Source organism: Paenibacillus sp. P32E (genome assembly GCF_001909085.1).
Lineage (GTDB): Bacteria > Bacillota > Bacilli > Paenibacillales > Paenibacillaceae > Paenibacillus_AQ > Paenibacillus_AQ helianthi.
The window spans coordinates 115,343-173,013 of the sequence record NZ_LVYY01000010.1 but is presented as its reverse complement, the minus strand read 5'-3'; the positions used below and the strand labels follow the sequence as shown (position 1 = coordinate 173,013).

The 57,671-nt window shown below is 48.9% G+C and carries 42 protein-coding genes, 3 pseudogenes and 1 other annotated feature (2 of these 46 running past the window's edge); of the genes and pseudogenes, 37 read left to right on the top strand and 8 right to left on the bottom strand.

The genetic code is table 11. From position 1 onward, the window contains the following. From A3848_RS11430 to A3848_RS11355, 16 genes and pseudogenes are all read left to right on the top strand, one after another. Positions 1–723 carry the 3' end of a CdaR family protein gene (locus A3848_RS11430; RefSeq protein ID WP_074085072.1) on the top strand. Its footprint begins 738 nt before the window's first position, so the window shows 723 of its 1,461 coding nt (coding positions 739–1,461); its start codon lies off the left edge, out of view; the stop codon is at positions 721–723. Between the two features lie 110 nt (positions 724–833). Beyond that, complete coding sequence (glmM, locus tag A3848_RS11425) at positions 834–2,174, top strand: phosphoglucosamine mutase (protein WP_074085071.1); 1,341 nt, start codon at positions 834–836, stop codon at positions 2,172–2,174. Between the two features lie 687 nt (positions 2,175–2,861). Further along, entirely contained in the window at positions 2,862–4,694 is a 1,833-nt protein-coding gene (glmS, locus tag A3848_RS11415) for a glutamine--fructose-6-phosphate transaminase (isomerizing) (protein WP_074085069.1), read from the top strand. A 334-nt stretch (positions 4,695–5,028) separates the two neighbouring features. After that, a complete protein-coding gene (locus A3848_RS11410; RefSeq protein ID WP_074085068.1) occupies positions 5,029–5,811 on the top strand; it encodes a nucleoside phosphorylase in 783 nt (260 codons plus the stop codon). A gap of 606 nt (positions 5,812–6,417) precedes the next feature. After that, positions 6,418–8,157, top strand: a complete 1,740-nt coding sequence (locus A3848_RS11405) for an ABC-F family ATP-binding cassette domain-containing protein (protein ID WP_074085067.1) — start codon at positions 6,418–6,420, stop codon at positions 8,155–8,157. A gap of 241 nt (positions 8,158–8,398) precedes the next feature. After that, positions 8,399–8,635 carry a hypothetical protein gene (locus tag A3848_RS11400; protein WP_074085066.1) on the top strand — a complete coding sequence of 79 codons (237 nt, stop codon included), beginning with the start codon at positions 8,399–8,401 and terminating at the stop codon, positions 8,633–8,635. Then, entirely contained in the window at positions 8,632–8,796 is a 165-nt protein-coding gene (locus A3848_RS32275; protein WP_178381975.1) for a hypothetical protein, read from the top strand. The genes A3848_RS11400 and A3848_RS32275 overlap by 4 nt, the downstream gene beginning before the upstream one ends. Further along, the gene (locus tag A3848_RS11395; protein ID WP_178381974.1) at positions 8,771–9,262 is read left to right on the top strand and encodes a cache domain-containing protein; all 492 of its coding nucleotides are present in this window, start codon (positions 8,771–8,773) and stop codon (positions 9,260–9,262) included. Before A3848_RS32275 ends, A3848_RS11395 begins: the two co-directional genes overlap by 26 nt. Continuing rightward, positions 9,166–9,429: pseudogene (locus A3848_RS33410) on the top strand (HAMP domain-containing protein); the annotation flags it as partial. The gene A3848_RS11395 and the pseudogene A3848_RS33410, both read left to right, overlap by 97 nt. A 100-nt stretch (positions 9,430–9,529) precedes the next feature. Next, positions 9,530–9,903 (top strand): annotated as a pseudogene (locus A3848_RS33405) (ABC transporter permease subunit); the annotation flags it as partial. Positions 9,904–9,944: 41 nt separating this feature from the next. Further along, positions 9,945–10,859 carry an ABC transporter substrate-binding protein gene (locus A3848_RS11380; protein ID WP_074085064.1) on the top strand — a complete coding sequence of 305 codons (915 nt, stop codon included), beginning with the start codon at positions 9,945–9,947 and terminating at the stop codon, positions 10,857–10,859. Continuing rightward, positions 10,837–10,986: a DUF3502 domain-containing protein gene (locus A3848_RS11375; RefSeq protein ID WP_083607005.1), complete on the top strand. Its 150-nt coding sequence runs from the start codon at positions 10,837–10,839 to the stop codon at positions 10,984–10,986. Before A3848_RS11380 ends, A3848_RS11375 begins: the two co-directional genes overlap by 23 nt. Positions 10,987–11,328: 342 nt before the next feature. Further along, on the top strand, positions 11,329–12,747 hold the full coding sequence (locus tag A3848_RS11370; RefSeq protein WP_083607004.1) for an ABC transporter substrate-binding protein: 1,419 nt from the start codon (positions 11,329–11,331) through the stop codon (positions 12,745–12,747). Positions 12,748–12,809: 62 nt separating this feature from the next. Then, positions 12,810–13,781, top strand: a complete 972-nt coding sequence (locus A3848_RS11365) for a carbohydrate ABC transporter permease (RefSeq protein WP_074085063.1) — start codon at positions 12,810–12,812, stop codon at positions 13,779–13,781. Between the two features lie 3 nt (positions 13,782–13,784). Further along, the gene (locus tag A3848_RS11360) at positions 13,785–14,639 is read left to right on the top strand and encodes a carbohydrate ABC transporter permease (RefSeq protein ID WP_074085062.1); all 855 of its coding nucleotides are present in this window, start codon (positions 13,785–13,787) and stop codon (positions 14,637–14,639) included. Positions 14,640–14,702: 63 nt separating this feature from the next. Beyond that, a complete protein-coding gene (locus A3848_RS11355; RefSeq protein WP_074085061.1) occupies positions 14,703–15,668 on the top strand; it encodes a glycoside hydrolase family 43 protein in 966 nt (321 codons plus the stop codon). A 100-nt stretch (positions 15,669–15,768) separates the two neighbouring features. On the opposite strand, the gene A3848_RS11350 is transcribed toward A3848_RS11355, so the two are convergent. Then, positions 15,769–16,812, bottom strand: a complete 1,044-nt coding sequence (locus tag A3848_RS11350) for a HAMP domain-containing sensor histidine kinase (RefSeq protein ID WP_074085060.1) — start codon at positions 16,810–16,812, stop codon at positions 15,769–15,771. Continuing rightward, positions 16,809–17,483 (bottom strand): response regulator transcription factor, encoded by a 675-nt coding sequence (locus A3848_RS11345; protein WP_074085059.1) that lies wholly within the window; start codon positions 17,481–17,483, stop codon positions 16,809–16,811. The genes A3848_RS11350 and A3848_RS11345 overlap by 4 nt, the downstream gene beginning before the upstream one ends. Before the next feature lie 196 nt (positions 17,484–17,679). Here A3848_RS11345 and A3848_RS11340 point away from each other — a divergent pair, with 196 nt between their 5' ends. Beyond that, positions 17,680–20,058 (top strand): ABC transporter ATP-binding protein/permease, encoded by a 2,379-nt coding sequence (locus A3848_RS11340; RefSeq protein WP_074085058.1) that lies wholly within the window; start codon positions 17,680–17,682, stop codon positions 20,056–20,058. A gap of 143 nt (positions 20,059–20,201) precedes the next feature. On the opposite strand, the gene A3848_RS11335 is transcribed toward A3848_RS11340, so the two are convergent. Next, on the bottom strand, positions 20,202–24,614 hold the full coding sequence (locus A3848_RS11335; RefSeq protein ID WP_074085057.1) for an AAA family ATPase: 4,413 nt from the start codon (positions 24,612–24,614) through the stop codon (positions 20,202–20,204). A 147-nt stretch (positions 24,615–24,761) separates the two neighbouring features. Here A3848_RS11335 and A3848_RS11330 point away from each other — a divergent pair, with 147 nt between their 5' ends. After that, positions 24,762–24,941, top strand: coding sequence for a hypothetical protein (locus A3848_RS11330; protein ID WP_074085056.1), 180 nt, complete (start codon positions 24,762–24,764; stop codon positions 24,939–24,941). Positions 24,942–25,042: 101 nt separating this feature from the next. Then, the gene (locus A3848_RS31295) at positions 25,043–30,265 is read left to right on the top strand and encodes an invasin domain 3-containing protein (protein WP_083612077.1); all 5,223 of its coding nucleotides are present in this window, start codon (positions 25,043–25,045) and stop codon (positions 30,263–30,265) included. Between the two features lie 9 nt (positions 30,266–30,274). Here the strand turns inward: A3848_RS31295 and A3848_RS11260 are convergent. The 3 genes and pseudogenes from A3848_RS11260 to A3848_RS11250 form a co-directional block, all read right to left on the bottom strand. Further along, positions 30,275–30,634, bottom strand: a pseudogene (locus A3848_RS11260) (N-acetyltransferase family protein); the annotation flags it as partial. Positions 30,635–30,655: 21 nt separating this feature from the next. Next, a complete protein-coding gene (locus A3848_RS11255; RefSeq protein ID WP_074085055.1) occupies positions 30,656–31,438 on the bottom strand; it encodes an arsenite methyltransferase in 783 nt (260 codons plus the stop codon). A gap of 58 nt (positions 31,439–31,496) precedes the next feature. Next, entirely contained in the window at positions 31,497–31,946 is a 450-nt protein-coding gene (locus tag A3848_RS11250; RefSeq protein ID WP_074085054.1) for a MarR family winged helix-turn-helix transcriptional regulator, read from the bottom strand. Between the two features lie 132 nt (positions 31,947–32,078). Here A3848_RS11250 and A3848_RS11245 point away from each other — a divergent pair, with 132 nt between their 5' ends. The 6 genes from A3848_RS11245 (at position 32,079) to A3848_RS11225 (ending at position 35,410) form a co-directional block, all read left to right on the top strand. Then, positions 32,079–32,432, top strand: coding sequence for an ArsR/SmtB family transcription factor (locus tag A3848_RS11245; RefSeq protein ID WP_074085053.1), 354 nt, complete (start codon positions 32,079–32,081; stop codon positions 32,430–32,432). A gap of 30 nt (positions 32,433–32,462) precedes the next feature. Further along, positions 32,463–33,752 (top strand): arsenic transporter, encoded by a 1,290-nt coding sequence (locus tag A3848_RS11240; protein ID WP_074085052.1) that lies wholly within the window; start codon positions 32,463–32,465, stop codon positions 33,750–33,752. A 21-nt stretch (positions 33,753–33,773) separates the two neighbouring features. Next, positions 33,774–34,193, top strand: coding sequence for an arsenate reductase (thioredoxin) (gene arsC / locus A3848_RS11235; RefSeq protein ID WP_074085051.1), 420 nt, complete (start codon positions 33,774–33,776; stop codon positions 34,191–34,193). Positions 34,194–34,205: 12 nt separating this feature from the next. Continuing rightward, positions 34,206–34,637 carry a protein-tyrosine phosphatase family protein gene (locus A3848_RS11230; RefSeq protein ID WP_074085050.1) on the top strand — a complete coding sequence of 144 codons (432 nt, stop codon included), beginning with the start codon at positions 34,206–34,208 and terminating at the stop codon, positions 34,635–34,637. A gap of 65 nt (positions 34,638–34,702) precedes the next feature. Next, positions 34,703–34,831 carry a hypothetical protein gene (locus tag A3848_RS32875; protein WP_256702300.1) on the top strand — a complete coding sequence of 43 codons (129 nt, stop codon included), beginning with the start codon at positions 34,703–34,705 and terminating at the stop codon, positions 34,829–34,831. A 93-nt stretch (positions 34,832–34,924) separates the two neighbouring features. After that, positions 34,925–35,410: a DUF2975 domain-containing protein gene (locus A3848_RS11225; protein ID WP_074085049.1), complete on the top strand. Its 486-nt coding sequence runs from the start codon at positions 34,925–34,927 to the stop codon at positions 35,408–35,410. Positions 35,411–35,544: 134 nt separating this feature from the next. Here A3848_RS11225 and A3848_RS11220 read toward each other — a convergent pair whose 3' ends face one another. Then, positions 35,545–36,618 carry an LLM class flavin-dependent oxidoreductase gene (locus A3848_RS11220; RefSeq protein ID WP_074085048.1) on the bottom strand — a complete coding sequence of 358 codons (1,074 nt, stop codon included), beginning with the start codon at positions 36,616–36,618 and terminating at the stop codon, positions 35,545–35,547. Between the two features lie 488 nt (positions 36,619–37,106). On the opposite strand from A3848_RS11220, the gene A3848_RS11210 reads away from it, so the two are divergent. The 8 genes from A3848_RS11210 to A3848_RS11175 all read left to right on the top strand — a co-directional run bounded on the left by A3848_RS11210 (position 37,107) and on the right by A3848_RS11175 (position 51,469). After that, positions 37,107–38,891 carry a sensor histidine kinase gene (locus tag A3848_RS11210; protein ID WP_074085046.1) on the top strand — a complete coding sequence of 595 codons (1,785 nt, stop codon included), beginning with the start codon at positions 37,107–37,109 and terminating at the stop codon, positions 38,889–38,891. After that, positions 38,891–39,979 carry a response regulator transcription factor gene (locus tag A3848_RS11205; protein WP_074085045.1) on the top strand — a complete coding sequence of 363 codons (1,089 nt, stop codon included), beginning with the start codon at positions 38,891–38,893 and terminating at the stop codon, positions 39,977–39,979. The genes A3848_RS11210 and A3848_RS11205 overlap by 1 nt, the downstream gene beginning before the upstream one ends. Positions 39,980–40,085: 106 nt before the next feature. Next, positions 40,086–41,399 carry an ABC transporter substrate-binding protein gene (locus A3848_RS11200; RefSeq protein WP_074085044.1) on the top strand — a complete coding sequence of 438 codons (1,314 nt, stop codon included), beginning with the start codon at positions 40,086–40,088 and terminating at the stop codon, positions 41,397–41,399. 33 nt (positions 41,400–41,432) lie between these two features. Continuing rightward, the gene (locus A3848_RS11195; protein WP_143192385.1) at positions 41,433–42,320 is read left to right on the top strand and encodes a carbohydrate ABC transporter permease; all 888 of its coding nucleotides are present in this window, start codon (positions 41,433–41,435) and stop codon (positions 42,318–42,320) included. Then, complete coding sequence (locus A3848_RS11190) at positions 42,320–43,150, top strand: carbohydrate ABC transporter permease (RefSeq protein ID WP_074085086.1); 831 nt, start codon at positions 42,320–42,322, stop codon at positions 43,148–43,150. Before A3848_RS11195 ends, A3848_RS11190 begins: the two co-directional genes overlap by 1 nt. Positions 43,151–43,182: 32 nt before the next feature. After that, entirely contained in the window at positions 43,183–44,793 is a 1,611-nt protein-coding gene (locus A3848_RS11185) for a cellulase family glycosylhydrolase (protein WP_074085043.1), read from the top strand. 273 nt (positions 44,794–45,066) lie between these two features. Further along, the gene (locus A3848_RS11180) at positions 45,067–48,714 is read left to right on the top strand and encodes a discoidin domain-containing protein (protein WP_143192383.1); all 3,648 of its coding nucleotides are present in this window, start codon (positions 45,067–45,069) and stop codon (positions 48,712–48,714) included. Between the two features lie 34 nt (positions 48,715–48,748). Continuing rightward, the gene (locus A3848_RS11175) at positions 48,749–51,469 is read left to right on the top strand and encodes a glycoside hydrolase family 3 N-terminal domain-containing protein (RefSeq protein ID WP_074085041.1); all 2,721 of its coding nucleotides are present in this window, start codon (positions 48,749–48,751) and stop codon (positions 51,467–51,469) included. Positions 51,470–51,507: 38 nt separating this feature from the next. Here the strand turns inward: A3848_RS11175 and A3848_RS11170 are convergent, their stop codons facing one another. Further along, positions 51,508–52,698 (bottom strand): oxalate decarboxylase family bicupin, encoded by a 1,191-nt coding sequence (locus A3848_RS11170; RefSeq protein WP_074085040.1) that lies wholly within the window; start codon positions 52,696–52,698, stop codon positions 51,508–51,510. Between the two features lie 167 nt (positions 52,699–52,865). On the opposite strand from A3848_RS11170, the gene A3848_RS11165 reads away from it, so the two are divergent. The 4 genes from A3848_RS11165 to A3848_RS11150 all read left to right on the top strand — a co-directional run. Next, positions 52,866–53,714, top strand: a complete 849-nt coding sequence (locus A3848_RS11165) for a copper amine oxidase N-terminal domain-containing protein (RefSeq protein WP_074085039.1) — start codon at positions 52,866–52,868, stop codon at positions 53,712–53,714. 44 nt (positions 53,715–53,758) lie between these two features. After that, on the top strand, positions 53,759–55,315 hold the full coding sequence (locus A3848_RS11160) for a tetratricopeptide repeat protein (protein WP_074085038.1): 1,557 nt from the start codon (positions 53,759–53,761) through the stop codon (positions 55,313–55,315). A gap of 51 nt (positions 55,316–55,366) precedes the next feature. Beyond that, positions 55,367–55,632, top strand: a binding site (T-box leader). A gap of 84 nt (positions 55,633–55,716) precedes the next feature. Next, positions 55,717–57,402 (top strand): glutamine--tRNA ligase/YqeY domain fusion protein, encoded by a 1,686-nt coding sequence (locus tag A3848_RS11155; RefSeq protein ID WP_074085037.1) that lies wholly within the window; start codon positions 55,717–55,719, stop codon positions 57,400–57,402. 109 nt (positions 57,403–57,511) lie between these two features. After that, positions 57,512–57,671 carry the 5' portion of a DUF2933 domain-containing protein gene (locus tag A3848_RS11150; protein WP_074085036.1) on the top strand. 35 nt of this gene lie beyond the right edge of the window, so only the first 160 of its 195 coding nucleotides appear in the window; the start codon lies at positions 57,512–57,514; its stop codon lies off the right edge, out of view.

The window sequence follows — 57,671 nt, the reverse complement described above, 5'->3', positions numbered from 1 at the left end:
GCCTTGTCCAAGGTGACGCCGGAACAGGATACGGTAACAGTGTATGGAACCGAAGAATCCTTAGCTTCTTTATCATCCTATGAAGCGACATTGAACTTAGGTTCAATTGATTCTGCAGGTACTAAGGAGCTGAAGCTGGAATTGACAGTTCCGGAGGGCGCTGCCAAGATTGAGCCTGCGGTCTTAAATGTTTCTGTTGTGACCTCGGACATTGCTGAGAAGACCATTGATAATATTCCCGTCAAGCTGGAGGGGGTAGATACAGGACTTACCGCTCTGATCAAAGATCCTGCCAGTAAAACCGTTTCGCTGACTGTATCAGGAGCCCCAAATCTGCTGGAACAGATAGATAAGAACAATATCAGCGTGGTAGCAGACGTCGTTGGCCTCACAGCCGGATCTCATGAGGTTACGTTACATGTTTCTCTACCCAGGTTCATTGCCCTAGGGAATGCTTCACAACGTCTCAGGGCAACTGTGGAGCTAAACGCTCCCGCAACGCCGGCGGCCGCGGAAACTCCGGATAACAGCAGCACCGGCACGGTAACCTCAGAGCCTAGTGCTGAGCCTGTCTCTGGTGAGGAGAGCCCGACTGAGCCTGTTCAGAGTGGGGATAATGCTCTTCCTACAGCTACGCCATCTCCATCCGAAGGCGCGGTTGATAACAGTGGTACTGCAAGTGCGAACGGCGCGACGAACAATGGTAGTTCTGGCGGAACGTAACTTTTACGGTTAGCAAACGTCTATAATAGGTGACATTGGTACCCGAAATAAGAGTTCATTCATACAATAATTCATTAAGCTAATGCAGCGTATTCAAAAGGAGAAAAAAGATGGGTAAGTATTTTGGAACAGATGGTGTGCGCGGAGTTGCAAACCGTGAATTAACAGCAGAGATGGCCTACAGTATTGGCCGCTGCGGTGGGTATGTATTGGCTGGTAATGTAGAGAAGCCCAAGGTGGTCATAGGCATGGACACGCGTATTTCAGGTCCTCTTCTGGAATCGGCGCTTGTAGCGGGCATGTTGTCCATTGGTGCTCAGGTAATCCGGTTAGGTGTTGTAAGTACGCCTGCTGTGGCTTATATTACAAGATTGCTTAAGGCGGATGCAGGAGTAATGATATCTGCTTCGCATAATCCGGTTGAAGATAATGGCATTAAGTTCTTTGGCGGAGACGGTTTTAAGCTGACAGATGAAACCGAGTTGCGGATTGAAGAACTGATGGATGCGGAGATCGATGAATTGCCACGCCCAGTAGGTGCAGGCCTGGGAACTGTTAATGTAGATAATGATGCGAAATATTTATATTTGAACTATCTCAAAACCACGATTTCTCAAAGCTTCGCAGGACTTAAGGTAGTGCTTGACTGCGCTCATGGCGCAGCTTATGAATTGGCCCCGCGCTTGTTCAGAGAGCTTGGTGCAGAAGTAATCGCCATCGGTTCAGAGCCTGATGGGCTGAACATTAATGACGGCTTTGGCTCCACGCATCCGGAAACTCTGCGCGAGGAGGTGCTGCGCCAGGGTGCGGATCTGGGGCTTGCTTTTGACGGAGACGCTGACCGGTTGATTGCTATTGATGAGAATGGCGATGAGGTTGACGGTGACTTTATCCTCTGCATCTGCGGAGAAGCGATGAACCGTGCCGGCAAGCTTAAAGATGGCACTATTGTATCCACAGTAATGAGTAATATTGGTTTCTATAAAGCAACAGAACAACTGGGTCTAAATACAGCCAAAACCGCGGTCGGTGACCGTTATGTGATGGAAGAAATGCGCCGGGGCGGATACAATTTGGGCGGAGAACAGTCCGGTCATGTTATTTTCCTGGATTACAATACAACAGGTGATGGTATTCTCACGGCAATCCAATTGGTGGATACCATGAAGTCATCCGGCAAGAAACTCAGTACACTGAAATCAATGATGACCCAATACCCTCAGGTGCTTGTGAATGTTCGTGTTCAGGATAAGACTAATTATCCTAACAATCCGGCCATTGAAGCGGCTATTCAAGAGGTTGAAGGCAAGCTTGGTGATAACGGCCGAGTGCTGGTGCGTCCTTCGGGAACTGAACCGTTGATTCGGGTTATGGCAGAAGGCCCGGATAAGGCGGAGCTGGATCTCTATGTAGGCCAAATCGTTGATGTCGTTCAGCGTGAATTGGTGTAATTAATGATATAATGTTATGATGTTCAGCCGGTGAGGAGAAATGCTTAAGGCATCTTCACTGGCTGCATCTGTATATTGTCTAATTTCTTATACTAGCTGCCAAAAGTAATCATGCGTTACAGCATTGCCAAAACGATGTAAGGTGCATATAATAGATAAGGTGTCATTCCAGAAGGAAAGCGTGGATAGTAAGGTTGGCAACAGCAAGCGCCAGAGCTTGATCTTGCGCGGGGGAGAAGGGACAGCTATTAAGTTGCCGGGTAGCGGCAGGGCTTGAACGGATCACGGCAGATGTAAGCTGACGAGGTGGAGGTGTTCGAAATGTTCGGCGGGGACCTCCCGGTGATGCACCAGAGCCGTAAATGGAAACGGAAAATGCGAGGGCGACCTTTCACACAACGTTTCTGTGGGTGCAAGCAGAAAGAGTACAATTCATGGGCTTACGCAATAACGGAAAGAAACACAGAGCGTTCTGCCACGGCAGAGGAGAAGACTGTACATTTCATGAACATAGTTGCAAGTGAAAAGGTATTGAACCGGATATTGTCCTTTTAAGGGCTGCTTAGCCGTGTCCACTTGACTGAGTCTGAAATACAACAGAATATTTGCTTTTTCTCAAAAACATGCCGCACGGCACGTTTCTTTCCTTATGCCGCCCACACTATAAATCGGACGGAGGAAATTATTATGTGTGGTATTGTAGGATATATCGGGAATCAGAATTCGCAAGGGATCTTGGTAGAGGGTTTGAAGAAGCTTGAGTATCGTGGGTATGATTCAGCCGGGATTGCTGTGTTCACCAAGGAAGGACTCCAGGTCGTAAAAGCACAGGGCCGTATGGCGAACCTTGAATCCAGACTTGAAGCTACTCCACTAACAGGAAGTGCCGGAATCGGACATACTCGCTGGGCAACCCACGGCAAGCCTTCTGATGAGAACTCCCATCCGCATACTGATGAGAGCCAGAAATTCTCAGTCGTACACAACGGCATTGTGGAGAACTATCTTGATCTTAAAGAAGAACTGATTGCCGGAGGATGCCACTTTACTTCCGAAACGGATACGGAGGTTATTTCGCACTTGATCGCCCGTGAATATGAAGGAGATATCGTGAAAGCTGTACAAAAAGCGATCACCTTCATGCGTGGTGCGTTTGCACTTGGAGTTCTGACTGAATATGAACCCGACAAACTGGTGGCTGTACGTCAAGCAAGTCCACTCATCATTGGCTTGGGTGAAGGTGAAAACTTTATCGGGTCCGATATTCCTGCTTTGCTGGAATATACCCGCAACGTATATATTTTGAACGACGGCGAAATGGCTGTGTTGACACGGGATGCTGTCGAATTGATGACGATTGAAGGCAATTTTATTTCTCGGGAAATGATTACTGTCGATTGGGATGCTGTTACTGCGGAAAAAGGCGGCTACGAGCATTTCATGCTGAAAGAAATCCACGAGCAGCCAAAGGCATACCGCGATACTATGCGCGGACGTATGAACGCTGAAGGTAACAAAGTGATTCTGCCAGAACTTAACCTGACCGAAGAGCAGATCAAGAACATCCGCAACGTTCAGATCGTTGCTTGCGGGACTGCCTACAACGCAGGTCTTGTTGGACGCAACCTGATTGAATCCTTGGTGCGTATTCCTGTAGAAAATGATATCGCTTCGGAGTACCGTTACCGTTCGCCGATCGTTACACCGGAAACTCTGGTTATCGTAGTCAGCCAATCCGGAGAGACTGCTGATACACTAGCTGCACTGCGTGAAGGCCAAGCAAATGGTGCACATGTGCTCGCTATCACCAACGTAGTGGGAAGCTCCATTGCCCGGGAGGCAAACAGTGTATTGGTAACTCTGGCTGGTCCGGAAATTGCTGTTGCTTCGACCAAAGCATATACTTCTCAGCTGATTGCCTTCACTTTGCTCGGTCTGTACCTGGCTGAAGTACGCGGAACGCAATCCGAACCTGAGGTTGCCAAAATTCTGGCAGCTATGCAGTCCCTGCCGGAGCAAGTAGAAGTAATTCTGGCGCAAAAAGAAGCGATCAAGACTTATGCTGAACAAATCGCTAAGCATGAGCACCTGTTCTTCATCGGCCGTGGCGTAGATTATGCTGTGGCTCAGGAAGGCTCGCTGAAGCTGAAAGAAATCTCTTACATTCACTCTGAAGCTTATGCAGCAGGTGAATTGAAGCATGGTACACTGGCGCTGATTGAAGAAGGCGTTCCTGTCATTGCCCTGGCAACTCAGGAATCCGTTCTCGAGAAAACCGTCAGCAATATCAAGGAAGTCAAAGCCCGCGGCGCACACGTGCTGGCCATCACTCATGAAGAGCATGCGAACGACCTGCTTAGATCTGTTGACCAGGTGTTCGTGATTCCTCTGACACTGCCGCTTCTGACCTCTGCCTTGTCTGTAGTATCGCTGCAATTGCTGGCTTACTACGCTTCGCTTGCTCTGGGCCACGATGTGGATAAACCGCGTAACTTGGCGAAGAGCGTTACGGTGGAATAGGGTAGGGAAAGATACAGCAGCTGTTTGTCTGGTGATAAAAAAGTTGGGAACCAGTAAAGAAAGTCTAGAACTATATTAAACATCATGAGCCGTCCTGCATTTGAGGACGGCTTATTTTTGCGCGTATAGCATGATTTTTCTTTCTGAAGAGAGTGGAACTTCACAGGATATATGATTGGGTAGAACATCTGCTTTATTCTTATATCGAGCAGGGATAGCTAAATAAGCTCGCGAATATTCTTCATGTAGAGGTGTTTACGAAGTTCGTAAATTAGATGTTATATGTAATACCCGCTAAGAAGGAATAATAAAATTACTTCGGAGGGAAGTCGAGATGGAGAGCAAAAAAATCGATATTAAAGAGTTTCCAATATTGGAATTTGATGAATCGCGAGTTGCTATAATAGAAGCAACTAATTTTATCGAGCCAAAAGAAGAATTTGAATACTGTATAATAACATTTTTTCGAGATGCAATTGAAAAAATGAAAACTGAGGGGAAGTTGAAAGAAGTTGCGTGTCTACATTGCGAGACGGTAGATTTACCAATATATGAAACGTATTTTCAAGGAAAAAAAGTACATATTACTCTGGGATATTTAGGGGCTGCAGGCTCAGCAGGATTCTTAGAAGAATTGATAGCGTATGGATTTCAGAAATTTATAGTTTGTGGTGGTGCAGGTGTACTTAAAAAAGACATTGCAGTTGGACATTTAATTGTACCAATTTCTGCGGTGAGAGATGAAGGGGTATCATACCATTACATTAAGCCATCTAGAGAAATTGAATGTGATCCAGAAGTTTTAAAAAGCATAGAGGACGATTTTAATATACATAATATTAGGTATATAAAGGCAAAAACTTGGACAACAGACTCATTTTATAGAGAAACTAAAGAAAAAGTTGAGTTGCGGAAAGCTGAAAGGTGTGTAACTGTAGAAATGGAAGCAGCAGCATTTATGGCCGTTTCAAAATTCAGAGAAGTTAAATTAGGAATTATCCTGTATGGCGGTGATGATTTAAGTGGAGTCGAATGGGATAGTCGAAGTTGGAATAGTAGAACAGAAATAAGAATAAACCTTGTTCAGATATCTTTACGGATATGTAGTTCTTTATAAGAGGAATAGCAAAGGGAAATCTAAACAAAAAAACATGAATTAAATATAAATACTACAACATGAATAAATTATGCGGAATCGAAGAAGGCGGCTACAACATATAACACCGTATTCACGCTGCGGCCTCTGACGGGACCTTGGTCTGCAAGAGGCATCTCGAGGAAGCGGATTCCGCAGACAACCCTGCGAGGCTAAGTGGCGTAGCCACCCGGTCCTAGCGGACCTTAAGCCTCTCGGGTTCATGAATACAACAACGTTATCAGAAATTCATGCAAAGCTTTTTTATGTGTGAGTCGCCTATGAAGTGGAGTAAACTCAAGAGAAACATTGAAGGTATGATTTATGAGCCGCTAAGAACTTTAAATTTTATAATACAGTTTACATTGTGAAGCTACATTCGTTACAATGCCAATCCGTTGATGACTATAATATAACGAAAGATATTACTTACTACCTAGGAACACCGAAGTGTCAGTCATAACTTCATTGCCCTGTCGTTTTGTTCAAGGACAACAATCCAAATGGTATTTGTGGTAAACTTAAATTCTATGCTCTTCAATACATTTGATAATAGTCACAAATTTAGTTATAAAGAAAGGTAATCCTATGATAAAAGTTGATAACTTATCCTTCTCGTTTCCGCAAAAAGAACTATATAAAAACATTTCATTCACGCTTGAAGAGGTGCAACATTGCGCTTTTATTGGAACAAGTGGCAGTGGGAAAAGTACACTGATCGATATACTGATGGATCCAGAAAGATATTTGTATGATGGCATGTTAGTGATAGACCCCACTTGCACAATTGGATTTGTAAGTCAGTTCTCTCAACCAGACAAATCTCAAGAAACAACCGTTTTTGAATATATCGGCGAAAAGTTTATTCAGATTCAAAATGAAATAAACTCTATTCTCACTGAAATGGAGACAGCCACAGATATTGATCCATTGCTTGAAAAGTATCAATTAGCTTTAGATGCATTTGATGCAATGGGCGGGGATGATTTTGAGAGCAACATTAATAAGAAACTGAATCTGGCAGACCTCATGAGGCTTAAAGATGTTAGGGTATCTGACCTGAGTGGCGGGGAATTCAAACTTATTCAAGTAATGAAGGAAATGCTTAATCATCCAGACTTAATGATTATGGACGAACCTGATGTGTTTTTAGACTTTGAAAACTTAAATGCGCTTAAACATCTAATTAATTCTCACAAGGGAATACTGCTGGTTGTTACGCACAACCGATATCTATTGAATCATTGTTTCAACAAAATTATTCACCTTGAAAACTTGGAGATTCAAGAGTTCGACGGGCGATATATTGAATATAACCTCTCCTTACTTCAAACTAAAATTGAGCTGCAAGAACTCGCAGTCGCTGAAGAGGAAGAAATTAAGAGAAACGACAATATCATCGATAATCTTAGAGCTATCGCAACTTATAATTCCGAAGCATCCAGAGGGAAAGCATTAAAAGCCAGAGTTAAATTTCAGGAAAGATTGGAAGCGCGCAGAATTAAGGCACCCTTCGTAGATATTAAGCAACCGGATATCAGTTTTGGTGTGGATAATGAAATGGAAGACACCGTTGTTATAAATGTTAATGATTATAGTATTGCCTTTGATGAGTTGCTTTTAGAAAATGTTAACTTTGAGATAAAATCTACGGATAAAGTAGCCCTAATCGGTCCAAACGGCACCGGGAAAACGACGCTACTCCGGGAGATCTTTAAAAATAATCATGATTCCATTGAAATTAATGCTGAGGTTAAGGTGGCTTATTTATCTCAGCTTCAAGGCGAAATGCTGAAGGATTCCAATACTATTCTTGAGGAATTCATCGATGCCGGGTTTACAACTTATGATGAGATTAGATCACATCTATCCAACTATGGCTTTGAAGGTGAAATCGTTAATCAAAAGATAGAATCTTTATCTGGCGGAGAGAAAAACATGCTTCAATTGGCTAAGGTTTCTGCCAGTAAAGCAAATGTATTGCTTCTTGATGAACCGACAAGCCATTTAGACACCTATACACAAATAGCACTGGAAAAAGCCATTGGGGACTATCAGGGTGCGATTCTCATGATTTCTCATGATTTCTATTCTGTGGTAAATGGCATGGATTATGTCCTGATCATTGACGATAAGACGATTAGAAAAATGAGTATGCGAAAATTTAGAAAGATGATTTATGCCAGTCATTTTGATAAAGACTATTTAGAAACGGAACAACAGAAAAAATCAGTGGAAACAAAAATAGAAGTGGCTTTAAAAAATACTGATTTTGAATTAGCAAAAGTATTGGTTGAAGAGCTAGAAGAGCTGATTAAGCTGCTATAAATCATAATTCTCGGATTGAAATGATTACAGGTGGTAAGAAAGCTTAAGATGTTGGTGGAAAAATATCAACAAAAAAGACACTAATGAATAGGATCTCTGTAAGCTGCTCATTCCATTGGGCGGCTTTTTTATGCTTTTAAGAGAGAGATGGGGATCTATGCATCGAAGAATATAGAAAACGCTTACAACATATTGTAAAATACAGGTTGAGCTGTGACTATGAAACAAGGATGGTAATTCTGTGCGTATCAAATTCAACATCTTTCGGGAAATGCTAGTGTTGCTGCTGATTCTGCTGACGCCGGTCGTGGCGCTGTATTATTATTCTACGTCTAAGAGCATCAACGTCATACAGGAGGAGCTTATTAAAGCGAGCCTGAACCGGATGGAGCTTTTCGTGGCGCAAATGGATGCCAGTATCGAGAAGTTCGATCTGTTGACACGAACGTGCTGGAGTACCTGTACAACCACGAGATGAGCGATTATTCCTTAATGAAAACAAGGCTGCTAATCCACGAGAAGCTGTCGCTGGCCAGCGCATCAGGCAATTGGCGTAATGATGTGACCGTCTATTTCCCGCATCGGGGCAATAGCATTTCTTCGTCCCCCTCCTATGAGTATGACCCCTGTAGAGTTTGAAAGCCGGTTCTCGCTGGGATGGAGCTACAGCGATGATTTGGAGATTGGCCCCGGCTTCACCCGAACCTATGTCACTACGGGTTACAAACCGGCCCATCCGGAGGATCTGGATGTTGCCGTTCGCATTAACCTCTACAAGTGGAGCTTCGAGAATCTGCTCGACACCTACAAGTCTGGGCACTCTAACAATCCGTTTTTTTACAAAGCGGGGCATAACATCATCGCCAGCCGTTCTGTGAAAGGGCCCAAGATGGACGGAATCATCAATGAACTGGGCGACAGGGTCAATAGCCGGGATTCCGGTTTCCTGATCCATTCGTTCGACGGCAGGCCTTATCTGATTACTTACTATTATTCTAATCTCCTAGAGTGGCATCTCATCGATTCTGTTCCGCTGGGTCAGATCATCGGGCCGATCAGGCAGCAGAGAGTGTTGTTTGGAGCGTCTTCAGTCATTCTCTGCTAACCGGTATCGCCGCTGCGTCCGCTTTGTACTGGAACGTACACCGGCCTATCTTCCAGCTTGTACGCGCAGTGCAACGGATCAAGGGAGGCGATTACGCCTACCGTCTGCCGAAGAAATCGAACAATGAATTCGCGTTCCTCATGCAGAACTTCAACGAAATGGCGACGCAGATTCAGGATCTCATCGAGAATGTCCTGCAATCGCGTATCCTGGCGCGTGATGCCACGCTGAAGCAGCTGCAGGCGCAGATCCATCCTCATTTTTTGTATCGATGGGGCAGGCGAATTGCGGATATTTATCCGGATCGTGCTGCCGCTGTCGCTGCCGGTTCTGGCGACAGTCGCACTGTTCCAGACGCTGACGTACTGGAACGACTGGTTCCTGAGCCTGGTATTTATTTCCGACAATCACATCATATCGGTACAATACTTTCTCACAAGATGATGGTCAATATTCAGTACCTCTCCAGCAACCCGAACGCAATGGCTGAGATTACCCGGGCTGGCGGAATGGTTAACTTTCCGAGTGAGACCGTGCGGATGGCGATGGTCGTCGTGGGCGTCGGGCCGATCGTCTTTGCCTATCCGTTCTTCCAGAAGTACTTTATCAAGGGACTGACAGTCGGCTCCGTCAAAGGCTGAGGGGGCCTGCACCATATATTATTTGGGGGGATTAATTGAAGATGAAGCACACCAAAAGTAAGACTGCACTGCTTCTAACAGCGTTAATTATGTCGTCCTTGGCTGCTACGGCTTGTGGAAATTCAAACCATTCAAACAAGTCTAACACGGCCGCACCGGGAGAAAGCGCCAAGGTAAGCACCGCACCGGACGCTTCCGCGAACACAACCACTGATAATACAGCCACAGATGCCTCGAAGCTGAAGCCTTATAAGCTAAAGCTGGTTTACGAAGGTGCACCCCAGGCGGACGAAGCTCTTGTCGAGGAAGCGCTGAACAAGATTTTAACCGAGAAAATCAATGCAACGATTGATATCGCACCGATCGACTGGGGAGCTTGGGACGATAAGATTAACCTCATAATCGCTTCGCGCGAGCCTGTAGACATTCTGTTCACGGCCTCATGGAACGGTTATGCGAAGAACGTTGCCAAAGGCGTATACATGGATCTCGGCCCCTTGCTCGATCAATATGGCCAGGGCATCAAGGATAGCTTGGACCCGGCTTTCTTAAGCGGCTCCAAAATCGGGGGTAAAAACTACGCAGTCCCAACCAATAAAGAACTGACATCGTCAGGCGGCATTGTGTACCGGAAGGACATCGCTGATGAACTCGGCATCGACATGAGCAAGGTTAAGAAAATTGAAGATCTCGATGCCGTCTATAAGATCGTTAAAGAGAAGAAGCCGAACATGTATCCGCTGTATACGACAGGCGGAACGTTCTCCTCACACTCCTTTGTGGAGCTGGATTATCTGGGGGATACGACGATACCTGGCGCTATAGATAAGAATGGCACGGATGCCATAGTCAAACCGGCCGAAGAGTTCCCGCAGTACTTGAATGCGCTGAAAGTAACCCGGGATTATTTCCTGAAGGGCTATATTAACAAAGATGCAGCCACAGAAGGCACTTGAGACGGGTTCGGTTGATCTGGACGAAATGCTGCCCAAGTTTATATCCGCCCAAAAGTCCGCCGGCCTCGACAAAGTCATTGCCGAAAAGCAAAAGCAGCTTAATGAATTCCTCGCCAGCCAGAAATAAACTCATCTGGTTCATAAAAAAGCAGTGAACGGAAAGTCCCGGCTGATCCATTTGGATCAGCCGGGACTTTCAAGCTGAAACGATGATATAACTGGCTTCGACCGTCGTTGCTACGGGATGAGGCTTTTTTGTCATTTTCGGGTCGAAAATCAGGGGGATAGAGAATATTCATGAGGTTGATGATTCATTTGATTTATTATCTTTATGCCCTGGATCGGTCGAAATCTAATAAAAGTGGAATTTTTCCCAATGAGTGGTTCCTTATGCGCACGGGTCATCAGTTCTATAATTATGTATGCGGTTACAAAAAACCGAGGAAACAATATAAAGGGGAGGCAAAGTATGAAAAGTATGAAACGTGTTTTGGTGGGGATCTCTACAATGCTTGTGATGACATCAGCTCTCACAGCGTGTGGCGGAAACTCGAATTCCAATTCAAACTCAAATTCATCCAGCCCAAGCGCAAGTCCAGCTCCATCCGCCAGTACTGCCGCGGCTCCAGCAGCCGGGAAGGGCGAAAAAGTGACCATCAATCTATGGAGCTTCACGGACGAGATTCCAAACATGACCAAGAAGTATATGGAAACCCATCCTGATGCAAATGTGGAGTTCAAAACTACGGTTATTGCAACCACGGATGGTGCTTATCAGCCTGCACTTGACCAGGCTCTGGCCGCTGGCGGCAAAGATGCTCCAGACATTTATGCAGCTGAATCGGCGTTCGTGCTTAAGTATACACAAGGTGACGCATCCACCTATGCAGCTAACTATGCTGATCTGGGCCTTGATGACCAAATGGTTAAGGACGCGGGTATTGCCCAATATTCGGTGGATATCGGCAGCAAAGACGGGCAGTTGAAAGGCCTCGGCTACCAGGCAACTGGCGGAGCCTTCATCTATCGCCGCTCGATTGCCAAGGATGTATTTGGAACCGATGACCCGGCTACCATCAAAACTGAAGTAGGCCCCGGCTGGGATAAATTCTTCGATGCAGCTAAGAAGCTGAAAGCTAAAGGATACGGCATCGTATCCGGTGACGGCGACATCTGGCATCCGATCGAGAACAGCTCTGACACTGGCTGGCTGGTCGATGGCAAACTTCATATTGATCCAAAGCGCGAAGCGTTCCTGGATCTCTCCAAAAAGTTGAAAGACAATGGCTATCATAACGATACCACTGACTGGACAGAAGCATGGTACGCAGATATGTCCGGTGCCGGTGCTCAGCCAATCTTTGGATTCTTCGGTCCTGCATGGCTCATCAACTACGTAATGAACGGTCAAGTGAAAGCTACGAATGGCGACTGGGCAGTTACTGAGCCGCCAACAGGTTTCTTCTGGGGCGGCACCTGGCTGCTGGCTAACAAAGACGTGACCAAGGACGATGCAAAGAAGCAAGCAGTTGCTGACTTTGTGAAGTGGGTTACCCTGGATACTTCCGAAACAGGCCTCCAGTATTACTGGGCTAACGGCACGATGAAGAAAGGCGAGCAGGGCACGAAGGATAGCGTTGCTTCCTCCGTGGTAATGTCGAAATCCAACGGTGAAGTTCCACTGCTCGGCGGACAAAACATGTTTGACGTGTTTGTTCCAGCCAATGCTAACGCTTCAGGCAAGAACTTGACCCAGTTCGACGAAACCATCAATAAGATCTGGCGTGATCAAGTACGCGAATACACTGCAGGCAATAAGACCCGTGATAAAGCAATCGAAACCTTCAAACAGCAAGTCAAAGACCAGCTTGGCATTGAAAGCGAATAAGAAGGAATCGGAGGGGCGGGGGAGTTATCCCGCCCCTTCATATCAACTAATGAGGTGAGAGCATGCGCCGCAAAGATGTCAGCTACGCGAAATACGGTTATATCTTTACTTTTCCATTTGTTCTTGCATTTCTGATTTTCTCACTGTACCCCATTTTGTACACCGCAGTGATCGGATTTACTGATATGAAGGGACTAATCCCTAAGCCGATTCATATCCTGGATAACCCTTTTCAGAATTTCAAGGATCTCCTTTTTGATAACGCATCGTTCCGGAAGTCTTTGTTCAACACCGGGCTGCTCTGGATTACGAACTTCGTTCCACAGATGCTTCTTGCGCTCCTCTTGACCGCATGGTTCACCAACCGGCGTCTTAACATAAAAGGACAAGGTTTGTTCAAGGTTCTGCTCTATATGCCTAATATCATCACTGCGAGTACAATTGCTGTGCTATTCAGCACTTTGTTCGCGTACCCGATGGGTCCGGTAAACAGCTTGTTTCAAATGCTGGGATGGACGGATGGTCCGATATTCTTCCTGCAGGATAAGACGACAGCGCGTGGCATTGTGTCATTCATCCAGTTCTGGATGTGGTACGGCAACACCATGATCGTCCTGATCGCAGGTGTTATGGGGATCAATCCCGCGCTCTTCGAGTCTGCAGCGATTGACGGTGCTAACGGATTTCAGACCTTCTTCCGTATCACGCTGCCGAGTCTGCGTACGATATTGCTGTTCACACTAATCACCTCCATGGTAGGTGGTTTAACCATGTTCGATATTCCGCAATTATTCCTTGCGGGGGGACCGGATGACTCAACCCTTACTACGTCCATGTTTATCTATGGGCAGGCGTTCAAGGGCAGTTACATGTATAATCGTGCTGCAGCAGCGAGCATGATCATGTTCGTGATCTCGGCGTTGCTGTCCGGTTTGCTGTTCTACGTGATGCGCGACCGCGATGCAGCAAAAATAAAAAAGATCCAAAAGCAAAAGTATAGAAACGCTGCTAAAGCAGCCGCGAGGGAGGTGTAGCACATGGCGAAAATTCAGGAAAACGGTAAAGTGAGCCGGAAAATAAACAAAACTATTATCTATGTGGTCTGCATCGCTTTGGCGGTGCTCAGCATCCTGCCTTTCTGGATCATGTTCGTAAACGCCACACGCTCTACACCAGAAATCCAAAGCGGACTCTCTCTGCTTCCTTCAACCCACATGATGAGCAACCTGCGGGTGCTGCTCGACAAGAGCTTCGATCCGCTTCAAGGTTTCATGAATTCATTCATTATCGCTAGTTCTGCAACACTCTGTACTGTCTATTTCTCGTCCTTGGCGGCTTATGGACTTGTGACCTATAGCTGGAAGCTTCGGGGGCCATTCTTTACCTTCATCATGTGCGTGATGATGATTCCTTCCCAGGCAAGTGCGATCGGATTCTATCAGTTCATGTATAAACTGCATTGGACGAACAATTTCCTTCCGCTGATTCTGCCTGCGATTGCTGCGCCGGCGGTAGTGTTCTTCATGCGCCAATACCTGCTCGCCACGCTGTCGATAGAGATTGTAGAGGCAGCACGGGTAGACGGATCTGGTGAGTTCCGCACGTTCAACCGGATTATCATGCCGCTCATGATGCCGGCAGTGGCGACGCAGGCGATCTTTGCCTTTGTGGCCAACTGGAACAACCTGTTCATGCCGCTGATTTTGCTAACTCAGAAAGAGAAATATACGATGCCGATCATGGTAAGCTTGCTTCGCGGTGATATCTACAAGACGGAGTTCGGCTCGATCTATATGGGGCTGGCCTTGACGGCCTTGCCGCTGTTTGTGGTGTATTTCCTGTTGTCGCGGTATATTATCGCAGGTGTGGCGCTTGGAGGCGTAAAAGAATAATTTTGCCGACAGGCTTGTTTTAATGAAGGGCGTAAACATTTCAATGAGGGGGAGAATTCTGCTATGGCAGCACAAAATGAACCGCTAGTTACCCATCTCTATACAGCCGATCCTTCCGCTCATGTATTTGAGGGCAAGCTGTATATTTACCCATCCCATGATATCGACCACGGTGGTCCTACGAACGATAATGGCGACCAGTATGCGATGGAAGATTATCATGTATTATCGTTGGAAAGTCCGGCGTCCCCGTGTGTGGATCATGGAGAGGCGCTTCATCTCCGGGATGTCCCCTGGGCTTCCAAACAAATGTGGGCACCCGACGCCGCGTACCGGAAAGGGACCTATTACTTGTTTTTCCCGGCCCGGGACAAGGATGGCATTTTTCGCATTGGCGTAGCAACGGCAGTCTCGCCGGCTGGTCCTTTTCAGGCTCAGGCAAGCTATATCGGAGGGAGCTTCAGTATCGATCCCGCCGTGTTTGTTGACGAGGACGAAAGAGCTTATATGTATTTCGGCGGCTTATGGGGCGGACAATTAGAAAAGTGGCAAACCGGTGTGTACCAGCCGGATGCGGCTGAGAAAGACGCGGGAGAACCGGCTTACGGCCCACGGGTAGCGGAGCTGAGTGAAGACTTGCTGTCCTTCGAATCGGCTTCGAGGGAAATTACTATTACCGATAAAGAAGGGAATGTCATCCTTGCGGGTGATGAAGACAGGAGATATTTCGAAGGCCCATGGATGCATAAATATAAGGGGAAATATTATCTGTCATATTCCACAGGCACGACCCATAAAATCGTCTATGCCGTTAGCGACAAGCCTTGTGGACCTTTTGTGTTTCAAGGAACCATTCTGGAACCCGTCGTGGGCTGGACGACCCACCATTCCATCGTGGAATTTAACGGAAAATGGTATTTGTTCTACCATGACGCATCCTTGTCCGGCGGCGTGGACCACAAACGCTGTGTCAAATTTACGGAGCTCCATTATGAAGAAGACGGCAGAATCCGGCCGGTCCTTCTCTAATCGCATGCCCCGCCTCAACTGCCTCTGTTCTACAGAGATAAGGATGTCTTGAAGCTAACGCTTTAAGGCATCCTTATCTGCGTTTCTATAATGTTTTCCTTCATTCACTACCTGCAGGCAGCATAATCGTAAAGGTTGAACCTTGTCCCGGCTCGCTATTTACCACAATGGTGCCTCCGCTTAAGCTGATGATGCGGCTGACCAGAGGCAGGCCCAGTCCGTTGCCTTCGGAGGAACGGGCAGGGTCGCCTTGGTAGAATTTTTCGAAAATATGCTTGCGGACCTGAGGAGTCATTCCTATTCCTGTATCAGATATGACCACCGAAATCCAAGGGTCTCCGGGCCGGAGAGAGACGGAGATTTCCCCCCCTTCCGGCGTGAATTTGATCGCATTGCCAAGTAGATTCAGCCATACCTGCATGATCAGCTCTTCATTCCCGTAATATTGCAGCTCGTCTAGATCAATGTTGAGGTTCAGCTGCTTGGGAGCCCAGGCCGACTCCAGCAATAACAGGGCCTGACGGAGCTGCTCATCCAGGCGGTATTCCGTTTGTTCTGTGAGCAGTTCCTGGTTTTCAAGCTTGGAGATCTTGAGAATATTGCCGGACAGGGTGGACAATTGCCGGGCGCTGTCTATAATCATGCCAGTGTATTCATCATGCTCTTCTTTGCTGAGATTATCCTCCTGCAAGAGTGTGGCGTACCCCTCGATAGCGGCAATGGGCGTCTTGAATTCGTGAGACACATTGACAACAAAATCATTGCGGAGGGTCTCGATGCTGCGCAGCTCCTGAACCATAAGATTGAAGTGGTGGGCGACGTCGCTGATCTCACCCACCCGGTGCGATTCATTCAAATGAATGTCGAAGTTGCCTGTGGAGACCTCCTTGGCTGCCTTGATCAGATCCGCAATTGGAGATAATATTTTTCGGCCCACGGTCACGGTGATGGTTGTCCCGATGACGAGACTGAACAAAACAATGGTCAGAATAGGCGGAAAAGGATTTCTGTGCTGTATAGTCTCATTGCCAAGGCGAATGTATAGATAGGCCAAGATCGCCATGAGTAAAAGGAAGGACAAAATAATCACAAATACAAGCGACACAAAATGCCACCAAAGGCCTCCTCTTTTTTTGCGCCTCATCCCAGCTTCACCGCCTTATAGCCCAATCCTCTTACGGTGACAATTTCAAAGTCAGAGCTTTCCCTGAAACGCTCGCGCAAGCGGTTAATATGAACCACCACTGTATGCTCGTCGGATTCTGTATCCATGCCCCAAATTTCATCCATCAGCTGCTGTTTGGTAAAGATTTTGTTCGGATAGGAGATTAATTTATAGAGTAAATAAAATTCTTTCTGCGGAAGAAGGGTGCTCTCCTGGCCCTGAATGACGGTTAGTGCATCATAATTGAGCACAGTTCCTCCCCATTCGATCCGGCGTTCGCTGATAATTCTGGCCCGTCGAAGCAATGCGCCAACCCGCAGAATCATTTCATTTACATTGATGGGCTTGACCATATAATCGTCGATTCCAACGAGAAATCCCTGCTGTTTGTCAGCGAAGTTCTCCCGTGCCGTCACCATGAGAACCGGAAGATTGTTGTTATTGTCCCGGAGTGTCCGCGTCAGCTCGTATCCATCCATAAGCGGCATCATAATATCGCAGATGATCAAATCGATATATTCCTTATCCAGTAACGTGAGTGCATCCTCGCCGTTCACTGCCGGGATGGCGTTGTATCCATTTTTGGTCAGGACTGTACAGAAGAGCTGCCGCAATTTGCTGTCATCCTCAACCACAAGAATATTAAACATGGGGTTTCCTCCTGGAATGCTTCATTGGTTTAAGTATATAGATGGCTTAAGTATACCTCATCAAGATCAAGTGAATCTCAACTGGTGAAGTTTAGGTTTAGTTTACATTAGGCGCTTATACTGGGGCCAGCAAGACAAGAAGAGAGAGAGAGTAACGATCAATGATCACACGGGAACGGAAAGGGAGAAGAATACGATGCTGCAATTAAAAAACATCACCAAGAGCTATAAGACCGGGGAATTCACACAGGTTGCACTGGATAAGGTGAATCTGAATTTCAGGGAAAGTGAATTCGTTGCGATTCTGGGCCAGAGCGGGTCGGGGAAGACAACACTGCTGAATATCGTCGGCGGACTGGATCAATATGACAGCGGAGAGCTGATTATTAACGGCCAATCCACGGAACACTTCAAAGACGGAGATTGGGATGCGTACCGCAATAACAGTGTGGGCTTTATTTTCCAAAGCTATAATCTGATTTCGCATCTGAGTATTACGGATAATGTGGAAATGGGCATGACGCTCAGCGGGGTAGCCTCTGCTGAGAAGCACCGTAAGGCGCTTGAAGTGCTGGAGAAGGTTGGACTCAAGGAGCATGTCCATAAAAAACCAAACCAGCTGTCGGGCGGACAAATGCAGCGGGTCGCAATTGCCCGTGCCCTGGCCAATAATCCGGACATTATTCTCGCGGATGAGCCGACAGGTGCTCTGGATACAGAAACCAGTGAGCAAATCATGGAGCTGATTAAGACCATTGCGGAAGATAAGCTGGTTATCATGGTTACCCATAATCCGGAGTTGGCCGAGAGCTATGCAGACCGCGTGATCCGCTTCTCGGACGGCCATGCGGTATCGGACAGCAATCCGCTGGCCAATCAAAAGATCTCAAGCTCCTACAAGCTGAAAGAGACCAGTATGGGTTTTTTCACCGCCTTGAAATTATCCGGGAAAAATATCGCAACCAAGAAATGGCGGACGGGCCTGACGGCTTTTGCCTCAAGTATCGGGATCATTGGTATCGCCTTGATTCTGTCCTTGTCGAATGGATTCGATAAGCAGATCAGCTCCTATGAAACCGGGGCGCTCTCCAACTTCCCGATCTCGATCAATCAGACGGCAATGAATGTAGAGCTGGGGCCGCCAAGAAACGGAGCATCAGAACTTCCCTCGTACCCTGCAGAGAAAAAGCTGTATCCCTATGACCCCAGCAAAAATTCCACACAGCATACCAATGTGCTGACCAAGGAATATATAGATTATCTTAAGAAAATCGATCCTAAGCTGATTGATGGAATTTCCTATACCCGCACCGTGAATATGAATGTACTGGTATCGGACGGACAAAAGGCGACTACGCTGGATAAAAACAATATTAGCTTAACTGCATATCCCAGCAAACAGGGAAGTAAGACGGGGAGCTATCTGGAGCAATATTATGATGTGCTGGAGGGGAAATACCCTTCCGGGAAGACGGATGTCGTACTCATTGTGGACGAGTACAACCGCCTGACCGATGCTGCGGTAGATGCCCTGGGGCTCGATTATAAAGTGGACAGCATCAATCTGGGAGAGCTCATTGGAACTCAGCTGAAGCTTGTGATGAACAATGACTATTACCGCAAAAACGGTGAGCAGTTTGTCGTAAACGGAACAACGTCGAATTTAACAGAGCTCTATAACAGCCCTAAAGCAGTGACTCTGAACATCGTTGGGGTGCTGCGCGGCAAGGAAGGCTCCAGCGTATCTACAATGTCTCCAGGCATTGCCTATTCGGATGAGCTTGCCGCTTCATTTATAGCAGATGCACAGAAATCCGAGATCGTATTGGCACAGGAAAAAGCAGACGTCAATGTGCTGACCGGTCAAGCATTGTCAGATGGTGTCGCGGGTAGTGGTTCAGCCGGAGCAGCAGGTACAAACCGGCTGATGATGGGTCCTGGTGGAGGTGCAGCGGGAGGGCATGCTTCCTTGACTAAAGAGGATGTGCTTGCGTCCCTAGGGGCAACAGATATCCCTAGCTCGGTATCTTTGTACCCGATTGATTTCAATGCCAAGGAATCGGTCACTGCTTATCTGGACAAATGGAATGAAGGCCGTGAATCCAAGGATCAGGTGAAATATACCGATTTGGCGGCAATGGTTACCAACATCTCCGGCGGTATTATGGACGGGATTACCATGGTGCTGATTGCTTTTGCCGCGATTTCCCTGGTAGTGTCATTAATTATGATCGGGATTATCACATATATTTCTGTAATGGAGCGGACGAAGGAGATAGGAGTCTTACGAGCACTCGGCGCCCGCAAGAAAGATATTACACGGGTATTCAATGCCGAAACGTTTATAATCGGGGCTTGCTCCGGGATTCTGGGGATTGGCATTACCTACTTGCTGACCATTCCGGTTAATGCAGTACTCTATAATCTGACTGATCTGTCAAACGTAGCCCAGCTCAACCCGTTGCATGCATTAATTCTGGGTGTGATCAGTGTAGGGCTTACGATGATCGGCGGCTTCATTCCGGCCAAGATGGCCGCGAAGAAAGATCCGGTTGCAGCGCTGCGCAGTGAGTAACGGCTTAGCAGTTCGGTTATAAGATTGGCCGGAAGAGCCGCATTTCCCATACAGAAAAAGAGCCGATCCTTCGTTGGATCGGCTTTTCCTGTATCATTATGACATCTATACATGAGCTGGTAAGGAGGCTATCGGAGAAGAAATCATGGACGGGTAAGCAGATTGAGCTCCTTCGCCTGGATAATGGCTTTGGTGCGCCGGTTGACCTTTAGTTTGGCGAAAATATTTTTAACATGCACTTTTACCGTCCCAATTGCGATGACCAGTTGATCGGCTATCTCTTTGTTTGACAGTCCTGCCGCCAATAAGGAGAGCACCTCAAGCTCACGCTCCGTAAGAGGTTCCTCCATTATAGCGGACAACGAAGCTTCTTCCGCTTCCGGGTCTTTATTGGACTGTCCGGCCGTATTTTGCAGCATGCAGAATAAAATTCCATTAGATGCCATGGCCTGAAGAACAGTCAGACGATCATACGCGAACACACCGCTTGCCATCTTGTTTTCCAGGTAGAGGACACCCAGCATATTTCCGTGAACGGTTACCGGTATACAGAGTGCAGACCCGGGCCGATGCTTCGCAATATACGGGTTATGGATCAGCCAGCTCTCTTCACCACCGACATAATGGACATGCTCTTGTGTGCGAAAGACATACCGGATGATGCCCTCCGGCAATAGAAGGCTGTCATTCAGCTCAGAAGGAGAGAGGGAAGTCTGCGCTTCTGAATCGGCATACGCCTGAATATTCAGTCCATCCTTATTGTCCATCAGCAAAGCACCCTTGCTGGCACCCGCATATTTCATAATGGTATTCATGATTTCCGCAAGCACCGTATCACTGTCCATCTGATTCGTTATCATTTGAGTGGTTTTGAGAATCGCTGCAAGATCCAGGCCGTCCAGGGCATGGGTCTCATGATGAGCACCGGCAGCCTCTCCAGATAACTCTACATCACTCCGATCCGCCGGAATAGGGATGATCTCAAACGATTCATCAGCATGTTCCCCGCGTTGCCAGCAGAGTAGCAGATCCTCTAATTGCTTTATTTTTATTTGCACTCCCCATTGTGTATACGCCTCAAGCGCTAATTGCAAATAGAAGAGGGCTGTTTTTCCTTTATCCAAATTCCGGTAGTATCTCGCTGCAAGCTCGCCGGCAAGGCTTGTCACCTGAACATCGCCTTGTTCTCTTGCTTCACGGATGGTTTTATCATACAGTTCCTCAGCCAGAATGCCTTTACCAGAGGCACGCGCATGTTCAGCCTGTAGAAGGTAATACCTGGACCGGTAATTGGCCGGACTCCATGCAGCCCATTTTTTGAAGCGGAGGAAATTTCTGTTGAAGCGTTTCTTCAAATGTGCCCGTTTCCCAGGCTGTACAGAATCCGCCAATAGGGCAAGCGATTCATACATCAGACATTCCGGCAAATGCGGAAGATGTGTGGCATAGGCTTCATAGGGCTTTGCTTGACTGGCCCAGCGGATAGCTTCCTCATAATTACCCAGCAAATAGCTGAGTTGAGTCTTGTAGGTGCTGTACTGAAATAAGGTGGTAGCCGAGGTCTCCTCCATATGAATCCGGCCCAGGAACTCTTCTTCTTCAAAGCCTGTGCTGCTGAATGAATCCGGAGAAAGGGTTCTTCCCTGTAGTGCAAGAATAAATTGCTGATACAGATAAAAGTTCTGCTTCACAAACTCGTCGTTGGTTGTATCCAGAAATACCATATATTCAGTTATCGTTCTGGAGAATTCACTTAACGGTGCTCTTGTGTAGAGTGAATTAATGTGCGCACCCATGGCATAGCTGGCAAACACGTAATCCCCGGATTCCATCCCGAAACGAAGCGCTTTTGCCAAGTAAGCATCTCCTTCACGGGCATTTCCGGCAAATTGACAGAGTACACCGCCGAACATGGTATAAGATTTGCTTTTAACTGAAGTAATATTGTAACGCTCGGAAAGCTCAATTCCGACCTTGCCAATGGCATAGCCCTTATCAAATTTCCCCCGTGCATACCCCAAAAGCATGCTGTAAGCAGAATAGACAGCTGCGGAAACAGGAGTGTTTCCATACTTAATAGATAGCTGAATGGCTCTGCACATGAGCAGAAAAAAGACCTCTTTGTTCGTGAAGAAGGTGGAGGGAGTAATCGCCAGAATGAGATGCATCACAGCAATCCGGTCTTTGTCGGACATTTCTTCCAAATGCGCGAGCCGATCATACCGGTTATGCAGCAGCACATCGATCCGCAGCGCTTCTACTATCAGTTCGAATTTGCCCGGATTGGGCGAAATGTTAACATGATGCTCCCGCAGACTTTCTAGACCGAGCGCAGTGCCTTCCAGATATTTACCCTGATTGATGTATTGCATAATCCGGATCATTTGCACTCTGCTCCGCTCAGCTGCATTGCGCGCACGGAGAAGCAAGAAATCAATTTTGCGGTCAGACTCCACAGCATTACCGCATAAATATTCACATTCTGCTTGTTCAGCATGCAGCTCGAAACAGAGCTCGAAGGTGTTGCTCCAAGCTTCCGCTGGCAGCAGTTCTACCCCTTTTCTGAAATAACCCAGCGCAACGTCATAAGCGGAAGTGGCCTTGGCACGGTTTCCCGCATCCAGGTTTAATTGTATGAGCTGAAGAATCTCGGCCTCTCCGGTCATTCTGCCAGAACCTCTATTCAGATGGTTGACCACATCAAACAAGTTCTCTTCGTACCCCGAAGCCTCCCTGTTCAAAGCTCTGCCTATTGAGCTATGGATCGCTTGTTTCGTATCATCATCAATCTGACTATAAATGAGCTTATGTATATTATCATGGGCAAAACGGAAGGTACCCGCTTCATCTGCCACTATCATCCCTTCGGCTTCAATCTGGGGCCATTCGGATATGACATCTCCGATCTCCCGATTCGCGACGCAAGCTATCAGATCCGGATGGAAGGTGCTTCCCACACAAGCCGAAATTTGAAGCAGCTCCTGCGCAGTGACGGGAAGACGCCGCAGCCTGTGTTCCATCAAGTCATTGATCGCATAGCTGGGTTCCTGCCCAATGACCGATCCCAAATCCCATTGCCAGCACCGGTTCTCATGGTTATACACCAGAATGCTGTCATCTTGCAGGCGCAGCAATATTTGCTTGAAATGAAAGGGGTTGCCGTTCGATTTATGATATAGCAGTTCTGTAAAGGATAGCGCAGTATCCGCTTGGGTATTCAAGGTTTCTATCGTAATATCGTTCATTTGTTCAAGGCTCAGCGGGGACAGATGAATATGCCGGATAGCTGCCTGATCGGTAACGCTCCCGTCATGTTCGTAGCCTGGCAGACTGCTAAGGTCTATATCGTTATGGCGATAAGCGCAGACAAACATCAAATATTGGCATTCCGGATCGCACAACAGCGCGTGAATTAACTGCAGTGACGAAGAATCCGCCCATTGCAAATCATCGATAAACAGGACGAGGGGATGTTCTTTAGAAGCCAGCGCTTGAACAAATTTGCGGAAAACATAGATAAACCGTTTCTTCGATTCATTAGCCGGAAGCTCTTCCACAGAGGGCAGGGTGCCAAGTATCAGCTCGGCTTCAGGAATAATAGCAGTGATCACGTTGGCACTTGCCCCGAGTGCTTCCTGCAGCTTTTGTCTCCACAGCTCGGACTGTTCCTTGCGTTCACCCAGCAAATGCCGCATCAACCCGCGAAAGGCTTGAATAATCGGATGATAAGGGCTTTCTTTAGAGATTTGCTCAAACTTTCCGGTGACATAAAAAAAATTACGGGCATGCTGCTGTTTGCGGAAAACCTCGTCCATAAGGCTTGTTTTGCCGATTCCGGCTTCACCGGACACGTACACCATTTCGGTTGATCCGAAGCAAGCAGAATAAAAAGCCTGGGTCAGCATGGAGATCTCATATTCTCTGCCGTGAAACCCCGGTTCCATAAAAAAGGTGTCGTGTGAACGTCCGACCTTGTCCAGGTCTGCCAATAAAAAACCGGCATTTTGATAGCGGTTATCCGGATTTTTGTCGAGCAGTCTCATGACTACAGCTTCCAAGCCTTCAGGTAAATAGGTCTGATCCTGGGTCAGCGGAGGGGGGACTTGGGCCAGGTGCATATACACCCATTCCAGCGGATTGTCGGCAAGAAAAGGCAGATGTCCGGCCAATAATTCGTAGAAAATAATGCCCACAGAGTACAGATCACTTCGCTCATCCACTGTCCGCAGCATTCTTCCTGTATTCTCAGGTGAACAATAGGCGAGGCCTGCATCTGATATACCATAACCCGCTGGACGTAAATAACCATGTTCTGAACGATGGAGGGCATAACCTGAATCTATTAAATAGGCTTCTTGTCCATTAGAACGAACACCGATCCGCTCCGGCCGCAAATCGAGATGGAGGATCTGCAACTGATGAAGCTGCAGAACACAAGCTACGATGGACCTGGCAAGAGTGAGAAACGCCTCCGGGTTCATGCGGGTCTGTCCGTTCATCCATTCCCTGAGTGTTGAGTTTCTGATAACAATGTCAGATTGCTGATTTACTTTCATTTTTGGACACCTCTAATCTTGGGCGTAGTAGCGAATACAATCTATTGTAATAGAAGATATGCCTTTTTAGGTATAGAAAATTTTAAGGAATGACTCTAATCTGGGAGTATGTTGAATGGGCTGAATTTAGAAGCAGGAGAGGTCTAGGTGATTAAAATGGAGAATGCACTGATTGCGTTTGTTAGTATTGTTCTTCTTGGAATTGTGATCTTTGCGAAGATTTGGTGGGACGGATCCGGGATCAGTTTTAAATTTACAAAATGGTATTTTGGTATTTTTTTTATTGCGGCACTGATTGTTGGAGGAGGTACTTTTTTCGTCAGTTAAGTCATTATATCGGTAAGCTCCTTCGGATTTGGTAGGTACAATTCACAAATACATAAGTGTTTTTCGATTCATCGGAAATACAAGAAAGAGAGGATATTTTTATGAAAGGAATCAGACGATACAAACGCTGGATCGCCATGACTCTGATATTCATGCTTGCTATAGGATCGTTGTCTCATGGGGAGGTGTCTGCTGCAGATCCGGAGGTGCTCGATCAAAAGCAGGAAAACAAAACCGGGAACGTATGGGTCAGTTATGATTATCCAAGATTTCAGACCTTTACTCCGGAGATTACCGGGAGTCTCAGCAGGATTGAACTGAATATTTTCGATACCGTTGCTCCAGGAGCCCTGAAGGTGAAAATTTATAAGGATGGCGATCTTTCGACATTGCTCGCTGAAGCGCAGCTGGCTTCCTTCAGCGCAGGCTGGGTGTCGGTTAATTTCTCAGGAGCATCGCCTTATTTGCAGAAGGGTACGATGTATCGAATGGTTGCTTCCACGGAATTCGGAGGCTCGGCTGGCTTCGGATGGTATGGCAGCACCGGCAACCCGTATTCAAGAGGCTACTCTTCGGCTAACAATTATGACTTCTCTTTTAGAACGTACATGATTGCGGATTATTCGACATCCCCCGCATTAAGTGAGATCTCCACTGCTGAATCAAGTATTGTAGCGGACGGCATGAGTCAGACGGCAGTGACGGTGAAGCTGAAGGATGCACAGGGTAATGCGTTGACGACCGGAGGGGAGATCGTGGCCATTACGTCGACATCGGGTGCGGTAAGCGCCGTCACGGACAACCATAACGGAACTTATACGGCGACGCTTACGGCACCGGTAGCGGTGGGGACTGCAACGGTCAGTGCTACTGTTGGTGGAACTGCGCTGGGCGGAACGGCAACGGTACAGTTCGTGCCCGGAGTACCATCCAGTGCGAACAGCACCATAGCCGTGGGCAATAGCTCGCTGACGGCGGACGGCACGAGTCAGACGGCCGTGACGGTGAAGCTAAAGGATGCACAGGGTAATGCGTTGACGACCGGAGGGGCGACGGTGGTAATTACGTCGACCTCGGGTACGGTGAGCAGTGTTACGGACAACCATAACGGGACTTATACGGCGACGCTTACGGCACCGTTAGCGGTGGGGACCGCAACGGTCAGTGCCACTGTTGGCGGCAATGCTTTGACGGGAACGGCAACGGTACAGTTCGTACCCGGAGCACCGTCCAGTGCGAACAGCACCATAGCCGTGGGGAATAGCTCGCTGATGGCGGACGGCACGAGTCAGACAGTAGTGACGGTGAAGCTGAAGGATGCACAGGGTAATGGATTGTCGGCTGGAGGGGCGACGGTGGTAATTACGTCGACCTCAGGTACGGTGAGCAGTGTAACGGACAACCATAACGGGACTTATACGGCGATGCTGACGGCACCGGTATCGGTGGGGACTGCATCGGTCAGTGCCACCGTCGGTGGAACGGCGCTGGGCGGAACGGCAACGGTGCAGTTCGTGCCCGGAGCGCCATCCAGTACGAACAGCACCATAGCCGTAGGCAATAGCTCGCTGACGGCAGACGGCACGAGTCAGACGGCCGTGACGGTGAAGCTGAAGGATGCACAGGGTAATGGGTTGTCGGCTGGAGGGGCGACGGTGGGGATCGCTTCGACCTCGGGTACGGTGAGCAGTGTCACGGACAACCATAACGGGACTTATACGGCGATGTTGACGGCGCCAGTAACGGTAGGGACCGCGACCGTAAGTGCCAGTGTCGGCGGCAATGCGCTGATTGGAACGGCAACGGTACAGTTCGTGCCCGGAGCACCGTCCAGTGCGAACAGCACCATAGCCGTGGGGAATAGCTCGCTGACGGCGGACGGTACGAGTCAGACAGTAGTGACGGTGAAGCTGAAGGATGCACAGGGCAATGGGTTGACGACCGGAGGGGCGACGGTGGTAATTACGTCGACCTCGGGATCGGTGAGCACCGTCGCCGACAACCATAACGGAACTTATACGGCGACGCTTACGGCACCGGTAGCGGTGGGGACTGCAACGGTCAGTGCTACTGTTGGTGGAACTGCGCTGGGCGGAACAGCTACAGTTCAGTTCGTGCCCGGAGCACCATCTAGTGCGAACAGTACCATAGCCGTGGGGAATAGCTCGCTGACGGCGGACGGCACGAGTCAGACAGTAGTGACGGTGAAGCTGAAGGATGCGCAGGGTAATGCGCTGACGACCGGAGGGGCGATCGTGGCCATTACGTCGACCTCGGGTACGGTGAGCGCCGTAACGGACAACCATAACGGGACTTATACGGCGATGCTGACGGCACCGGTAACGGTGGGGACCGCAACGGTCAGTGCCACCGTCGGTGGAACTGCGCTGGGCGGAACGGCACCGGTACAGTTCGTACCCGGAGCACCGTCCAGTGCGAACAGCACCATAGCCGTGGGGAATAGCTCGCTGACGGCGGACGGCACGAGTCAGACGGCAGTAACGGTGAAGCTGAAGGATGCCCAGGGTAATGCGTTGACGACCGGAGGGGCGACGGTGGTAATTAAGTCGACCTCGGGATCGGTGAGCACCGTCGCCGACAACCATAACGGGACTTATACGGCGATGCTGACGGCACCGGTAACGGTGGGGACCGCAACGGTCAGTGCCACTGTCGGTGGAACGGCGCTGGGCGGAACGGCAACGGTACAGTTTATAGCTGGCGCACTTTCAACAGAGACTGGCATCATCGCGGCGGGTGATTTTTCGCTAATCGCTGATGGGACGAGTCAGACAGTGATAACGGTGAAGCTCAAGGATGCGCAGGGCAATGCCTTGACCACCGGAGGGGCAGTAGTGTTGATCACATCAACCTCAGGTACGATGAGCACTGTAACGGACAACCACAATGGTACCTATACGGCGACATTGACGGCGCCGACAGCGGTAGGAACCGCGAAGATAAGTGCCTCTGCCGATGGGAGCATGCTGGCCTCAACGGTAACGGTTCAGCTTGTACCAGGTGAAGTAAGTGCATCTCACTCCACAATTACCGCAAGTAGCCTGGTCGTTCGGGCGGACGGACAGAGCCAATCCTTGATCTCTGTGAAGCTTAAAGACGGGTATGACCATCCGCTTGCAGGAAAACTGGTGCGGCTTCAAGCTCAAGCTGTAAGCTCTGTCATTACAGAAGTTTATGGAAACTCTGTCACAAAAGAAGTGTATGGACTGACCAACGCGGAGGGCCTAGCCACATTTGCGGTCAACAATGTGGTGGCGGAGAAAGTGACTTATTCTGCAATAGAAGAAGCAAGTGGTACGACGCTGGATCAAACGGTGAATATTACTTTTACGTACGACCAGCCTCCTGTTATCGAACTGAACATGGATCAGGCCGAACCAACCTTTGGCAGCGTAAATGTTGCGGTAACGGCGTCTGTGTATGGTGAATTCAACCAGGTCTCCTCTATAAAATGGGCGGCAGGAAGCCGTTTGATCTCCTATTTTGATACACAGGGTACAGAAATTTCAGACCACTTCACCGTACAGGAGAATGGAATTTATTCAGTCTATGTGGCAGATAAGGCAGGCAATGCGAATGTAAGCTTGATTGAAATCCGGAATATCGTTCCTTTGAGCAGCAATGCGGACTTGAAGGTCTGGCAGCTGATAGGGCTCGGTGGGACGGTAAAGTTTGATTTTGACCCCGAGAAGTCAAGCAGCAGTCTGGAAGTAAGCCATCCGGTGTATGGGTTGAAAATGCTTCTGACTCCTGCTGATGTCTATTCTGCCGTCTATGTGAACGAACTCCAGGTAGACAGTCATTCGCTAACCAGGGAGTATGTTCTTGCAACCGGTCAAAATAAGTTCGAGGTCCGTGTCAAAGCGCAGGACGATTCAATGAAAACTTACACGCTCAACGTGACACGCTTAGCCGACTCCAAGCCGGATTCAACACCAACACCAACACCAACACCAGCACCAACACCAACATCAACACCAGTACCAACACCAGTACCAACATCAACACCAGTCCCGATCCCAGTCCCGGCGGCTCCTTCGAATCCCCCAAGCTCTTCGAATCCGCCATCACCGGACAAAATGCCTGTGGTCCGGGTTAATGATCAGAAAGTAACGGGGATTGTCACCGTTCAAACCGATACGAATGGAGCAAAATCCATCGACGCTCTGCTGAATTTGGATCACCTGCGACAGGTAATCGATTCACTGCCTATCGCCGCTGAAGCTAATCTCTCGATTTCAATCGAGGAAGGGGCAGACAATCTCGCACTAAGACTTTCCGGGGATACCGTCCCGATTCTGGCCGGGAAAGTAGCCACAATCACGTTCGTAACCCAGTACGGCCGATATCGCCTGCCACTAAATGAAATCGTAAATCGGGAATCTGACTGGACGAAGGATATGGAAGTGAGGCTCTTGATGGGGCACGGCCCAGCGGAAGAAGGATTGCAGAAGGCGGCGAATGCCGGTGGGTATCAACTGGTGACTGATCCGGTCCACTTTACCGTTCAGATCAAGCGTAATGGCGAGACTGAAGAAGTATCCAGCTTCAATCATTTTGTAGAAAGAGTTATTTACCTGCCTTTGGATGCCGGTGCTGCTTCAACGGCTGTGGTATGGGATCAGAATGCGGGTGTGCGTCCGGTGCCGACAACATTCATCACAGTGGATGGTCATCGGTCTGCTGTGATTCGAAGCCTTACGAACAGCACTTATGCAGTAATATACAGAACGTCCAAATTCACAGATATTCAGGGACACTGGGCTGAAAATGAAATTGCCAGTATGAATAGCAGATTGATCGTCCGGGGGACGGCTGGGTCAGAATTTGCACCTGAAGCTATGGTTACCCGGGCTGAACTCGCTGCAATGCTGGCAAGGGCACTTGGGCTGCCGGAACGAGGGAATCCAGCGGGTTACCTCGACGTAAGCAGTGACAATTGGTACAGTGGCGCCGTAGCAGCATTACAAGCATATGGAATGATGGATGGCTTCGGAGATGGTACATTCAGACCGAATCAGGCGGTATCCCGGCAAGAAGCGATTGTAACGATTATTCGGGCATTGCGGCTGGCGGATGCAGCACTGGCGACAAGGAATAGCGGAGCGCAAGCCGAATTAGATGTCTATACCGACAGTGGCCGAATTGCCGGCTGGGCAAGTGGCGCTGTACAGTCAGCCATTCAATCCGGCTTGATAAAAGGGTATGGAAATGAATTGCGGCCGCAGCAGTCATTAACCCGTGCTGAGACTACTGTTTTGCTGTACCGGATGCTGCTCCAAGCAGCACTGATAAATCACTAAAGAGAATTTTTATAGATTGAAAACACCCCTTCGCACAGCCTTTGGAATAAACTTCAGGTTTATCCGATGGAAGTCAAGGGGTGTTTTAACATCGATAAATGCTCCATCCCTAACACCCTGCTTCTCAAACACCCCAACCTCGCGGTAGCCCATTTTCCGGTACAGGCCTTGGCCTGCATCATTGAAGGGGAAGGTGAACAATACGATTTTATGAAAAGCGTTGTCTTGCGCGGCGGCTTCCAGCTTCTCAAGCAAGGCGCTGCCAATGCCTTGCCCGCGAATGCTTCGCTCAATGTACACGGACAGGTCGGCTACTCCGCTATAGGCGCAGCGGTGAGAGTACGGATTGAGGGAGGCCCAGCCGATGACTGAATCTTCCACCTTGTCTCCTTATTTCTTCGCTTGGATTACTGCTGAAACGATATACTGATCAATACTTTCGCCCGGAATCCAGTCCTTGATAAAAGCTTTGGATTCATCCTTGGGCTCAATGCTAATCTCCGTAAAGCCACTTTCCTTAAGAATAGTCTTCAGCTCCGATATGGAAGAAGCGCCGGAGATACAACCCGAATAAAGCTCGCCTAGGTCGTTCCTGATCTCAGGCGGAAGCTCTGCTGTGGTTACAATATCCGAAATGGCGAGGCGGCCGCCCGGCTCAAGGACCCGGAAGGCTTCACGGAATACCTGTGGTTTGTCCGGGGAGAGATTGATGACACAGTTGGACATGATGACATTCACGGAGCGGTCGGCCAGTGGAAGATGCTCAATTTCACCCAGGCGGAACTCGGTATTTCCGAACTTCCCTTTCACCGCATTATTCCGGGCGCGGCTGATCATTTCGGGCGTCATATCGACACCAATGACATGCCCCTGATCGCCTACCTGACGCGAGGCCAGAAAGCAGTCGAAGCCTCCGCCGCTGCCGAGATCAAGCACACGCTCTCCAGGTTTAAGCTCAGCAATAGCCTGGGGGTTGCCGCAGCCAAGGCCCAGATTGGCACCTTCGGGAGCTGCTGCGAGCTCACTGCCGGAATATCCAAGCTTTGCAGATATGGAATCGAAGTCTGACGGCGAACCACAGCAGGAGGAGGCAGGCGTCACGGTTTTGACGGCAATTTGCGAATAACGGCCCCGTACATTTTGGCGGATTTGGTCATTGGAAAGCTGGTTCATACTTCAACACTCCTTTTGATGATAATATTTGCATAATGCAAGTATTAGCCAAGAGAAATCACCCGGTAACGGGCGCACAGCATTTGCTGGATTTCCCCATAGCTTCATTAAAAAGCTTCACAGAGCGCAGCAGAGTCTCTTGCTCAAATTCACTCATATACGAAAAGACCTCATCCAGATACGCATTCATTTGGGTATCGATGGTTGTAGCGGCCATCTTGCCGGGCACCGTAAGCGACAGTGTGTAGACTCGCCGGTCGCTGGGGTCCGGTGTTTTTTGGAGCAGATTCATTTTGATTAACGCTTGTACCTGCCGGCTGAACGTTGTGACATCTGTGCCCAGCGTTTCCGCGATCTGCTGCATGGAGGGGTTATGTCTGCGGTCCACCTCATACAGAATATGGCTGTGGGCAGGGGAGAGATCGCAGCCGCCAACGGTACAGCAGTTCTTGTTCAGCAGTCCCAGGCGCCGGGTCATGATCTGAAATAACTCACGTGCATTTTCCAAGTAAGCTCACCTCGTAAATCAGTTATATAATATTTAATTGCACATTGCAATGTTTATTTGAGGATTGTCAATGTTGCGATCCTGGTTTAGTATATAAGCACGGGCTTATATGTCTAGGATGGAGGGATTATCATGGAGGAAGCTTTCGATATTGCGGATGTGACTGAGCTGGCTGATGACCTGAAGCTTTTGGGTGATCGGACGCGTCTCTTGATGCTGGCTTTGTTAAAAGAGCGCGAGTGGTGCGTATGCGAATTTGTTGAGATTTTTGACATCTCACAGCCTGCCATCAGTCAGCATCTGCGGAGATTGAGAAGCAAGGGCATCGTCAAGGAACAAAAAAAGGGTCAATGGGTACACTATTCGCTTAACATAGAAGATAAACCCCACATCCAGGCCGTGCTTCAGCTTACGCCGGATACTCCTGCGATTCTGGCCATGCTGAATAGAACGCCGGTGACGGTTTGCTGCGAAATATTGCATTAATTCAAGCGGATGTACACAGGAGGATGAATTTTGGGAATCTTAGCAGGTCTTATCTTTGTAGTAACGTTGATATTTGTGATTTGGCAGCCCAGGAATCTGTCCATTGGATGGTCGGCCTGCGGCGGGGCGATTATCGCTTTGCTTGTGGGTGTAGTCAGCTTTCACGATGTATATGATGTCACCCTGATCGTATGGAACGCCACACTTGCCTTTATTGCGATCATTCTGAATTCCTTAATCCTCGACAGAATTGGTTTCTTCGAATGGGCCGCCTTACATATGGCGAGAGCGGCACGCGGCAATGGCACCCGGATGTTCATCTATGTCACCATTCTTGGAGCGGTGGTGTCTGCATTTTTTGCCAACGACGGTGCGGCGCTTATTCTGACTCCAATCGTATTGGCAATGGTCCGTGCGCTGAATTTTGATGAGAAGAAGGTATTTCCGTTTATTATGGCCAGCGGGTTCATTGCGGATACCACTTCATTGCCGCTTGTTGTCAGTAATCTGGTTAATATTGTATCGGCGGATTTTTTCGGGGTAACCTTTATGGAATATGCCGGCCGGATGTTAATGCCTACTTTGTTTTCTTTGGGGGCAAGCATTCTGGTGCTATACCTCTTTTTCCGTAAAAGCATTCCGCGGTCCTTTGAAAGCTTACAGCTGAAACGTCCGGCAGATGCGATTAAAGACAAGAAGATGTTCAAGCTATCCTGGGTTATGCTTGCGGTCCTGCTGGTAGGATTTTTCGTAAGTGAGTTCCTGAACATTCCGGTATCTGCCGTGGTGGGAGTGGTCGCAATCTTTTTCCTGCTGATGGCAAGAAGAAGTCCCGTAGTACCTACCATGGAAGTGGTGAAAGGTGCGCCATGGGCGATCGTATTCTTTTCGATTGGGATGTATGTAGTCGTGTATGGTCTGCGCAACGCCGGTCTGACAGACGTTCTTGCCGATGTGATTCAGGCTGTGGCTGATCAAGGGCTGTTCGCTGCAACGATGGGGATGGGCTTTATTGCTGCCGTCATCTCTTCGATCATGAACAACATGCCTACCGTGATGATTGATGCTCTGGCCATTGATGCTACGCATACCTCGGGACTGATCAAGGAAGCCTTAGTCTATGCGAATGTGATCGGCTCAGATCTGGGGCCGAAGATTACACCGATCGGCTCTCTGGCAACCCTACTGTGGCTGCATGTGCTTTCGAGCAAAGGGGTCAAAATATCCTGGGGAGCGTATTTCAAAACAGGCATTATTTTGACTATCCCCACGCTGTTCATCACGCTGCTTGGCCTCTATATAACGTTGACCCTATTTTAAACTCAAAGGAGACTGAAACGCATGGATAAGAAAACCATTTACTTTTTGTGTACAGGGAACTCATGCCGGAGCCAGATGGCTGAAGGCTGGGCCAAGAAATACCTGGGCGATGAATGGAAAGTGTACAGTGCCGGTATTGAGGCTCACGGTCTGAATCCGAAAGCCGTTCAGGCGATGAACGAAGTGGGGATTGATATATCGGGACAGACGTCTGATATTATTGATCCGCAGCTGCTTAATAACGCTGACCTCGTGATCACATTATGCGGGGATGCCGCTGATAAGTGTCCGGTTACCCCGCCACAGGTAAAACGTGAGCATTGGGGATTCGATGACCCGGCGAAAGCGCAGGGTACGGATGAAGAGAAGTGGGCTGTCTTTCAGCGGGTACGTAATCAAGTGGGCGCTCGCATTAAGCAGTTTGCGGAAACCGGCGAATAAGGGAGAACGATTATGGCGAATTATCACGAGCTCATTCCGGGCAAAGTCTATATTGGCGGAGAGAATGCACTGTTCGAGGCTCTGCAGGAGCAGGAAATTAGCGATGTATTCGATTTGAGGGATACCGGAACGGAAGCGGAAGGATTTCCGGCAAAGGTAACCCGTCATCATTATCCGATTGTGGAGCATGAGAGCGGCCAGGAGGCTTCGGTGCAGGCGGCTATCCATGCGGTTACAGCGGCTGTAAATAGCGGCAAAACAGTATATTTTCACTGCGCTGGAGGCCGTAACCGTACAGGAACTGTAGCAACGGGAGTCCTGCTGGAGCTGGGGCTGGCATCCACGGTACAAGAGGCGGAAACACTCGCCACATCCAAACGTCCGGATATCCATATCAAGCAGGAAATGCGCGATGTGCTCCATGGCTTTTATCCGCCCCAATAAGCTGTATTGAAATATAGAGACCGTCTCCCTGGGAGATGGTCTTTTTGCAGAAGGAGATGAAGGGAATGGACTGGATTTGGCAAAAAGAAGCTTTTCTATATTGTATGGACTTGGCGTATGCGCGGCTCCCGCCGGACATTGAAACAGGCTATTCTGGTTTCTCTCGTATCTCCAGCAAGTTCAAACAACAATAATAATATAATTAAATACAATATTAATTTGTTTTAAAACGATAAATCATATGCTAAAATCATGTTGTCATTACATAAGTGGAGGAGGTGTTTTAAATGAATGTTCAACGAGGTTCAACCACTTTCTTAAAGGTGATTATTGTTCTGGCTGGAATTGCAGTGCTTGCTTTGTGTATATTTTTAGTGCCCCGTATAGCGAATTTCGCAGCGGAGTTGTATCCAAATATTCACTTAATGAAATATCTCATTTTCATCGTGATGTATGGAGCGGCTGTGCCCTTTTACTTAGCGCTCTATCAGTCTTACAATCTTTTACGGTACATTGACGAGAACACAGCGTTCTCTGAATTATCTGTGAAAGCGTTGAAGAACATCAAGTGCTGTGCGTTTACAATCAGTGGTTTGTATGTATTAGGTATGCCGCTCTTTCGTTTTATAGCGAAGAAAGTTGACCCTCCTGTTGGATTTTTGGGACTGATCATCATATTTGCTTCGTTGGTTATCGCCGTTTTTGCTGCTATCCTCCAAAGGCTTCTACAAGAAGCGATTAACATCAAATCAGAGAATGATTTGACGGTCTGAGGTGGCGGAAATGGCAATTATCATTAATATTGCTGTTAGAATTTAGCATAGCCATGTAATAAAAAAGGGATGCTGTACAGCCATTGATGATACGCATGGCGGATACAGCATCCCTTTAATTGTAGTTGCGGAGCTTACTGTGCAGCGGCTCCCCGGGCAAGCTCTTGGCGGACGATCGGCGCAACCTTGGTGCCCAGCAGCTCGATGGCACGCAGGACTTCACGGTGCGGCATAGTACCGACGTTGACATGCAGGAAGAAGCGGGTAACGCCGAGATTCTTGTGCAGGAGCAGAATCTTCTCGGCGACATATTCGGAATCCCCTACATAGAGGGCGCCGCGCAGACTGCGGGCATCGTCATAGGTCGCACGGTTATAGGCTTGCCCCCAGCCCCGCTCGCGCCCGATGACATTCATCTGGGCTTGCGTGGAAGGATAGAACAAGGCGGCTGCCTGCTCGGTGGTTTCGCTGACAAAGCCATGCGAATGTGTGGCGATCTGCAGTTTGTCCGGGCTATGCCCGGCCTTGGCGGCAGCCTCTTTGTACAGCTTGACCAACGGTGCGAAGCGCTCCGGCATACCGCCAATGATGGCGAAGGCGATAGGAAGGCCAAGCATGCCTGCCCGGATTGCCGATTCGGGATTGCCGCCGCTGGCGATCCATACCGGCAGCGGGTCCTGGACGGCGCGCGGATAGACAGGAAGATTATCTATAGCCGGACGATGGCCGCCGGGCCAGGTTACTTTTTCCGAGGCTCTGATCTTCAGCAGCAGTTCCAGCTTCTCTTCGAACAACTCGTTGTAGTCATCCAGACTATAGCCGAAGAGCGGGAAGGATTCGATAAATGAACCCCGGCCCGCCATAATTTCCGCACGTCCGTTAGAGAGGCCATCCAGGGTTGAGAAGGCTTGATAGACGCGTACGGGATCATCCGAGGACAATACAGTTACAGCACTGGTGAGCCGGATCTTCTTCGTCATAGCCGCTGCAGCGGCAAGCACTACAGCCGGGGCACTGCCGGCGTAATCGGCACGGTGATGCTCCCCGATACCGTATACATCCAGTCCGACTTGATCGGCGAGTACAATCTCTTCCACGGCTTCACGCAGTCTTTCGGCATGACTGATGACTTCCCCGGTCACCGGGTCCGGTGTAGTTTCCAAAAATGTGCTGATGCCTATTTCCATACGGTTATCCATTTCGGGCATTTCAATCCGCCTCCTTTATTCGTATCTTTATATTACTATACTTTTTAATGTTTCTCAACTTTAGTAAGTGATTGTGGAGCAAAAAAATACCCGCCACCCAGGCAAGCAGGGGTGGCAGGCAGATGCAATAGTGCGGGCTTTAGGATTTCTTTTTGCCAACGGCAAGCTGTACAATCATGATGACAAGAACGAGCAGGGCAATGAGCTGGTCTGTACTCATAGGGGTCCGACCTCCAATCCTTGCAGGATGGCTCTTCGGACCGCATCTCCTCTCCCAAGAAGCTGCTTCGTTCCCCCTTTACAGACTATGAGCTCGTGAAGGAGAATATTACGTATATTGGTTTCTATATCCATCCTTCTGATCTTGTTGTCATCCGGTTATCAATATTGTACAAAAACAGATCAATATTTGAACCTATGTGATTAGGAATGAACCGTTTATACTAAAGGGAATAAGGCATCTTACACAGGTTAGGAGGTAGGCATTTATGAAGCGAATCAGTCTGCGTTTTCGGCTTATGATCCTCATGACCTGTCTGACTACGCTTCCAGTTGTCACGGTTACCTGGATTGCGACGATAAACACTCGTGAGTCAGTGGAGAAGGAAATGATCGGTGCTAATGAATCTAGAATGCTGTGGGCGGATCAATATTTAAGTGAATTAATTGATCAGATTGACGTCTTGTTCTATACTCTCCAAATTAACAAGGAATTGATTTACAAGATGACGGCGGGTCTCGATGACATGAACAGTGATACTCAGTCACAGAACCATGAAAGATTACGAGACATGCTCATAACAACATTTTTCTCCAATGCGCGAAAGGTGGACCGTCTCACCCTCTACAGTCACTCTACCGAAAAGGCGTTATCCGTGAGTTATGCAGATAGTGGAACGATTCGGCCCCTCAATATTCAAGAAAATGCATGGCGTAGAATTGCCAAAGAGCCTGTAAGCATGTATTTTAAACAGACGCCTGAAGGGATTTACGCCTATCATAGTATTAATCGTTTCCCGGATAAGATGTTTTTGGGAGGCATATCGGTTGGCATACGTAATGAGGTTTGGCAGGAAGTCGTTCATATCTTGCAATCGGAAGCGGACAGCTACGTGTTCTTGATGAACGATGAAGGCGAGCTTCTGTCAGGATCAACACAGCGAATTGCTTCATCCGAGGTATTGGACGAACTGCATACGATGGACATACCTGCGAACGAACTTGTATCCCATCAGAGTGAACAATATTTTTACTTCATGGAGCGAATTGGAGACGGACAATTGACCGTCGTAAAGGCGATCCCCCAGTCTACCGTAAAGGCAAGCGCCTCTCCTACGATTCGAGCAGGAATGCTGACCGGTGGTATTTTTGTAACCGCTTCCATTCTTCTTTCCATCTTATTCTCCTTACGGATTACACGGCCAATCATAAGTCTGGCCAGGACCATGCGAAAGGCGCAGTTGCAGAGCTTCGAAATGAAATCGGTTAAAAGCTTTGACGAGATTGGTCTGCTACAGCATGGTTACAACCTGATGATGCACAGAATTAAAGAATTAATCGAGCACGAATATCAATATCAAATTGAAGTGAAAAATGCGCAGCTGCTGGCACTCCAGGCTCAAATTAATCCCCACTTCCTCAATAATACGCTCAATCTGATCGGCGGGATGGCTCTCGTTAAGCAGGCGCCTGAAATCTATCAGATCACGAGGATGATGGGGGACTTATTGCGATATTCCATTAGATCTGAGAATGAAATGGTTTCCCTTCAGGATGAAATGAACCATACCCGCAACTATTTGTTCATCCAGGAACAGCGGTTCGCCGGCAGATGCCATACGGTCATCGAAACGGATCAGGAAGTGATGGATTGCCGGGTGCCAAAATTCATTTTGCAGCCGCTGGTGGAGAATGCATTTGAGCATGGGCTGCAAGCCAAAGAAGGTGCTTGGCATCTGCATATAAGAATTCTGCAAATCGATAAAAGGGTCATTGTAATGATCAAGGACGATGGTGTCGGGGTGTTGCCCGAGAAACTAGCGCTCCTTCGTGCCGGTTTGAGAAACGGTAGTGACACCGATGAGCCATCCGCTGCTCTCCCAGGGCCGCGGCGTCGTAAAAGTATCGGAATTCGTAATGTTCATGCGCGGCTTCGACTGCATTTTGGGGAAGCCTACGGTATTCGCATGTTTAGTAAATCCATGGCAGGCACCCTCATACTTATGAAATTACCCTATGTTGACAACAAGGAGACAGAGAGGAGGGATTCGTGATGTATAACGTGCTGATTATGGATGATGAGCCTTGGTCAAGGCAAGTGGTTAAATCGTTGGGAGAGTGGGACAGATTAGGCCTGAAGATCGTGGGCGAAGCGGAAGATGGCTATCAAGGAGTCCAATTCATTGCAGAGACCATGCCTCATATTGTTATTACCGATATGCGCATGCCGGGTTTAGAGGGGGTAGAGCTTCTTCAAACCATTCACGATCAATTTCCCTCTATTAAAATACTTGTCATGAGCGGTTATGATGATTTTGTATATTTAAAACAAGCTATTCAATCCAGAGCGATTAATTACATGCTCAAGCCGATCCATCCGGAGGAGCTTAACGCTTCCCTGTCCCAGTGCGTAGAACAATTGAATACGGAAATGATGTCGGGTATGAACGTCGCGCCGACCATTGCGTTCCAGCTGGAAGCGGCTATACAGGATCGGTACTTGTCCTATCGCAAGCTGATTTACGGACATTTGCTGGATTTGAATAGCCGGGCGATAGAGCATGCCTTTACTCAACTGGCTCAATATCTTAGCCAGTCTCTTCAGGATGAAGCGGCGAGAAGGAAGATGCCGATTAAGCTTGCCTATGATTTTATTACGATATTAGAGGAGCTTCTGGCTAAGGATGAGTTTCAGCTTTCGGAGCTTGTAATGGACGTGGAAGAATACCGGGAACGGATCCGCCAGTCCTCCCTATTAGATGCGGCTAAGGAATTGTCGAATTTGTATACAGCTGTGATCACAATCGTGCAAGACATACGCCAGACGAGAACCAGGCTGAATATCGATGAAGTGAAGGCCTATGTTCATAAATACTATCAGGATTCTATATCATTGGAAACGATTGCAAAGATTTTTGCTATCAGTAAGGAGCATTTAAGCCGGGCTTACAAGGCAGGAACAGGCGAGAATATTTCGGACGCTATTTTACGGTTACGTATGGAGAAGGCGCGGGATTTAATTGTAAAAGAGGGTGTCTCGATTAAACGGGCATCGGAGATGACGGGTTATTCGGATATCGCTTATTTTTACCGGGTGTTTAAGAAGCATTATGGAAGTCCTCCCGGCAATTTAAGAAAGTAGGTCCGGCATCAAAATAATGCAAATCAGAATGCTAAAATGCTGGAAAGACCCTTGCAACCGTTTTCTTTATACTGAAGATGCAACTCACTCAAGGGGGGAATCGAACATGAAGAAAACGTTTCACCTGTCCGTCGTACTGATTCTCATGCTATCCATACTTGCGGCATGCGGTTCGGGGAACAGCAAGGGCAACACGTCAGCATCCAATGACAACGATGCAGCTGAGACGGTGGCAAAGGCAGAACCTGCCAAGAAAGTGGAACTCAAAGTATTTCTGACCTTGCCGCAATTCAAAGACCAGTTCGACCAATACTTCGAACAGTTCAAAGCCAAGGAATTGAAGGAAAAAAACATCGAAGTGAAAATCAAGCTTGAAACTCCAAACGCCGACCAGGCGAAACAAATTCTGCAAACCCGCTTGGCTTCGAACGATGCACCCGATGTATTTGCCATCCATGCTAACGACATTCCGACCTACTATAATGCAGGCTACTTGACGGATCTGTCGGATCAGCCGGCAGTAAGCAAGCTTTTCGACAGTGTCAAGCAGACTGTCACCTATGACGGTAAAGTGCCCGTTCTTCCGCTCGAAAGCCTTGCTTGGGGATATCTGTATAACAAAAAAATATTCAGCGATAATGGTCTGACGCCTCCGCAAACGCTGGATGAAATGAAAAATGTGGTTAAAGTGCTAAAGTCCAAAAATATCCCGGCTTTTGAATTAGCCTTCCAGGAGGCATGGGTTCCACAGTTAATGACTGCACTATCTCTTGGCGGTCTTGTGAATTCTGAGCATCCCGATTGGGTCGATAAAATGAATAAAGGCGAAGCCTCTTATGCAGATGTAGCGGATATTTTCAATATTATCGATTTGATTATGTCGAATGGTACGGCTAAACCGTTTGAGGCCGGCAGCGCGGCAGGCGCTGCGGATTTTGCGAATGGTAAGGCGGCTATGTGGGTTCAAGGACCTTGGATGGCAGATTCGATTCAAAAGACAAATCCGGACATGGAGTTTGGAGTAGCTCCGCTGCCCGTAAGCAATGATCCGAGTGGAACGATGATCAACCTGTCGGCTTCAACATCGCTCGCCGTATCCCCGGATAGCGACCATAAAGACGTTGCGCTTGATTTGCTGAACTATATGCTTGACGATACGGATTCTTCCGCTCTGTTCGAAAAACTTAAATTCAATCCGATTTCCTCTGTCCATACGTACAAATCGTTCCCTTGGATTGATGAAGCCATGAGCTATGTTTCTAAAGGAAAGGCTTATCAGGACCTGAAGCTGCCGAACGGCGTTACGGATGAGCAGGCCAAGCAGCTTCAAAGCTACTATAGCAAGACGGTGACGAAGGACCAATTCATCGAGACGATGGACAATACATGGGTGAAAGCGATTCAAGTAACAGCCAAGTAATCACCCATAAGGTGAATAAGGAGTGAAGCCAAGGTGGCAGGCAACCCTATAACGAAACGAACAGTCATCCTCCTGGCATTCGTTCTTCCAGCTCTAGTCTTTTATGCATTCTTCGTACTAGCCCCCGCCTTCGGCGGGATCTGGTACAGCATGACGGATTGGAATGGCGTCAATCCTGCGTATTCGTTCATTGGATTGGCCAATTACCGGGAAGCACTGATAGAGGATGAGAACTTCCTGAAATCGATAGGTTTTACCTTGAAGTATGTCATTGCCATGGTCATTCTGCAAAATGTCTTTGCCATCATGCTGGCTGTTCTCATTGAATCGCGGCGAAAAACGAAATCGCTATTCCGCACGATCTTTTTTATGCCCAATATGATCAGTCTCATTATCGGGGGCATGATGTGGCTCTTTATTTTTACCAAAGTGCTGCCTGATCTGGCCGGTCGAACGGGTCTGCTATTTCTGGATCAGTCCTGGATTGGGGATCCGCGCCTATCCTTCATTGCAATTATCATCTTGTCGCTTTGGGGAGGCGTCGGCTATCTGATGGTCATCTATATAGCGGCGCTGCAAAATATTCCTGACCATGTGAAAGAAGCGGCTGCTATCGATGGCGCCGGCGGCTGGCAAACCTTGCGTTACATTACAATGCCTATGATTCTCCCCGCGATTACGATCGGTGTATTCTTGACGCTAAACAGCTCGTTCAAAGTATTTGAAGCCGTGTTCGCTTTGACCAAGGGAGGACCTGGCCGTGCGACCCAAGTCATTGCGCTGAATATATTTGATGAGGCTTTCTCGCAAAGCAACCGATACGGCTATGCCAGTGCCAAAGCGATGATTTTGTTCCTGATCGTCATGGCGATCACTTTCATTCAGCTTGCCATTATGAAGAAACGGGAGGTGGAAGCATGATCAGAGAGCGCAACTGGAGGTCAGGCCTCATCCTTCTGGTCCTGCTTGCCGGTTCTGTCATTACGTTATTTCCCATTTACATGGGTGTCCTTAATTCATTCAAAACAGACGGCGAGCTGCTGAACGATGTTTTAGCGGCTCCCGCTTCCTTTCAATTTAGCAATTACGCCGCGGCCATAGACAAAATCAACTTTTGGAGAAGCTTGGGCAACACGGCGGTAATTGCTGCAGTTGGCCTTCTGGGAATTATCCTGTTTTCTTCCATGGCAGGCTATAAATTGTCCAGAACGCCGGGCCGGTTAAGCCGCTTTTTATTCAGTCTATTCATTCTGTCGATGCTTATTCCGTTCCATTCGACCATGATTACGCTCACCAAAATAACGAGAGAGCTTCACGTTCAGGGCTCGATCCTTGGACTTGGCCTCATTTATATTGGCTTAGGCGTATCCTTCGCGATTTTTCTGTACCATGGCTTCGTGAAATCCATCCCGCGTGATTTGGATGAAGCGGCCGTGATGGACGGCTGCGGCGATTTCCGTTTGTTTTTTGTCGTCATTTTCCCATTGCTTCTGCCTATTACAGCGACCAACGCCATTTTGAATTTATTGTGGATGTGGAATGACTTTCTGCTTCCTCTTCTGATGCTGACAGACAGCAACTCTTATACGCTGCTGCTGTCCACCAATATGCTGTTCGGCCAGTATGGCAACAACGACTGGTCGGGCATTCTGGCCTCGCTCGTTATGGCTATGCTGCCTGTTATCATTTTTTACCTGCTTCTACAGAAGTATATTTTGAACGGGATCGCAGATGGGGCGGTAAAGGGTTAATTCATGCCAGAGAGAAGGAGCAGCGGATAAGAATGAACAAAGTCAGTGGATTTATTAAGGCAAAAGGCCCGAAAATTGTGAATGGTCATGGTGAGGAGCTGTTGCTGCGCGGTGTTGGCTTTGGCAACTGGCTGCTGCCAGAGGGATACATGTGGCGATTCCCCGGTCAGGGAGACCGCCCCCGCCGGATCGAACAAATGATACGTGACTTGATCGGTGAAGAAAAGGCCAGGGATTTCTGGAAAGCATACTACGACAGGTATATCACGGAAGCGGATATTCAGCGGATTGCTGCGGAAGGCTTTAACTCCGTCCGAATTCCGATGAATTCGCGTTTTTTGTATGACGGAGATACAGAGCGTTATGATGAGGACCATCTTGTTTTGCTGGATCGTGTCATCGGCTGGTGTGAAGCCCATCGCGTGTATGCGATACTGGATCTTCACGGTGCGCCGGGCGGGCAGACAGGCACAAATATTGACGATTCCCCGAACGACAAACCGGAGCTATTCATCGATGCAGACAACCGGCGGCGTACGATCGAGATTTGGCGCATGCTCGCCGGACGCTATAAGGACAAATGGATTGTCGCGGGGTACGATTTGCTGAATGAGCCGCTGCCCGAATGGTTCTCGGCCTATAATAGCCTACTTACGCCGTTATATAACGATATCATTCGCGCCATTCGCGAAGTCGATGATAAGCATATGATTATTTTGGAGGGGGTCCACTGGGCGACAGACTGGTCCATCTTTGAGGAGAAGCCGGATGACAACCTGATGCTGCAGTTCCATAAGTATTGGAATAGTCCGGACACAGAGAGCATTCAGAAGTTTCTGGACAAACGCACGGAGTGGGATGTGCCGATCTATATGGGCGAAGGGGGAGAGAACAACATCGAGTGGTATACCGGCGCTTTTCGCTTATATGAGGACCATGACATTTCCTGGAACTTCTGGACATGGAAGAAGCTCGATACGACCAACTCTCCTTGTTCGGTTAGGATGCCGGAAGGATGGGAGAAGCTTATCGGCTATCTCGAAGGCGGAGCGAAACCGGAAACGGCTGATGCTGAACAAATATTAGGGGAATACCTCGCGAATCTGTCCTTGGATCGTTGCGTCTACCTTCCGGAGATCGTTCATTCCCTGCTTTTCCGGCCTCCGGTTCGCATCCCGGCTATTTTCTATGGATATAAAGGACAAGGTATCAGCTATCATGTCGAGGCATTCGTTGAACGGGAATTAGGCTTCCGGGATTCGGATGGAACCGATATCCGGTTTACTTCGGGGAACCGCAAGCTTACTAACTTCCAGCATATGCGGGGTGAGGATTGGGCTAAGGATGAATGGATGCATGTGTATGTAAGACCTCATGAATGGCTGGCTTATGAGGTGAATCATACATCCCATCATGGTGAAGGACATCTGGTTTCATTGCGTGTTTGCGGAATGGGTGATGAACAGTCAAAGGTCGAAATTTGCATCAATGATGGCATATCTGTCATTCTCCCTGTCACTGGAGACTCATGGCATACGATTAGAACGGCTGATCCCCATCCACTTCTTCAAGGGAATAACCGGATTGTCATCAAGGCGCTGGAGCAGCCGCTCGCTATGGAGTGGATTAGGATTGGAAAATAAGAAGGTGTGACCAAACAACCCTCCAATTTAATGTTGGAGGGTTGTTTGATATCTTTAAGCGCTGGATGAATAACATTGTCAATATTGTACATCTGCGGATGCTAATATGATCAAAAGATTTACATTCCTTTATTTTCTATAATAGAAAAAAAAGGAGAAGAAGGTGATTTATGTACACCGAAAAAATGTAAACGCTTTTTTGGGGACGGGGGATTACCGGCGTTATCAAGTCAGGTTATTTTAAGAAAAAGATGACTACTAGGAGGGAAAATGATGAAGAAGAAACGGGGCTTTTCACTCTTCTTGGCTTTGGTTCTCGCACTGGAGTTCCTTATTGCTTTGCCAAGAGCTGAGAGGGCTGAAGCTGCGCTCACCTCAAGCGGTTTCTTGAAAACGGACGGCGAATTTATTAAAAACAATTCCGGTTCCGGGGACGTTGTGACGCTAAGGGGGACAAACTTCGGAGGGTGGTTGAACTTTGAGGATTGGATGTCGCCTGCCGGGGAATTTGCTTTCGATCGGACAGGTTGGATCGCTTCAGCTTCAATCAACAGCTCTAACGCCGGAAATGCGATTGACGGCGACCAAGCAACGAGCTGGAAAACAGCAACCGCTCAGACTAACGGTCAATGGTTCCAGGTGAATATGGGGTATACGGGTTATTTCAATCGCATTTATGTCAATGCAGCAGGCTTCACGGGAGAATATCCGGTAAGTTATCAGGTGCTCGTATCGAATGATGGTACGAACTGGAGAGACGTCGCAACGGGTTCAGGCACGGTACAGAACACGGTTATTCGTTTCATGCCACAGGTGGCACAGTACATTCGGGTGGTTCAGACCGGATCGAGCTCTTCCAATAGGTGGTCTGTGGCAGAGTTTAATGTATTCTCAGATCCAACTATGAACAATACGAGCCTTAAGGCAACGGCATCTTCAACGGGAGCGGGTACGACAGCAGCTAATGCGCTTGACGGAGATGTGAATACCCGCTGGACGAGCGGGGCTGCGCAGACCAACGGACAATGGTTTCAAATGGATCTGGGATCAGGTCAGGATATAAGCAAGGTAATTATTGATGCCGGGCCATCATCTGCAGGCGATTATCCGCGCAGCTATGAGGTTCTTGGCTCAACAGACGGAATCAACTGGACCAAATATGCAAGCGCTTATGGAAATTCGCGGATTACGGTTGCGGAATTTTGGTGGTCTTCCTATATGCGATATGTCAGAATTGCACAAACCGGCAGCAGCTCTAGCTGGTGGTCGATTGCTGACGTCTCGCTTTTCTCCAACAACGCATTGGAGAGAACGGGATGGTCGGTTTCCGCATCCTCCAGCGGTTCTGGCATGACACCTGGCAATGTTAAGGATGGAAATGCAAGTACACGGTGGACGACCGGCGCGGCCCAGTCGAATGGTCAATGGTTCCAGGCCGATATGGGGGCAAGCATCCCATTTAATCAAATCATTCTGGATACCGAAAAGAATTCAACCTCTGAGCAGGATTACCCGGCCGGTTATACCGTCCAAGTATCTAAGGACGGGACCAACTGGACAACAGCAGCAAGCGGCCAAGGACGCCGCAAAGCTACACCGATTAACTTTCCAGCCGTAACCGCGCGTTACATTAAAATTACACAGACGGGCACCTCCGCGAACTGGTGGTCCATCGGAGAGATGAACGTCTATCTGAATAACGACGATCTGTCGATGAACTCCACTTATAAACAACGCTTTGGCGCTGCTGCAGCAGAAGACATTGTCACAACGCATCAAGATACATGGATTCAGACCGGTGACCTTGACAATGTCGAGAACATGGGCCTCAACATGATCCGTCTTCCGATCGGCTGGAACGAGCTCCTCCATGAAGACGGCACCTGGAAAGCCAATGCTTGGACGAAGATCGACTGGCTGGTAAGCGAAGCAGCCTCCAGAAATATTTACGTCTTGCTGGATCTTCACACGCTGCCAGGTGGAAACTGTCCTTTTGCCAGCTGTGGACGTTCTGGACCGAATCCTAATGAATTCTGGACCAATACGACGTACCAGGATTGGGTAGTCGATATCTGGGAAAAGATCGCAAACAGATACAAAAATAATCCCGCCATTGCAGGCTATGATCTTATGAATGAGCCCTTAATTGATTATGGTGAAGATACGGACGATGTGAATCAGAAAGTGGATTTCTACGATCGCATGTATGACACCGTCCGGGCCATCGATCCTGATCATACGATTTACATTGCGGCCTTCTTTGACTGGGGTAATATTGTACCGCCAAGCGTCAAAGGCTGGACGAACGTTGTATATGAAGTGCATCCGTACGATATGCCAAATGGGAAAGATTGGAACGCGCAAAACACATTGGCCGAAGATAAAATACAATCGATGGCGGTCAAGCAAAAGGATTGGGATGTCCCTGTATTGCTCGGCGAATATTCGCTCTATCATTACGATGATGTATGGTCTAAATGGATGGGCGGGCTGAACGCCATTCATGCGAACTGGACTAACTGGACGTACAAGGTTAAAGGCGATATGAATGAAGGCGTTGGTGGCTACTGGGGATTGTATAACAGCAACTCTGCACCGGTACCAGTCATCAATAATGATTCCGCGTCCACGATTACATCAAAGCTGCAGCAATTTGCAACAAGCAACTTCCAACCGAATACCAGCTTTATCAACACGGTGAAAAAGTTCGCCAAGGGTGATCCATGGCTGGCAACCGTACCGCTTGACCAAACAGGCTGGACGGCAAGCGCTTCTTCCACGGAGCCCGGCAGCTCTCCTTCCAATGCGCTTGATTGGAGTGCAAGCACCCGTTGGAGCGCCGGGGCGCCGCAGGCGAACGGTCAATGGTTCCAGGTGGATATGGGATCGAAGAAGGTGTTTGACCAGATTTCGTTCGAAACGAAGTCTACAGAAAAGTGGGATTATCCGAGAGGTTATGATATCCAGGTATCCAATGACGGGACGAACTGGACGACGGTGAAGAGCGGCAAGGGCTTTGGCTGGAAGCAGGCGATAACCTTCACGCCGCAGTATGCACAGTATGTGCGTGTTATCCAAACCGGCACCAGTCCCGATTGGTGGTCGATCGCCGAGTTCCATATTTATAACGAGCAGATGCTCAGTAAATCGGGCTGGACTGCCACAGCATCGTCGTCGGACCCTTCTGGCAACGTTGCTTCCAGAGGTATTGACGGCAGCGGTTCCACCTGGTGGGCCAGCGGTGCCGGGCAAACGAACGGCCAGTATTACCAAGTGGATTTCGGGCGGGCCGAAACGTTTAATCGTGTATTAATCGATGCAGGAACTCATACGACTGATTATCCAAGAGGGTATCAAATTCAGGTGTCCGCTGATGCTTCGACATGGACGACTATAGCAAGCGGAACCGGCAGCAGCCCTTCGGTTCTTGTGGATTTCGCTCCGCAGACCGCACGTTATTTGAAAGTCGTTCAGACGGGCAACGCGTCCAATTGGTGGACAATCGCAGAACTGAACGTTTACGGCGAACTGGAGAGGAACCGTACGGGTTGGATAGCTTCAGCATCTTCAACAGAATCGGGCAGTTCAGCGGCAAATGCCTTGGACGGAAACACCGCGAACCGTTGGAGCAGCGGTGCAGCACAAGCAGATGGACAGTCGTTCACAGTAGATATGAGATCTAATCAATGGATTAACCATATTGTCATGGATTCCAGCACCAGCACAAATGATTATGCGAGGGAGTTTGTTGTAGAAATGTCGTACGACAATACGAACTGGAAAACGGTAGCGAATGGCGAAGGAACTGGTCCTATCGTAGCGGTCAACTTCCCGATAACCGAAGGCCGCTATATTAAGATCACCTTGAAGCATAGCTCCGCGAGCTGGTGGTCGATTTCTGAATTCAGAGTGTATGAATAATCGTAAGGGCTTCTCCATGAACAGGAGGGATCGTATGAAACATGTTAAGCCATTTTTCATTTTACGAAAATATGCTTCCATTGCGCTTATCAGTTGCATGATATTTTCATTGTCAACGGCGTTTCCAATTACTGTTTCTGCAGACGTACTGCCTTATCAAGATCCCGCTCAATCCATTGATACTAGAGTAGCGGATCTCATTTCACGGATGACGCTGGACGAAAAGATTGGCCAAATGCTTCAAGTTGAACGTCTAACTGCAACTACGACGCAAGTTAAAGATCATTTCATCGGTTCCGTTTTGAGTGGAGGCGGCTCGAATCCAACCCCGAACACTCCAACTGCCTGGGCGGATACGGTGGATGCTTTTCAGACTGCTGCGATGCAAACCCGGCTTCAAATTCCAATCATCTATGGGGTTGACGCGGTTCATGGCCATAATAACGTCTATGGGGCGACTATTTTCCCTCACAATGCGGGTCTAGGGGCGACCCGGGATACGGATCTGGTGAAGCGCGTTGCCGCAGCAACCGCTAAAGAAGTCAGAACGACGGGGGTGCAATGGGATTTCTCTCCATGCTTGTGTGCGCCGCAAGATATCCGATGGGGCAGAACCTATGAAGGCTTCTCTGAAAATGTCTCGCTTGTCTCTCAAATGGGCGTTGCCTACACAGAAGGCTTGCAGGGTCTTCCTTCCGGCAGCGGCTTCATGAAAGGAACTAAAGCGGTAGGGAGCATCAAACACTGGATGGGTGATGGCAATACCGTAAACGGTGACGACCAAGGCAATGTTATCCTATCCGAACCGGAATTAGAGCCGTACATTCAGCCGTATCGTGAAGCGGTTGCAGCTGGTGCAAGAACGGTTATGATCTCACTCACCACATGGAATAATGAAAAAGCGCATACGCATCACCATATGATTACAGATATGCTGAAACAAAACCTTAACTTTACGGGGATGGTCGTTTCAGATTGGAATGGTACGTATGCACTGTTCAATCAAGGCGTCTATTCCAGTTACTCCAGTGCCCTAAAGGATACGGTAAATGCGGGTATCGACATGTTTATGGAGCCGGATAACTGGCAGCAGTTTATTCCGGCGCTCAAAGATCTTGTCAATACCGGACAGGTATCCCAGTCCAGAATTAATGATGCAGTCAGCCGTATTCTGCGTGTGAAATTCGAAGCGGGAATCTTTGAAGCGCCGTATACCGACAGAAGCTTGATTAGCGGCGGCACATTCGGCGGGACCGAACACCGTGCGATTGCCCGGGAAGCCGTACGGAAATCGGCGACGCTGCTTAAGAACGAAAACCACATTCTGCCTTTGTCCAAAGGGGCGAAAGTATTCGTAGCCGGTACCAAAGCGAACGACATCGGTTATCAATCTGGAGGGTGGACGATTTCGTGGCAGGGTTCTCCGGGCAATATTACGCCAGGCACGACGATCCTGCAAGGCGTTAAAAACGCTGTTGCGAATTCCTCCAATGTCACCTATTCATCTACCGGTACTGGCGCGGCTGGGCACGATGCGGCCATTGTTGTAATCGGAGAATATCCTTACGCTGAAATGGTCGGGGATGTTGGAACCGGACAGCCGATAGCGGATTTGGAACTGAGCACGGATGATATCACCTTGCTGAACAATGTGAAAAGTTCCGGTGTTCCGATGGTTGTCATCATGCTCTCGGGGCGACCGATGATAATCACCAATCAACTCCCGGATTGGGCTGCTTTCGTAGCTGCCTGGCTGCCGGGAACGGAAGGCAGCGGGCTTTCGGATGTGTTGTTTGGAGATTATGAATTCACAGGAAAGCTTCCGCTTACCTGGCCAAGAAGTATGGCGCAAATTCCGGCCAACTCGAATGATGCCAATTATTCGCCTCTCTTTCCATACGGATTTGGCCTGAACACGTCCGCGACCAACACGAAAGAGACGCCAGGCGTGATCGAAGCGGAAAATTACAACAGCATGTATGGCGTTCAAACGGAAGCGACGACGGATATTAACGGCGGATTAAATACAGGTTATATGGATGAGAACGACTGGATGGATTACAGGGTGAACGTCCCTGTATCAGGAACATACAAAGTCAGTTTGCGAGTAGCAAGTCTATCTGGTGCGACGAACGGAATCCAACTGAAGAACGGATCGACGACGCTTGCCACATTCAATGTGCCAAATACGGGCGGATGGCAGACATGGACAACCGTTTCGAACAATGTCCCGCTGAATGCCGGCGTTCAGACTCTCAGAGTTCATGCCGCTGCGGGCAACTGGAATTTGAACTGGCTAGAAGTGAAGCCGACCTCCTCTACAACCGCCGGTAATCTCTTGACCAATCCAGGGTTGGAATCAGGGACGATGACAGGCTGGGAGCAATGGAACGGAGGTACTCCAGCCCAATCAGCGGATACGGATAACCCCTATACAGGTACCTATAAGCTGACACATTGGGCGTCCACTGCTTATCAGCAATTAACCAAACAAACGGTAGCTGTAGCGAATGGCACTTATAAGTTCAGCGCCTGGGTACGTTCAAGCGGAGGGCAAAAGTCACTGCATCTGTTCTCCAAAACAGGCGGCAAGGAAGTGACGGCTGAAATTACTTCTAACGCTTCGGATTACTGGCACAAGTATACAATAGACAATATAAAAGTTACGACAGGGCAAATTGAAGTGGGTGTATGGTCCGACGCCAATACAAATAACTGGGCAGCATTCGACAACTTCGAGTTAACCAAACTATAAGATTTAACTCTTGGTCCATGCGATTATGCATGGGCCTTTCATTTCCCCGGGCTGCCGTACCCTGGATAGGTAACGACAGGCCATTTCACCTTACGCAGCGCGTCCATCAGCTCAGGCCCCACGTTCAGGTTGCTGCTGACGAGTTCCTCAGGTGTGAGCGCCATCCATTGATTCAGCGAGACGTCGGCGAAGCGGTCGCTCTTGAACATTTCCAGGAACCATAAGGTTTCTGTTCCGGTATTCTGGATATAATGTCCAAAGGCGAAGGGGACATAACCGACATCCCCGGCCCTGTAGTTGAACGTACGTGCTGCCCCGTTGCCGCCAAAGACAGTCATGCGGCCCTCTCCGGTCAAATAATACTGCCATTCATCGTTGTTCGGATGCCAGTGCAGCTCTCGCATCGCCCCCGGCTCGATCTCAACCAGCGCTGCAGCTATCGTCCTGGAGATGGGGAAGTTTGAGCTGTCCACAATCCGCACGCTTCCGCCCGGAGTTTTCAGTGGGGGCTGGGCCAGCAGCTGATGCTTGAAGCTTAGCGGAATTTCGCCGAACGGGGACTGGACCTTTTGGCTCTGTATGGAGCCAGGAACCTGGTCCTGGTAGATATAGACCTGATCCTTCGGGAGATAGTCAAAGGCCGAAGGCGGCACCCCGAAGTTAGCGGACAGCACCTCTTTTGGGGTATGGGCGAACCAGTCGGAGATAGACAGGGTATTGAGATCGGAGAAGCTGCCATCATCAAAAACAAGTAAAAATTCGCAGCCCTCCGTCAGCCCCTGAATGGAGTGGGGAATTCCCGGAGGGAAGTACCACAGATCACCCGGTCCGATGTCAGCAATGAAGTTCCGGCCATTCTGATCCACCGCGGTAATCCTTGCACTCCCGAGCAGCATGTAGGACCATTCGGCCTGCTGATGCCAGTGCAGCTCCCGTACACCGCCCGGGGTCAGACTCATGTTGACCGCCGCAAGAGTGGTGGCAATGGGCAACTCTCTGGCCGTGACCTCTCTGGACCAGCCGCCCTGATTCAGCTGCATGTGGGCATCGGAAAAAGAAAATTTCAGATTGGGAATGAGTCCGTTATCTGTAACTGGAGGGACGAACATATCCGGGTTCTCCCGGTCCCGCATCACATCGCGGGGGCCGAGATCAACATTGCCTGCGCCGTCACTGCGTATCGGCTGGGGGATCTTTGGGTAACTCGCTGAATGTTTAGCGGATTCCATAGGCCTGGCTCCTTTCCTGATCGCAATCGCTCAATAGAGAATATATGCCGTAAGGATGTTTGAAGATGCCCGCATTTCTAAAACAGTAATTGACAGAGGCCGCTTGAAGATGGATTCTTAATAGTGGACTTATACTTTGGAAACTTACCCGTGAAGGAGAGTATGTGATGAATCAACCCGGATTTCTGCTCCAGCGATTAAGAAGAACCCCATACTCAATCCTGGCAGTATGTGCAATCATGTTATTGTCCCTGATGTCTTCAGCCGCAAAGGCGGAACCGGTGATGGGAAATCAGATCAAGCCAATACTGATTCACAATAGCTATGTGCTGTTCCCTGGCAAGCTTGCTCCCTATACGAAATCGGGGAAATTAATGGTCCCCATTCGTCCGTTCTCCATGGCGCTCGGAGCACAAATGACGTACAATGTCCCCGCGAAGAGCATCTCGGTTTCGCTCCTCGGGCAAACTGTGAATCATATCAGAGCCGGGCAGATTTCAGCTGAAACCGGGGAGGGAAAGGCAATTTCCCTTGAAGTAGCACCAGAGCTGCGTGAAGGTGTGCTATTTGTTCCCATAAGCCCTGTGCTGGGAGCTCTGAAGTCCGTCCGCTGGGAGAACATGGGCAATAATATCAACCGGTATACGCTGTCGATACAAGGCAGAATGGGCGTGACATTGCCGCAGACGGGACCTTGGCTGAGCATTACACCATTTACTGGCGTTTCCGGAGAGAACTACAATCCTTTTTATCCGGTGGTATTAACCCAGGATTTATCCGGCAAGGGGTACCGGCTAAACCTTAGTGTGATCAATACATCCGGGTTCGACATTCCGAAGGCAAGCTCGGAACTGGTGCTGGTGGCTGTGGATAGCCAAGGTCAAGCCATTGTACGCAGAGTCCCTGGCCCGTCCGTTCAGACACCCAAGGCTGCGGCATTATCCGTTACAGCCGACATTCCATCCGCCGCCCAGTATGTCATTTACAATTCAAGAACAGTGAGTAAAGGGCAATAACAGTAATATTTATCAGAAGATTACAGAGAGCAGGGTATACACATATGACAGACAGCGGACAAGAACGCTACCGCTTCAGCGAAGCGCCGATATGGGAGTTGCAGCGCAAATATTATGAAGAACTGGGTATGCAAGCCTGGAAGAACGACCAGGTTCCCCAGTATATAACGAGCAATCCGATGATTGGAACGGGCTATGCAGAGATGATCTTTGGCTTTCTGCAGGACCGGGCGGCGATGGGGCAGACGGCAGAGCCGGTGATTATTCTGGAGCTGGGTGCGGGGGCAGGACGCCTTGCGTTCCATGTGCTGCAGAAGCTGTGTGAATTAATCGATTATGCAGGGCTGACCCTTCCTCCATTTACCTATGTCATGAGCGATCTTCCCTGGAAAAATATCACCGGCTGGCAGCAGCATCCCGGCCTGATTCCATTTGCTCAGCAGGGTATCCTTGATTTCGCGCGTTTCGATGCCGTTGCGGATACAGAGCTGCATTTGACGCAGAGCGGAAAGGTGATTATACCAGGAACGCTTGAGCAGCCGCTGATGGTCATTGCCAACTACTTTTTTGACAGTATTCCGCAGGAGCTGCTCTATGTGGATGAAGGGAAAATATACGAATGCGAGGTATCCCTGAAGTACCCGGAGCAGTCAGCCACCATGGGCCCTTCAGAGGTGCTCAGGGATCTTATCCCGGAATATTACTACCGCCGTGCAGAGGGCTACGAAGAGAAGTCATACCCGTACCGCGATGTGATCGCCTTCTATCAGGAAAAGATGGAGGATGCGCATGTCCTCTTCCCTGCGGCTGCACTGGGATGTATGGAGCGGCTGAGTGCGCTGTCCGTGGCGGGCTTTCTGCTGCTGACCGCCGATAAAGGCGATCACCGGCCGGAGAACTGGGAGTATGCCGAGCCGCCGAAGCTGATTCATCATGGCAGCATCTCGCTAACCGCCAACTATCATGCGCTGGTGTGTTATTTTGAACAAAAAGGTGCAATATCTTCATTTACCGAGCATCATTACAAGAATCTGAACGTTGGCTGCATCTATATGCTGGTAGAGCCGATGCGCCATGTCCAGGCCCGCTTGGCCTACCGCAGATTTATCGAGCGCTTTGGTCCGGATGATTTCTTCAGCCTGAAGCTATGGATCGATCAGAATTTTGATACCATCGGAATGCAGCAGATCCTGGCCTTCTGGCGGTTGGGCGGCTATGATGCGGAGCTGTTCATTCAGACTGCGGAGCGGATCTCCAGCCTGTTGGAGGATGCCAGTGACGAGGAGATTCTTGATCTGAAGCTGGGGATCGACCGGATGTGGACAGGCTTCTACCCGATGCCGCAGAAATACGATTTGGCCCTGGACAGCGGTCTGCTGCTGTTTGAGATGGGATTGTATGAGGATTCCCGGCGCTTCCTTACGCAATCGTTGAAGGAGACGGAAGACGAGCCTGTGGTTACAGTTCTCTACTGCCTGGCGATCTGCAGCTATGAGCTTGAGGATTTGGAAGCTGCGCTGGAGTATACCCGGCAGGCACTGGTTCTTGCGCCGGAGCATGAGGAAGCACTGGATCTGCTGGCGGCACTTAGCGGGGACTGATGCCTGCTTTACATTACGGCAGTTTTTTGGTAATAATATAAGCAATTATAATGAAACGCAATGAAGAGAAGAGTAGATATATCCATTCTTTCACAGAGAGCTCCGGACGCTGAAAAGGGGCACAGAACGGTGTATTGAACCAAGTCTCTGAGCGGCGTATCGGAACGGGCTGATGAAGCTGGGGATGGTACGACAGGAGCTCCTGTTACAGAGCTAGAGTATAAGCCTGGCCTGCCCGGCAATGCCGTACTCGATGAGATTAATATGGCGACATATTAATAAACCTGGGGTGGTACCGCGAGAATCTCGTCCCCAAGACCATACGTCTTGGAGGTGAGGTTCTTTTTTGCATGGGCAAAGGTTCGTAAAAGCGGTAATCACATACACAGGAGGTTTGGGCCATGGGTAATGACTTGGAAGCCGCGGCAGCGGAGAATTATATGGATAAGCTGATCCGGGAAGATATAGAGGCCGGAATCTACAGCAGAGAGATCTGCACAAGGTTCCCTCCGGAACCAAACGGGTATCTGCATATCGGCAGTGCGTTCGCCATTCACACCAATTACGGGATAGCACAAAAATATGGCGGAACCTTTCATCTGCGCTTCGACGATACGAATCCGCTCAAAGAGGATATGGAATATGTTCAAGCGATCATCCGGGATATCGAATGGCTGGGCTGCAGTCCGGGAGAGCATATCTACTACGGCTCGGACTACTCGGAGCGCATCTACAGCAGCGCGCTGGACTTGATCCGTAAAGGCAAAGCCTATGTCTGCGATTTATCACCGGAAGAGGTGACCACCTATAGAGGTACACTTACGGAACCGGGGAAGGACAGCCCTTACAGGGAACGGTCCGTGGAGGAGAATCTCCGGTTATTCAGCGGGATGAGAGAAGGGGTGTACCCCACCGGCTCCCGGGTGCTGCGGGCCAAAATCAATATGGCTTCACCTAATATCAATCTGCGTGATCCGGTACTGTACAGAATTATTCATGCGGAGCATTACCGTACAGGGGATGCGTGGTGTATTTATCCGATGTATGATTTCGCCCACCCGATTCAGGATGCCATTGAAGGCATCACCCATTCTTTATGCTCGCTTGAATTTAAGGATCACCGGCCGCTCTATGATTGGGTGCTGGAGGAATTGGGAGTTGAAGAAGCGCCCAGGCAAAGGGAGTTCGGCAGGGTCAACCTGACGGGTGTCGTCACCAGCAAGAGGTATCTCAGAGCACTGGTGGCGGGGAACTATGTGGACGGCTGGGATGATCCGCGGCTGCCCACCTTGCGGGGGCTGCGGAGACGGGGCTTCACCCCCGGGAGCATCAAGGGCTTTGTCCATGAGATCGGGATGGTTAGGAACCAGACGATGGTGGATTTCTCCATGCTGGAGCACTGCCTGAGACAGGATCTAAAGGCCAGTGTACCGAGTATTATGGCCGTGCTCGAGCCGCTGAAGGTCGTAATTACCAACTACGAACCGGAGGAGACAGAATGGCTGACCCTTGCCAATAATAGCGAAAATGCGGAGCTGGGCGAGAGGGCGGTGCCGTTCTCCGGTGTAGTCTACATGGAGCGTGAAGATTTCATGGCGGAACCTTCTCCGGGGTTCCGTAGGCTGACTTTGGGCGGCGAAGTGCGGCTGAAGGGGGCCTATATCATTAGATGTAATGAAGTAATTCGAGATGAAGCTACCGGTGAGATCAGCGAGCTCCGCTGTACCTACGATCCACTGACGAAAAGCGGCGGGGCCCTTAGCGGGCGTAAGGTGAAAGGCACAATCCATTGGGTTTCGGCCTGTCACGGCATACAGGCGGAAGTGTACCTGTATGAAAAGCTGCTGGAGGACAACGATGGCCCCAAGGCAGAAGGCGAAACCTGGGAGGCGTACTTGAATCCCGATTCTATAAAGCTTATGAAGAATTGCCTGTTGGAGCCTTATGCGGCTAATGCCAAGTCTGAGGACAAATTCCAATTTATGCGCCAAGGCTACTTTTGCGTAGACAACAAGCTGACCCGTGAAGATCGGCTGGTGTTCAACCGCATCGTTCCACTGAAGGATACGTGGAAGGGCGGGAAATAAGCGGCAACACATGCGGTAATTCACGGAGCAATTCACGCAGCAACACAGTTTCTTCACAACCCCTCTTTATAATAAACTCAGCACCCTGAATTCTGGAGGAGGTAGAGTGATGAACTGGTCCTGGTTAGTTACACTGGTCTGTCCACTAATGATGATCTTCATGATGTTCGGCATGCGTGGAGGACATGGGCACGGCATGCATTCACGGCGGCAGCCGAAGGTTGAGGATCTGCAGCAGGAACTGAATGAGCTGAAGGCGCAAAATGAAA

Excerpts from the sequence above, each read along its gene's own strand:
- glmM (WP_074085071.1), top strand. The coding sequence starts at position 834 with ATGGGTAAGTATTTTGGAACAGATGGTGTGCGCGGAGTTGCAAACCGT.
- glmS (WP_074085069.1), top strand. The coding sequence starts at position 2,862 with ATGTGTGGTATTGTAGGATATATCGGGAATCAGAATTCGCAAGGGATC.
- A3848_RS11410 (WP_074085068.1), top strand. The coding sequence starts at position 5,029 with ATGGAGAGCAAAAAAATCGATATTAAAGAGTTTCCAATATTGGAATTT.
- A3848_RS11405 (WP_074085067.1), top strand. The coding sequence starts at position 6,418 with ATGATAAAAGTTGATAACTTATCCTTCTCGTTTCCGCAAAAAGAACTA.
- A3848_RS32275 (WP_178381975.1), top strand. The coding sequence starts at position 8,632 with ATGAGCGATTATTCCTTAATGAAAACAAGGCTGCTAATCCACGAGAAG.
- A3848_RS11395 (WP_178381974.1), top strand. The coding sequence starts at position 8,771 with ATGAGTATGACCCCTGTAGAGTTTGAAAGCCGGTTCTCGCTGGGATGG.
- A3848_RS11380 (WP_074085064.1), top strand. The coding sequence starts at position 9,945 with ATGAAGCACACCAAAAGTAAGACTGCACTGCTTCTAACAGCGTTAATT.
- A3848_RS11375 (WP_083607005.1), top strand. The coding sequence starts at position 10,837 with ATGCAGCCACAGAAGGCACTTGAGACGGGTTCGGTTGATCTGGACGAA.
- A3848_RS11370 (WP_083607004.1), top strand. The coding sequence starts at position 11,329 with ATGAAAAGTATGAAACGTGTTTTGGTGGGGATCTCTACAATGCTTGTG.
- A3848_RS11365 (WP_074085063.1), top strand. The coding sequence starts at position 12,810 with ATGCGCCGCAAAGATGTCAGCTACGCGAAATACGGTTATATCTTTACT.
- A3848_RS11360 (WP_074085062.1), top strand. The coding sequence starts at position 13,785 with ATGGCGAAAATTCAGGAAAACGGTAAAGTGAGCCGGAAAATAAACAAA.
- A3848_RS11355 (WP_074085061.1), top strand. The coding sequence starts at position 14,703 with ATGGCAGCACAAAATGAACCGCTAGTTACCCATCTCTATACAGCCGAT.
- A3848_RS11350 (WP_074085060.1), bottom strand. The coding sequence starts at position 16,812 with ATGAGGCGCAAAAAAAGAGGAGGCCTTTGGTGGCATTTTGTGTCGCTT.
- A3848_RS11345 (WP_074085059.1), bottom strand. The coding sequence starts at position 17,483 with ATGTTTAATATTCTTGTGGTTGAGGATGACAGCAAATTGCGGCAGCTC.
- A3848_RS11340 (WP_074085058.1), top strand. The coding sequence starts at position 17,680 with ATGCTGCAATTAAAAAACATCACCAAGAGCTATAAGACCGGGGAATTC.
- A3848_RS11335 (WP_074085057.1), bottom strand. The coding sequence starts at position 24,614 with ATGAAAGTAAATCAGCAATCTGACATTGTTATCAGAAACTCAACACTC.
- A3848_RS31295 (WP_083612077.1), top strand. The coding sequence starts at position 25,043 with ATGAAAGGAATCAGACGATACAAACGCTGGATCGCCATGACTCTGATA.
- A3848_RS11255 (WP_074085055.1), bottom strand. The coding sequence starts at position 31,438 with ATGAACCAGCTTTCCAATGACCAAATCCGCCAAAATGTACGGGGCCGT.
- A3848_RS11245 (WP_074085053.1), top strand. The coding sequence starts at position 32,079 with ATGGAGGAAGCTTTCGATATTGCGGATGTGACTGAGCTGGCTGATGAC.
- arsC (WP_074085051.1), top strand. The coding sequence starts at position 33,774 with ATGGATAAGAAAACCATTTACTTTTTGTGTACAGGGAACTCATGCCGG.
- A3848_RS11230 (WP_074085050.1), top strand. The coding sequence starts at position 34,206 with ATGGCGAATTATCACGAGCTCATTCCGGGCAAAGTCTATATTGGCGGA.
- A3848_RS32875 (WP_256702300.1), top strand. The coding sequence starts at position 34,703 with ATGGACTGGATTTGGCAAAAAGAAGCTTTTCTATATTGTATGGACTTG.
- A3848_RS11225 (WP_074085049.1), top strand. The coding sequence starts at position 34,925 with ATGAATGTTCAACGAGGTTCAACCACTTTCTTAAAGGTGATTATTGTT.
- A3848_RS11220 (WP_074085048.1), bottom strand. The coding sequence starts at position 36,618 with ATGCCCGAAATGGATAACCGTATGGAAATAGGCATCAGCACATTTTTG.
- A3848_RS11210 (WP_074085046.1), top strand. The coding sequence starts at position 37,107 with ATGAAGCGAATCAGTCTGCGTTTTCGGCTTATGATCCTCATGACCTGT.
- A3848_RS11205 (WP_074085045.1), top strand. The coding sequence starts at position 38,891 with ATGTATAACGTGCTGATTATGGATGATGAGCCTTGGTCAAGGCAAGTG.
- A3848_RS11200 (WP_074085044.1), top strand. The coding sequence starts at position 40,086 with ATGAAGAAAACGTTTCACCTGTCCGTCGTACTGATTCTCATGCTATCC.
- A3848_RS11185 (WP_074085043.1), top strand. The coding sequence starts at position 43,183 with ATGAACAAAGTCAGTGGATTTATTAAGGCAAAAGGCCCGAAAATTGTG.
- A3848_RS11180 (WP_143192383.1), top strand. The coding sequence starts at position 45,067 with ATGAAGAAGAAACGGGGCTTTTCACTCTTCTTGGCTTTGGTTCTCGCA.
- A3848_RS11175 (WP_074085041.1), top strand. The coding sequence starts at position 48,749 with ATGAAACATGTTAAGCCATTTTTCATTTTACGAAAATATGCTTCCATT.
- A3848_RS11170 (WP_074085040.1), bottom strand. The coding sequence starts at position 52,698 with ATGGAATCCGCTAAACATTCAGCGAGTTACCCAAAGATCCCCCAGCCG.
- A3848_RS11165 (WP_074085039.1), top strand. The coding sequence starts at position 52,866 with ATGAATCAACCCGGATTTCTGCTCCAGCGATTAAGAAGAACCCCATAC.
- A3848_RS11160 (WP_074085038.1), top strand. The coding sequence starts at position 53,759 with ATGACAGACAGCGGACAAGAACGCTACCGCTTCAGCGAAGCGCCGATA.
- A3848_RS11155 (WP_074085037.1), top strand. The coding sequence starts at position 55,717 with ATGGGTAATGACTTGGAAGCCGCGGCAGCGGAGAATTATATGGATAAG.